Origin of the sequence: Psychrobacter sp., from assembly GCF_018260395.1 — a bacterium.
Taxonomy (GTDB): domain Bacteria; phylum Pseudomonadota; class Gammaproteobacteria; order Pseudomonadales; family Moraxellaceae; genus Psychrobacter.
Map to the genome: position 1 here is coordinate 1 of NZ_JAGLBC010000004.1, position 48,529 is coordinate 48,529.

34 protein-coding genes and 2 tRNA genes are annotated in these 48,529 nt (G+C 39.8%); 18 read left to right on the plus strand and 18 right to left on the minus strand.

The annotated features are described in order from the left end of the window. The 5 genes from QZ265_RS00765 to QZ265_RS00785 form a co-directional block, all read left to right on the plus strand. Positions 1-3,085: DUF2339 domain-containing protein (locus tag QZ265_RS00765; protein WP_296402405.1), on the plus strand; the 3,085-nt coding region annotated here is incomplete at its 5' end. 286 nt (positions 3,086-3,371) lie between these two features. Next, positions 3,372-4,343 (plus strand): ribosome biogenesis GTPase YlqF, encoded by a 972-nt coding sequence (gene ylqF, locus QZ265_RS00770; protein WP_366513643.1) that lies wholly within the window; start codon positions 3,372-3,374, stop codon positions 4,341-4,343. Positions 4,344-4,608: 265 nt separating this feature from the next. Next, the gene (mutY, locus tag QZ265_RS00775) at positions 4,609-5,916 is read left to right on the plus strand and encodes an A/G-specific adenine glycosylase (protein ID WP_296402409.1); all 1,308 of its coding nucleotides are present in this window, start codon (positions 4,609-4,611) and stop codon (positions 5,914-5,916) included. A gap of 32 nt (positions 5,917-5,948) precedes the next feature. Continuing rightward, on the plus strand, positions 5,949-6,230 hold the full coding sequence (locus QZ265_RS00780; RefSeq protein ID WP_296402410.1) for a DUF503 domain-containing protein: 282 nt from the start codon (positions 5,949-5,951) through the stop codon (positions 6,228-6,230). A 386-nt stretch (positions 6,231-6,616) separates the two neighbouring features. Beyond that, complete coding sequence (locus tag QZ265_RS00785; protein ID WP_296402412.1) at positions 6,617-7,948, plus strand: lytic murein transglycosylase; 1,332 nt, start codon at positions 6,617-6,619, stop codon at positions 7,946-7,948. A 116-nt stretch (positions 7,949-8,064) separates the two neighbouring features. Here the strand turns inward: QZ265_RS00785 and QZ265_RS00790 are convergent, their stop codons facing one another. Next, the gene (locus QZ265_RS00790) at positions 8,065-8,958 is read right to left on the minus strand and encodes an acyl-CoA thioesterase II (protein ID WP_296402414.1); all 894 of its coding nucleotides are present in this window, start codon (positions 8,956-8,958) and stop codon (positions 8,065-8,067) included. Between the two features lie 407 nt (positions 8,959-9,365). Here QZ265_RS00790 and plsB point away from each other — a divergent pair, with 407 nt between their 5' ends. After that, a complete protein-coding gene (gene plsB, locus QZ265_RS00795; protein ID WP_296402416.1) occupies positions 9,366-12,218 on the plus strand; it encodes a glycerol-3-phosphate 1-O-acyltransferase PlsB in 2,853 nt (950 codons plus the stop codon). 197 nt (positions 12,219-12,415) lie between these two features. Here plsB and QZ265_RS00800 read toward each other — a convergent pair whose 3' ends face one another. From QZ265_RS00800 to tpiA, 15 genes are all read right to left on the minus strand, one after another. Beyond that, positions 12,416-14,341, minus strand: a complete 1,926-nt coding sequence (locus QZ265_RS00800; protein ID WP_296402419.1) for a ShlB/FhaC/HecB family hemolysin secretion/activation protein — start codon at positions 14,339-14,341, stop codon at positions 12,416-12,418. A gap of 256 nt (positions 14,342-14,597) precedes the next feature. Next, positions 14,598-19,106, minus strand: coding sequence for a hemagglutinin repeat-containing protein (locus QZ265_RS00805; RefSeq protein WP_296402421.1), 4,509 nt, complete (start codon positions 19,104-19,106; stop codon positions 14,598-14,600). Between the two features lie 583 nt (positions 19,107-19,689). After that, the gene (gene pnp, locus QZ265_RS00810; RefSeq protein ID WP_296402423.1) at positions 19,690-21,792 is read right to left on the minus strand and encodes a polyribonucleotide nucleotidyltransferase; all 2,103 of its coding nucleotides are present in this window, start codon (positions 21,790-21,792) and stop codon (positions 19,690-19,692) included. Between the two features lie 418 nt (positions 21,793-22,210). Continuing rightward, positions 22,211-22,477 (minus strand): 30S ribosomal protein S15, encoded by a 267-nt coding sequence (gene rpsO, locus QZ265_RS00815; protein WP_296402424.1) that lies wholly within the window; start codon positions 22,475-22,477, stop codon positions 22,211-22,213. Between the two features lie 276 nt (positions 22,478-22,753). Then, complete coding sequence (locus QZ265_RS00820) at positions 22,754-22,912, minus strand: hypothetical protein (protein ID WP_296402427.1); 159 nt, start codon at positions 22,910-22,912, stop codon at positions 22,754-22,756. 60 nt (positions 22,913-22,972) lie between these two features. Beyond that, positions 22,973-23,500: a type 1 glutamine amidotransferase domain-containing protein gene (locus QZ265_RS00825; RefSeq protein WP_296402429.1), complete on the minus strand. Its 528-nt coding sequence runs from the start codon at positions 23,498-23,500 to the stop codon at positions 22,973-22,975. 602 nt (positions 23,501-24,102) lie between these two features. Continuing rightward, entirely contained in the window at positions 24,103-25,080 is a 978-nt protein-coding gene (truB, locus tag QZ265_RS00830) for a tRNA pseudouridine(55) synthase TruB (RefSeq protein ID WP_296402471.1), read from the minus strand. Between the two features lie 140 nt (positions 25,081-25,220). Then, a complete protein-coding gene (locus tag QZ265_RS00835) occupies positions 25,221-25,640 on the minus strand; it encodes a ribosome-binding factor A (protein ID WP_296402431.1) in 420 nt (139 codons plus the stop codon). 182 nt (positions 25,641-25,822) lie between these two features. Then, a complete protein-coding gene (gene infB, locus QZ265_RS00840; protein ID WP_296402432.1) occupies positions 25,823-28,540 on the minus strand; it encodes a translation initiation factor IF-2 in 2,718 nt (905 codons plus the stop codon). A gap of 17 nt (positions 28,541-28,557) precedes the next feature. Next, positions 28,558-30,045: a transcription termination factor NusA gene (gene nusA, locus QZ265_RS00845; RefSeq protein WP_296402435.1), complete on the minus strand. Its 1,488-nt coding sequence runs from the start codon at positions 30,043-30,045 to the stop codon at positions 28,558-28,560. 248 nt (positions 30,046-30,293) lie between these two features. After that, the gene (rimP, locus tag QZ265_RS00850; RefSeq protein ID WP_296402437.1) at positions 30,294-30,794 is read right to left on the minus strand and encodes a ribosome maturation factor RimP; all 501 of its coding nucleotides are present in this window, start codon (positions 30,792-30,794) and stop codon (positions 30,294-30,296) included. Positions 30,795-30,933: 139 nt separating this feature from the next. Continuing rightward, positions 30,934-31,010 (minus strand) — tRNA-Met (locus tag QZ265_RS00855). A gap of 242 nt (positions 31,011-31,252) precedes the next feature. After that, a tRNA-Leu gene (locus QZ265_RS00860) sits at positions 31,253-31,337 on the minus strand. A gap of 226 nt (positions 31,338-31,563) precedes the next feature. After that, positions 31,564-31,881 carry a preprotein translocase subunit SecG gene (secG, locus tag QZ265_RS00865; protein ID WP_296402439.1) on the minus strand — a complete coding sequence of 106 codons (318 nt, stop codon included), beginning with the start codon at positions 31,879-31,881 and terminating at the stop codon, positions 31,564-31,566. A gap of 186 nt (positions 31,882-32,067) precedes the next feature. Further along, positions 32,068-32,865 carry a triose-phosphate isomerase gene (gene tpiA / locus QZ265_RS00870; RefSeq protein ID WP_296402441.1) on the minus strand — a complete coding sequence of 266 codons (798 nt, stop codon included), beginning with the start codon at positions 32,863-32,865 and terminating at the stop codon, positions 32,068-32,070. A 277-nt stretch (positions 32,866-33,142) separates the two neighbouring features. On the opposite strand from tpiA, the gene QZ265_RS00875 reads away from it, so the two are divergent. From QZ265_RS00875 to coaE, 4 genes are all read left to right on the plus strand, one after another. Next, complete coding sequence (locus QZ265_RS00875; RefSeq protein ID WP_296402444.1) at positions 33,143-34,501, plus strand: ATPase, T2SS/T4P/T4SS family; 1,359 nt, start codon at positions 33,143-33,145, stop codon at positions 34,499-34,501. A gap of 21 nt (positions 34,502-34,522) precedes the next feature. Next, on the plus strand, positions 34,523-35,746 hold the full coding sequence (locus tag QZ265_RS00880) for a type II secretion system F family protein (protein WP_296402446.1): 1,224 nt from the start codon (positions 34,523-34,525) through the stop codon (positions 35,744-35,746). A 122-nt stretch (positions 35,747-35,868) separates the two neighbouring features. Then, positions 35,869-36,774, plus strand: a complete 906-nt coding sequence (locus QZ265_RS00885) for an A24 family peptidase (protein ID WP_296402449.1) — start codon at positions 35,869-35,871, stop codon at positions 36,772-36,774. Between the two features lie 64 nt (positions 36,775-36,838). Then, positions 36,839-37,555 (plus strand): dephospho-CoA kinase, encoded by a 717-nt coding sequence (gene coaE / locus QZ265_RS00890; RefSeq protein ID WP_296402451.1) that lies wholly within the window; start codon positions 36,839-36,841, stop codon positions 37,553-37,555. 150 nt (positions 37,556-37,705) lie between these two features. On the opposite strand, the gene rlmB is transcribed toward coaE, so the two are convergent. Both rlmB and QZ265_RS00900 read right to left on the minus strand, forming a co-directional pair. Further along, a complete protein-coding gene (gene rlmB / locus QZ265_RS00895; RefSeq protein WP_296402453.1) occupies positions 37,706-38,500 on the minus strand; it encodes a 23S rRNA (guanosine(2251)-2'-O)-methyltransferase RlmB in 795 nt (264 codons plus the stop codon). Positions 38,501-38,866: 366 nt separating this feature from the next. Further along, positions 38,867-39,202, minus strand: coding sequence for a pyrimidine/purine nucleoside phosphorylase (locus tag QZ265_RS00900; protein WP_296402455.1), 336 nt, complete (start codon positions 39,200-39,202; stop codon positions 38,867-38,869). Positions 39,203-39,760: 558 nt separating this feature from the next. Between QZ265_RS00900 and recN the strand changes: the two genes are divergently transcribed. The 8 genes from recN to xerD all read left to right on the plus strand — a co-directional run bounded on the left by recN (position 39,761) and on the right by xerD (position 48,428). Then, complete coding sequence (recN, locus tag QZ265_RS00905) at positions 39,761-41,512, plus strand: DNA repair protein RecN (RefSeq protein WP_296402457.1); 1,752 nt, start codon at positions 39,761-39,763, stop codon at positions 41,510-41,512. A 210-nt stretch (positions 41,513-41,722) separates the two neighbouring features. Continuing rightward, on the plus strand, positions 41,723-42,286 hold the full coding sequence (locus tag QZ265_RS00910) for a YqgE/AlgH family protein (RefSeq protein ID WP_296402459.1): 564 nt from the start codon (positions 41,723-41,725) through the stop codon (positions 42,284-42,286). A gap of 48 nt (positions 42,287-42,334) precedes the next feature. Then, entirely contained in the window at positions 42,335-42,880 is a 546-nt protein-coding gene (gene ruvX, locus QZ265_RS00915; protein ID WP_296402461.1) for a Holliday junction resolvase RuvX, read from the plus strand. Between the two features lie 84 nt (positions 42,881-42,964). After that, positions 42,965-43,459, plus strand: a complete 495-nt coding sequence (locus tag QZ265_RS00920) for a hypothetical protein (RefSeq protein WP_296402462.1) — start codon at positions 42,965-42,967, stop codon at positions 43,457-43,459. A gap of 149 nt (positions 43,460-43,608) precedes the next feature. Further along, positions 43,609-43,887 carry a sulfurtransferase TusA gene (gene tusA / locus QZ265_RS00925; protein WP_296402473.1) on the plus strand — a complete coding sequence of 93 codons (279 nt, stop codon included), beginning with the start codon at positions 43,609-43,611 and terminating at the stop codon, positions 43,885-43,887. A gap of 174 nt (positions 43,888-44,061) precedes the next feature. Continuing rightward, complete coding sequence (locus QZ265_RS00930; RefSeq protein ID WP_296402465.1) at positions 44,062-45,339, plus strand: sodium:proton antiporter; 1,278 nt, start codon at positions 44,062-44,064, stop codon at positions 45,337-45,339. A 358-nt stretch (positions 45,340-45,697) separates the two neighbouring features. Continuing rightward, complete coding sequence (locus QZ265_RS00935) at positions 45,698-47,191, plus strand: aldehyde dehydrogenase family protein (RefSeq protein WP_296402467.1); 1,494 nt, start codon at positions 45,698-45,700, stop codon at positions 47,189-47,191. Between the two features lie 298 nt (positions 47,192-47,489). Then, a complete protein-coding gene (gene xerD, locus QZ265_RS00940) occupies positions 47,490-48,428 on the plus strand; it encodes a site-specific tyrosine recombinase XerD (protein WP_296402470.1) in 939 nt (312 codons plus the stop codon). Positions 48,429-48,529 lie beyond the last annotated feature (101 nt).

Here is a 48,529-nt window from a genome sequence, read left to right on the forward strand (position 1 = left end):
GAATAATAAGTTTATTCGCCTAAATCAAAAAATCTCAGACTTACAAAATCAGTTACAAGAGTTAGCTGATCAGGTCCAAGGCGATCAAGACAAATCGCACAGACAGGTTCCTGATGACGAAGCTCTTACTGACAGCCTAATTATTGAGCAAAGTCTTGAAGATGCTAATGAGCACGATAGTTACGAAAGCCACGATAGCCTGATAATATCTGATACGAACTACGTACAACCCACCGCACCAATTGCCACCCAAACTATATTATCTGAAGATGAGCACAGTATTGAAGGCGCTGATCAAAGATCGACTAAAAATGCTTCTTTTGCAACTAAGCCTATTACCAAGTTTTTAGCTCGAAATAAAGCCACCTCTACCCATTTATCTTCTAATAAACTCTCAGAGCCTGATGAGCAATCAACGCCCATCGTTACCTCCTTGCTGCATTCATTCAAAAATTGGTTTTTTGGCGGCAACCTAGTGGTTCGAGTCGGTGCTATCGTGCTACTTATGGGTGTTGTGTTATTGCTTAGATTATTAAGCGAATACATCGAAGTCTCTATTGAAAATAAGCTGATAACCATTGGCATTATCGGTCTTGCAATAGCAGGCCTTGGCTTAAAGCTGATAAAAAACAGATTTACTTATGGAATCACCCTGCAAGGTGCGGGACTGGCAATTGCTTATCTAGCTGCCTTCTTTGCCTATCAAGTTTATAATGTACTGCCAAGCTTACCTAGTTTTTTGTTGCTTGGTATTTTATCTGGCATAACCGTATTTTTAGCTGTGCGTCAAAATGCTTTTCCTTTGGCATTGTTGGCTTTCTCCGGCGCTTTTTTAGCACCCCTATTAACCAGTGATAACACTGGTAGCTTAACTACGTTATTTGGCTATTATTTATTATTAAACGTCGCTATCGCAGTAATTGCCCATTATCGTACTTGGAAGGTATTGAATTTACTGGCTGCCACAGTCACTTTTGGTTTCGCTTATTATTTAGGTTTGATAGACGGTGTTGATAGCATTGATAATTTAAAAGCACAGCGTTGGCCATTAGTCGCCATTGTCGCTTTGCACTGGTTGTTGTATGTCTTTGTGGTTATTCGCTACGCGCAGCAACTGCTGCAATATAATCAACATAATCAACAAGTGATGAATAACCAATCTGATATCAATACATCGTCTGCTAGACCCTCTTATTTATTGAATAAAACTCAGCCCTATAAAGACAGTAATACTGCTTTTATTATACCGATAGATGTTAGTTTAATGTTCGGTGTGCCTTTATTGGCGTTTGGTTTATTATCCGTGTTACTTAACGATATTAATCATGCGTTAACTATTGCCAGTGCGCTCATGTCAGTCATATATTTAGCCCTTGGTTTTTATTTCCTTAATAAAGATAAAACTGATAGTAAAGCGACTAACGATATTCAGGCGCTAACACATCGTCATACTCTACTGATTGAAGGCATGTTAGCGCTAGGATTCGGCTTTTTTGCATTAATGATAGCCATTGCTTTTGATGCTCAGTGGACAGCTTGTGGTTGGGCTATACAAGGATTGGCACTGGTTTGGTTTGGCCGAAGAACCCTTCGAGTTTGGACTATATTAATAGGTATAGTACTGCAGATACTCGCAGTGGCCAGCCTGCTATCCGTGTTCAAGTACTACCATGCGCCTACCCTTAGTAATTTGTCTCTGAGCTTATCGGCCATTTGTAGCTTGGCATCTTTGTTTATATTGCGTGGTGAAAATAGCCCTATTCATCCCAGTTATAATAACGTCTCTAGTGAGCAACAGTTGCTCGGTAGTACTAATACCCAAAGCCCTATTTTTCGAATGCTTTGGTCAAACCCTATTTTCATCCAACTATTAACTTTTATAGCCACCTTTTGGAGTTTAATCGCTACTGGCATTATCATTGATGATTATTTTAGTCAGCTATTTGATAATTTTTTGCAATACATTATTTTTGTGCTCCTATTTAACGCTAGTGTATTTTATCTCATAGACCGTTATCGCAGATGGCACAATATCCAAGTCATAAGTCATGTGCTCATGACACTGCTATATGGTTGTCTACTGTTTAGCGTCTATGTTCTTTTTGAAGCTCATACAGGACAGCTTAATCTAGACATTAACTGGCCTATATTTATAGTATCCGTTCTAGGTTGGTTGATAGTGGGTCAATTATGGTTACAGACATGGCATAAGACCAACCAATCTAATTTATTTGATCACATGAGCTGGCTTGCAACTGGCGCAATTTTGATAGCCGAACTTAGTTATTACTTATTGCCACAGTCAGATGGGGTGATGTCGATACTTATAACCAGTGCTTGTCTAATAGCCCTATCCTATTTATGCTTGATTAAAAAGCACTTCATCCCACACTGGTTTAATTGGCAGAGCGCTTTATTAGGCTGTGCGTTACTATTTATTCCGTTGTCAGTTATGTGGGCAATTTATACTAACTGGACATATGATGGCATTGTTTGGGGGCTACCGTACCTACCTTTGATAAACTTATACGACCTGTCTTTAATGGCGATACTGGTTTATTTAATCAGTACATATTATCTGGCGACAACCACTCATAATAAATCTAAAACTGATTTAGTCAGCAATAAAAAAGGCTTAAATAATCTACCAAATAATATTTTTGGTAATCTTAACCTGCTACTAAAGATTGCAGGATTGCTTGGATTTTGGATGTTATCAAGCCTACTAATTCGCACCTTGCATGCGTATGTAGGCACACCGCTATGGTTAGATGGCGCTTGGCATAATGAGCAAGTCCAAACCACTTTAACTATATGTTGGACGCTAACGGCTTTAGTAGCCACCATTATTGCCAGTCGCTATCACAAACGATTTTGGTGGTTTATGGGCATAGGCTTACTAGGTATTGTGGTGCTTAAACTGGTATTGGTAGACCTCTCTCAAACCGAAGCCATATGGCGAGTGGTATCTTTTATTGGAGCTGGTAGCTTGATATTACTTATTGGTTATCTTGCACCTTTGCCACCTGAGCGAGATGAGAAAGAAGCAAAAATTGTAGCAACACCAGATGAGGATATCAGTTAATGTGCCAGCTGGTATTTCGTAGGAACAAGGTATATTGGTACAAGAATCTTAAAGCTTAATATTAACAACGTCATTGAGACCTATAAGACTAAGGCACCAAATAATAAATTAACCCTAGCAATAAATTAAAGCCTTAAAGGTAGGTAATATTCATCTAATTTACGCTGCAAATTACTCAATCATTAAATCAGACGTCCGAATAACTTATGTATGGTGTAGAATTGGCATCATATAATCTTTACGTCAAACCAGATTTAACAACGGACACAATATGAGTCAGTACAACCTGCAACAGCCCAATAGCATCCAGTGGTTCCCGGGCCACATGAACAAAGCCCGTAATGAAATCAAAGAAATCATGCCCGAGATGGATGTTGTCATCGAAGTCATCGATGCTCGCATTCCTTTTAGTAGTGAAAATCCCATGGTTGCCGCCCTTCGAAGTAATGAAGCAGGCTTTCAAAAGCCGGTCATTAAAATCCTTAACAAAGCTGACCTTGCTGACCCAGAACTTACACAAATTTGGCTTGAACAATTAGAACAACAAAGCCAAGTGAAAGCCATTGCCTGTGATGACAACAAAGCAAATGATGTCAAACGTATCGTACAGATGTGTAAAGACTTGATACCTAATAAAGTCGGCACAGGACGTCAGATTAAAGTACTCATCATGGGTATACCAAATGTGGGTAAATCCACATTAATCAATACATTAGCGGGTCGTAGTATCGCCAGAACAGGTGACGAGCCAGCGGTCACCAAGTCACAACAGCTTATCAAAATTGATGACGATATCATGCTGTATGACACCCCAGGTATGCTATGGCCGAAAATCGAAAACCCTAACTCAGGCTATCGTTTGGCCGCTACAGGTGGCATCAAAGATACCGCTTTTGATTTCTCTGATGTGGCTGGTTTCACCGCTGAGTATCTCATCAAAGCCTATCCACAACTGCTAAAAGAACGTTATAAAATTGATGATCTGCCCCAGACTGATTGGGAATTCTTTGAGTTGGCTGGGCGCAATCGCGGCTTTTTGAAAAAAGGTGGCGTGGTCGATACGTACCGTATGTCTGAGATTTTGATTAACGAGCTACGTAGTGGTCAATTGGGCCGTATTACCCTAGAGACGCCTACCATGCGTGAGGATGAAGACAAGTTTGTAGAAGCCCTACGCGCACAAGCTGAAGAGAAACGACTGGCTAAAATAGAAGAGAAAAAACTTCGTAAACATCGAGCAAGGAAGAATCGCAAGTAGCTTGCTTGGTTATATACGAGTAGGCATTCCTAGATAAATAATAGTTAATAGAAAGCAGACAACACCTTTTCTCGATAATCGCCTTTAATTAACTATCAATGCTAGCTGTCATATCGAATTAAATAAATCTTATTGATAAATTATCAATCTTTGAAAATGGTTGTTTTAGGAATCGCTTTAGAGAGTTTTAATTTATAAAATTCAAATAATTGCTTCTTTAGTAATAAGCTATAATACTAATTTTCAATAAGTTAAATAAACTTCTATGACCCAGCCAAATTGTAAGTCCAATATTAATACCGGTACTAATGCCAATACCAAAACCAATTCTGAAACACAAACCTTTGACCATATTGCGTTTAATAACAACTCCATTAGCAACAACTTTTTTAACCACACAGATGACGAGCTTGATTGCTTTGCGCCCAGAATCCTAAACTGGTTCGATCAAAACGGTCGTCATGACTTGCCATGGCAGCAGCATAAAACTGACACGCCAAACCCTTATATCGTTTGGTTGTCAGAGGTCATGTTACAGCAAACCCAAGTTACCACCGTCATTCCCTATTTCAAACGTTTTATGCGCTCGTTTCCTACTGTTCAAGATTTAGCCAATGCTGAATGGGATACAGTTGCCGAACATTGGGCAGGGCTTGGCTACTATGCTCGTGCTCGTAACTTGCACAAAGGCGCCAAACAACTGGTTGAAAGTATTAATCAGACCGGCAACTTTCCACAAACTATTGCAGGTTGGGAAGAAATTTCAGGCGTGGGTCAATCCACCGCTGGTGCTATTGTTGCCATGGGCTTACATGGCTATGGGGTAATTTGTGATGGTAACGTCAAACGAGTCATTACACGCTGGGCAGGCAATGATCATGATATTACCAAATCAGCAACCACTAAAGAATTATGGGCATTGTCGGAGCGCTTAACCCCTACCGAAAACAGTGGCGACTTCGCCCAAGCGATGATGGATATGGGCGCAACACTTTGTCTGCGTCGCAATCCCCTATGTCAACAATGTCCAATCAACACAGACTGTATTGCTTATGCCGAGGGCAAGCAGGACTTTTATCCAGTTAAAGCAAAAAAAAAGCCTAAACCAAGCAAGTTTAGCAACGCACTCATTATCATTAACCCCAAAGAAGAAGTACTTTGGTTGCAGCGCCCAGATAGTGGCATTTGGGGCGGTTTATGGGTTTTACCACTTCAGTTTGAGAAAAAAATTCTAGGCAAATCGGTGGTTTCAACCTCTGAGCAAGACACAGCTTATGAGACTGAAAACAGCGTTGCTGAGCAGATAATTGACAAGTGGATTAGTGATAACAACATGGTAACCACGTCAATCAGTGACGGTTTATTCGATTCAGATCCGATTAAACATTCGCTTACTCATTTTGATTGGTATCTGCAACCGCAAACGCTAGTTTTAGACAGCAAGCAGTCTCAATTCATAACCGCCCTACTCCAAAAAGCGGATATAAACATAATATGGTTACCTATAGCTAAAGCTAAGGCCACGCTAGGGTTACCTAAGGCTATGCTAAAGGTTCTAGAGGTTTTTGATTGAAGGCGCCACTCATTTAAAACACGGAAAATATTATGCATATCGCTATTTTAACGGTTACCTTTACCCTGCCAGGCTGTGCCTCATTAAAAGAAAAACGCACTCGAGTAGGCGGATTACATCAACGCTTTGGTAAAGATCCTTCGGTTGCTGTATGTGAAAGTGGAGAGCGTGATAGGCATGATGCCAGTGAATGGTCTTTTGTTATCGCTATGACCTCTAAACGTGAGGTTGAATCCACATGCAGTCAAATCGAGGACAAGCTACAAAGTGTTGTCGATGGACGTATTATGAATATCGAGCGGGAGTTTATTTAACAAAGCTCATAAGCTAATTTCATTTTAGCAGCCAACCCATAAAGCATTTATATTTTATAAATTAGAAAAGGTAGGCTTTTAGATAACTTATGCTTACATGTATGCTTACATGATTGAGTAGTATTGCAATATAGTGTTACCTTAATAGACTGCATCTCAGAAAGTTAATCCATATTTAGCCATACTTCATCGACTTTATAGCCTTTTATTGATAAAGTGCCTTACATAAAAGTGATTTACATAAAAGTGATTTAGATAAAATTCATTACATAAAGTTTCATATATAAAAGTGCCTTAAATATAAATACCTGACTATATAACTATTAAACAGCATCAATACCACACCTTTTTTTATTTTATAAACCATACCTTTGAGAGCTTGACCCATGTTACCAATCAATAGACTAAATACTAATACTAAACTTACCTTATTAAAAAGTGTATCAGCCCTTGCCCCTGCCATAATTCTAGCTAGCTGTACCAGCCAAACGCCAGTTCAGCAAGTTCCTATAAGTAAGCCTGCTCCAGTCATCATTATTAAACCGAGTACGACGCCGGCGCCAGTACCACAGCCAAAACCTGCACCTACGCCAGAACCAAAATCAAGTTATAGTAGCTTCTCAGACTGGAAGTCTGACTTTAGCGCACGCGCTGTCAGCCAAGGCTATAGCGCTTACGATGTGAGCCGTATATTAGATGCTGCACAGATGAACAGTCAAGTTATCTCATTAGATTCCAACCAAGCTGAATTTGCAAAAATGCCTTGGGACTATGCGGACTCAGCAGTCTCTAGTGGACGTGTCAACTCTGGTCAGAATAAATTTGAGGAACAACGCTCATTACTTAGCCGTCTTGAATCACAATATGGGGTTAATGCAGAGATTATTACCGCCATTTGGGGTATGGAATCCTCTTACGGTGCAGGAACAGGCAACAGCTACATTCCAAGCTCATTGGCTACATTAGCCTATGAGGGACGTCGCCGTGATTGGGCGGAAGACCAATTAATGGCGTTAATTAAACTGATTCAACATGGCGACATTTATCCGATACAGCTAAATGGCTCATGGGCAGGTGGTATGGGACACACCCAATTCATTCCAGCTACATGGCTAGAGTTCGGTGTCGATGGTAATGGCGATGGCCGCCGTAGTCCATGGGAGACTGCTGATGCATTATCTTCAACAGCCAACTATTTAAGTAAATCAGGCTGGATACGTGGACTGTCACCTTTTTATGAAGTCTCTTTACCAGCTAACTTTGACTTTAGTCTACTGGGTCAAAAAATGCCGGCATCGAGTTGGCGTAATATAGGTATCAGCCCTATAGATGGTGCTTATCTTGATGCCAACACGCCTCTTGAAATGTGGTTGCCAGCAGGTAAAGATGGCCCTGCTTTATTGTTGAGCTCTAACTTTGATGTGATCAAAGTCTATAATAACTCTTCTAACTATGCGCTTGGCGTGAGCTTATTGGGTCGCGGGATTAAAGGTCAACCTGGTTTGCAAAAATCTTGGCCACGTTACGAAAAAGCTTTAACCAGTTTTCAAGTTCGTAACTTACAGCAACGTTTAACCAATGCAGGCTTCGACACCAAAGGAATCGATGGAATTATGGGTACAAATACTCGTAACGCATTTGCTCGCTGGCAGGCGGTTAACGGTCAGACTCCTGATGGCTTTGTCACCTTAACCAGTGCTTCATCATTAATCTGGTAAATTTTATCAGACAAACGCTTATTGATAGTCTTAAGTTAAACAAAAAAGCCGTTCATGAATCATGAGCGGCTTTATAATTTAGAATATTTATGGTTCGTTCAATTACGATTGTTCGATCAATTACGTAGACGCATCAAACCTTCTTGCTGTACTGTCGCCACTAGATTGCCATTTTGCCAAAATTGACCATGATTCAAACCTTTTGAGTGTGAAGTGGTATCACTCCACATGTCATAAAGTAGCCAGTCATTGATATCAAAGGGACGATGAAAATGCATAGAATGATCGATACTTGCAGCTTGTAAGCCTTTGGTCATAAAGCTAATGCCATGTGACATAAGTCCAGTGCCTACTAGATAATAATCAGACGAAAAAGCCAGTAATGCTTGTTGAATGGCAACAGGCTGTGCGCCCAGCTCACGAATACGTAGCCAATTCGCTTGTTTTGGTTCCATAGGTTCAGGGTAGACAGGGTCACGAGGTTTGACCGGTTTGATTTCTACATGACGAGGGCGCATAAACCGCTCACGCAGCGGCTCTGGCACACTTCCAACATGATGCTCTTTTAGCGACTGCTCTGATTCTAGGTCTTCTGGCGGTGGATACGCTGGCATTTCTTCTTGATAATCAAGACCGCCTTCCATTGGTGAAAACGAGGCTATCATGGTGAATACCACTTGCTCTAAAGTATTACCCTCTTGATCTTCTTTATATTGAATGGCAGTAACTTCACGCGCCGAAAGGCTACGACCATCGCGCAAATTTTTTACTTTATAAATTACTGGCTGATTAATGTTACCACCTCTTAAAAAATAGCCGTGTAAGGAGTGGCAGGGTTTATCTTCTTTTAAGGTTCGAGATGCTGCCATAATTGCTTGTGCCAATACTTGACCGCCGAAAATTCGCTTTCCGACATAATCATAACTTTCGCCACGAAATACATCAGCAGATATTTCAGTTAATTCAACAGTTTTTAATAATTGATCAACAAGCTCTTTATATTCAGACATTTATTTCTCCAACACCCTTAAGAAGTCGTACAATCAAGCTTTAACAGACACCAATCGTACTTAAAACACATTAAACGTAATTAGGCATAGCAGCAATATTATACAGATTAAGTTACCGCAAATGATATTACTTATAGTAATGCTAAACTAGGTTAGCTGCTATGTCATAACTAAATGATTATACAGCGATTAATGATTACCTTATTTTTGTTATGCGCTGCGTGAACCATTCTTACAGATTTTATATTTACCTTTTGGCACAAATGGATATTTGAATACAAAGCAGCATGGCATTTAATACTTTATAATAAGGCTTAAAAATTATATTTTCAGCGAACAACTGTATTACTTTATTGTGTTTTATGGCAATATAGCCTTATCATCATTAATAGGTTTGACTAATACTTATGCTACCTTCTCGCTTAATGCACTCATTAAAGAAGCGCTTAAAACAGCAGCGCCAAGCCCAAAAAACTACTAAAAATACTGATTCGAACGCTCATCGTTCTGCAGTAAGTTTACAAGAGCAGGCGGCTCAAGCCAGTGCTGCTATCTCTCGTTCTGGACGCTCTGTAAACCAATTTTACCGTAAATTGTCTGGTAAAACGCTTGATTTGGCAGTTAAACCGAAAGTGATTGGGGAATTACCTGTCATCGATACCAAAGATGATGCGCTCACCTTTTATGTATTACGCGATTATTCTCGCTCAAATAGTATTTTAGTTGACTTGCAAACTAAGGAACACGGATTCCCGCCTGCCTTAGTTGGAGTTGAGAACCGTATTCATAATATTGATGAAAATGCGGCAATTATTTTTCTAAATCATCCCCATGCAGATGGACGTAAGGTGTCTCCTAGATTGGCGCGTCTGGTAACCGCTTGTCGTCAAAACCCTGCACCAAAAATTAATTTGGTTCCAGTCTCAATTCTATGGGGACGTGCACCAGACAATGAGGATTCTTTATTCAAATTATTGATGGCGGATAACTGGGAAGAGCCTTCAATCACCAAACAACTTTTTAACATCGGTATGATGGGACGTGACACGTTCGTTCAATTCCATCCGCCGCAGTCGTTGCATCAATTAATCGAGTCCTTATCTGCCCCTAATATCAAAGCTGATGACGATACGATGCAACTGACGCATCATCTGTTTGATCCTGTTGAAATAGACAGCAGTCATTTGCCCATTAAGGATAAAGAGCTGTTAATTGAAGCCAAACGCAATGTTGAAGCTCAAAATCTATCAAACTCTACGGCCTTGGTTACTTCTTCAGAAGCCAACTTTAGCTTAACTTTATTGATTCAGCATAAACTCAATGCTTATCTTGATAGCCAGCGTCAAAGTATGATAGGTCCTGATTTATCGGACAGACGTAACTTGGTGGACAAGCTGATTAATTCTCCAGCCATTGTCTATGCTTGTAAGCAAGAATCAGAAACGTCGAATATTAGTACGGCAGAAGCGCGAAAGCTAGCCCGTGGTTATGTCAATGAAATTGCGAATGACTATAACTATTCGGTTATTCGATTTTTCTATAAATTTTTGGATTGGTTATGGACTCAGCTCTATGACGGTGTAGAAGTACACCACTTTGAGCGAGTACGTGAATTGGCCGCGACTCATGAGCTGATATATGTACCCTGTCACCGTAGTCATGTCGATTACCTACTACTGGCCTATATCATCTTCCAAAAAGGCCTAGGATTGCCTTATGTGGCCGCTGGTAATAATTTAGATGTTCCCGTTCTTGGTCCATTATTACGTAGTGCTGTTGCCTTTTATATTCGCCGCAGCTTCAAAGACAATGATTTATACAAAGCCGTATTGCGTGAATATTTACATACTTTGATACAGCGTAATACTCCAGTTGAGTATTTTATTGAAGGCGGACGTTCACGAACTGGGCGATTATTGCCGCCAAAACTGGGTATGCTATCTATGACTGTGCATAGTCATTTGCGTGGTTCTAACAAGCCGTTAGCCTTTATTCCTACTTATATCGGCTATGAACGTATTATGGAAGGTGGTACTTATATTGGCGAGCTTAAAGGCAAACCAAAAGAGTCTGAGTCATTATTGGGTTTATTAAAAGTAAGTCGTAAAATTGAACGTATCTTTGGACATGTTCATTTAAGCTTTGGCACACCGCTACATATGGAAGACTTCATGGAGAAGTTTGATGTTAAGCCCAATAGCTTACCTGCGGATCGAACGGACACCCCATTAAGCGAAAATGCAAAAGCCATGGTAGACAACCTTGGCGTTAAAATCATGCAGAATATCAACAAAGCGGCGGTAGTAAATCCAATCGCCTTACTATCATTGGTATTATTGTCTACGCCTAAAGCAGCTCTTGATGAAGAGAGTTGCCGTGAACAATTGGGGCTTTATCAACGTATTGCTAATGACTCGCCTTATTCTGAAACCACTATCATTACCGACATGTCACCGCAATCTATTATTGATTATGGCATCAAGCTAAAACTGGTAGAGCGAACACCGCATATTCTAGGTGATATGATTAAGGTGCTGCCAAAACAATTGGCTATCTTGAGCTATTTTAGAAACAATATTTTGCATGTATTTATCTTATCTTCGTTTTTAAGCGCCTTGATATACAGAAATGGCCGTATGGAGCGTAAGCACCTAGACAGCATCGTTACCCAGCTTTATCCTTTCTTACAAAGTGAACTGTTCTTATACGGGTCTGCTCGTAACTTGCCAAAGATGATTGGAGAAAAGTTGGACACACTTATTGAACTAGAGGTATTAGTTGATTTAGGAGACGGTTTACTGGGTATGCCTGAGAAAAATAGTGAACAGTATCAACAGTTAGATATGTTGGCAGCTCCAGTCTCTAATAGTCTTGAGCGTTACTTTATGGCTTTAGCTCTATTGGCACAGCAGGGTTCAGGCAACTTAACGACTGAGCAAGTGGTTGACTTATGCCATCTATTAGGCCAGCGTCTATCGGTATTATATGCAGATGATATTCCTGACTTCTTTGATCGTGCTCTATTTACTAGCTTCCTAAATGCACTGATTCGTCTGGACTATGTACAAAATGACCCAGAGTCTGGGGTTCTAACGTTTGATGAACGTATTAATAACATCGCCCGTCACGCTCACTACATCTTAAATCCTGATATCATGCAAATTCTCCATCATGTGGCAAACTTAGATGAAGAAGAGATTAATCATGCCATCAATGAGATTAACAATAAAAAACAAAGCAAGTTTAGTCGAAAGCGCTAACTCGTTAATAATGCATGCTAAGTTAAGCTTGCGTGATGCTAGTTTAGTAAAGCTATTTTTAAATCGCTCTACTTAAATCACAAAATATTGATCAAATGGCGTATTAATAAATTCGTTTTATGTTCAAAGGACAACCAATCGGTTGTCCTTTTTTATTCAATTAAATTTTAAAGCTTAAAGACCCGTATTTACGTATGTTAAAAGAACAATTGTAAGGCCGCTGAGACTTCCGTATCTTGCGCACCATCAAAGCGTTTGTCTGCATAATCAACATCTGCTTTGCTGGCACTAATATCAAGTAGCCAACGCCGATCAAGTGCTGTACCTTTGACATCGTATCCTGTTAAATTGAGTCCTAAAGTTGCACTCATTGCTTCACTAGTATCGTCTTTAAGATCGGTTTTAGAGGCTTTTACTATGCCATAATCTGCGCCAATATAAGGCGACCAGCGTATTTTTTGAGCACCTAGGGTTATCCAATTTGACTGCATAGGTTCATAACTTAGGGTATTGCGTAAGAAGGCTCCAGATTCTGCAGCACTATAGACTTTGTCAATACCACGAACCCCAGAATAAGTAGAGCCCAATGATTGCTGAGTGATGCCGTACAGCTGGTCTTTGCTATATTGTCCTTGCAGCTCATGGGTCATTTGCCAATAGCCGTTGTTCTCACCTGAGGTAATAATAGGATGTTGATGACTCAAATATCCTGATAATAACCATCGCAAATAATCATCACTTAAGCCTTGCTTGGTTGAGGGGTTATCATGATTGCCAACTCCCTTTTCCGCACTCAAATCAACGACCCAAGCCCCTGTGGTAAATTTTTTGGGATCGCTTTTTGAAGGTTTATTAAATAACTTAGTATGGGTGGCGCCTACACGGACACTGCTTAAAGTCGGACTCTGAATATCAAGCTTGCTCCCCAATATCTCGCTAGTCACGTCTTGGTGAGCCACTTGACCATATAGTGTAGAGATACTGTCTTGGTTCCGATCAAAGGTATAATCGCTTCTGACATTGGCCTGCCAGCTGTCACCGGTTTGCTCAAGCTTTGAGTTTGGTAATTGAGTGGTACGCTTATACTCATCTGCCGCTAATAGGCCTGACCATTGCCATTTTCCATTAGGAATTAAGGTATAAATACTGGCGCTACGACGTTGATTGTCCTCATCATAACCATAATTGTCTTTTAGACTTTGCTGTATAGTTAGCGAGGTTAAATCCGCTTGACCCAACATATTGAGCAAAGTGCCATGTAGCTTTAGTTGATTGTGACCATAGCTGTCATCTGGATCATAGCGCCACTCCATATCTGCGCTAAGCTTGTCGATTTCTCCTCCCTGCGTAACCTTAAGACGCACATCATCACCGACTGGATAAATATCAACTAATAAGGGGCCTTCTATAATTCGTTCGCCATTGCTGACGGCTTGATCCAAGATCGACATATTTGCCGGCTTGCCTATAATATTGCCAAATAATCTTGTTGTTGGTAGTTGCGTTTGGTTGTCTATATCTTTGATTTTTGCCACAGTAACTTGCCATAGAGAAGTCCCTTGATCGGTCTGAGTTGGAAGAATAGCAATTTTAAAATACCCTTTATCTAAGTAAGCTTGGGTAATGCTTCTGATCAGTTCGTTGGCACTATCAACTGTAACGCATGGCTGTTGAGGCGTTGTTTGCGAAGTCTTCGCTACTTTTGGGTCTGAGGACAATTGCTCAGCTTGCTGACGAAGTTTGTTCTGCACATTTTTACTTAACTCAGGCATGGCGCTAAGTTCTATGCGTTGAACAGACAAACAAGCCTGCAAGGTAGGCGATGCTTCATTTATACTAGGCTCTTGAGCCGTTTGGGACTGCTGTGATTGACGCAGTGATTCAATTCGTTGCTTTTGAATCGTATCCTGCCAGGCTTGTTGTTGCTCTATGGTATTTTTCCAAGTGGGTGTGCCCCCATCTGGAATTTGTTGTGGTGTTAGATTGTCTGAAGCCGCCATTACTGATATAGGAACGAGTGTTAATGAACCTAGGCTAACCATTGCCGTTACTAACCGTGAGCTATGTTTTTGGGCTTTAAACATATTTAATTTAGACTCAGAAGTGGTAGAAATTTTAAACATAATTATTCAACTTGGCATTTTGTTAACTTGGAATGTATTTAGCTTACTATGTGGTTAACTTCGTATTTGATTACATTGGTATGTATTAAGCTTAGTATTTGACAAAACAGTTATATTCAATTAATTATAATAGAAAAATAACAAAGCCCACACCTGAGGTAGGTATGGGCTCCTTTTGACCTACTTTAAACTATTAAATTACTGGCTATCTAGAGACTAAATAGATATCGCTGCCAGTAACTTAACACAATTTATATTACAAACTAACGTCTGACTTAGTGTTAGCACCGTCCGTATCATCCCATTTATAGGTGACATCTGCATGGACTGGAATGCCAAGATCAAGTGGCTTACCTTGGAAAGCATCTTTAATCAAACCAGGGATTGTTCCAACAAACTTAGGTACACTAAATGTTTTTCCATCTACTGTAGCCCCTACTTGATGCACAAAGTCGTCATTATTAGTACTGGTGACTGTCGCACCATTAAGGTTTGATCCAGTGGCACTTACTTTAGCAGCTTTAACATCAATATTACCGCTACCAACAGTTGTGTTCAATGATCCTGCTTTAATAGTGGCTTGATGAGTAATTTTTTGATTATCAACATCAAATGCTGCATTACCAGCGACACTTACACCAAGTATGGTTCCGTCATTAAAATCATTTTTAAGCGCATCGATCACATTTCCTGCTGTTACGCTATTAATGAATTTAATTGGAGACCCATCAACCTTTAAACCTGTATCAACATTGACTTTAACTATTTGATCTTGAGCTGAGCTCAAAGCAAGTCCATTTCCAGATTTAGTAGTTAAAGATCCTGCATCAACATTTGATTGTAATTTAATATCGTTACCAGTATTAATGTTAATATTATCAGCTTTTACGTTACCTAAGGTATAGTAGTTGCTATTGTCCGTTTTTACGTTTAAGTGAGCACCTAGTGCATCGCTTTCAAAACTTTGAGAGCCAGTACTTTGTTTCACAGCGCCATCTAGCGTACCACCAATACCAAAATTACCTACGTAATCTTTTGACTCAGCGGCGATTACATTAACGTCACCTTTATCATTGGCATTGGTTAGACCAATATTATTGGCTGTAATGTTTGCCCCATCAATACTCAAAGCATTACCTGCTTCATTAGCGGCTACATTTAACTCTTTGGTACTGATAGTCGCACCATGTGCTTTATTGCTAGTTTCATTAACCACACCTAAGTTGCCACCGAATCCTAGTTCTGATAGATCAGGAGCAAAAGCGGCATTCCCATTCATTGCCACCCCGACAGCACGATGTGTATCTTGTGCCGCTGCGATATTGGCGCGATTACCTTTAATCACGACACTATCAGCATTGATATTAGCACCATCAACTTGCGCCAACTCACCAGCCGTAGCAGTTAAGTCAGTCACATTAATATTAGCTGCTTTAGCTTGGGTGTCTTCTTCACCTAAGTAGTTAAATCCTGCTAGAGCTGAAACACTTGGTAGTACGCCTGCCCCAGTGGTCACAGCGGCTGGAATTACTGTTACACCTACTGAACCGCCCAATTTAGCGCCACCAGCAGTAGTCCACTGTTTGTCGCTATTTTGACCAATACGAGCTTCTTTACCTGCCGTAACGTTATATTGTTTAGCAGTAACGTCTTGAGCTGCAACGGCGCGAGTACCAGCATTAATGTTCACAGTATCTGCATTTAAGCTACCTTTAACCGCTTTAGCATCACCTTTTTGCAAATACTGATAAGTACCATTAGCACCGGCTTTTATGTTAACACTGGTAAGATCACTGGTTCCTGCATTTACATTTACATCGCCATGACCACTGTGTCTAGTCGTAACGGTTGAGTTATAGGCTGCCGAACCATTGTAGTCGTCAGCGCTAATATTAATTTTACCAGCTTTAATCTGAGTACCAGCATCAACAGCTGATTTAACTGCCGCAATATTAACTGCATCATCTGCAACAATACCTGTGGTATGGGCTGTTTTTACTTCAGTAGTCTCACCAACACCGTCGCCTGATAAGCTAATACCACCACCGATAATAGGATTAACACCGGCAAACACATTTAAAGCAGCATTACCACCTGCAACTACTTTGCGATCAACCACTCGACCATAAGAAGCATCATTCACAATATCTTGTCCACTAAGATCTACTTTAGCGGCATTGATTTGAGTACCCTTATTGGTCAATGTCTCAGCTGCATTTAAAGAAGCACTGTTACCAGCATTAACAGTTGAGTTAACTGCTTGGTATTCATTATGCTCACCGATGATTTGATCGTGTCCAATACTAACACCAACTTCAATACCAGTCGCCCCACCTTTGATGTAAGCTTCAGGACCTGTACTCTTATACACTTTACTATCAACAGCAGTTAATGCCTCAGTGGCACCAGTAGACACTTTATTACCTTTAACGGCCACATTGTTAGCTGCATTGATTTGGGTACCGTTGATACTAACATCTTGTGCTTTTAAGTTAGCGTTATTAGCAGCTAAAGTGCTGTTACGCGAGCTACCTGAACCTACTGTCGTAAGCGTTTTAACTCCTTTCAAAGAACCTGATGCCTCAAAGGTTAAGTCTTTGATTAAATTTGGATCTAATAAACCTTGGATACCATTTTTAAAATCTATGTTAGAGCTAGAATCACTTTTAGCCGTAATATCATAGGTTTCAGTTTTGGTAATGTCGGTAGGATTAGCTGCATTGGTTGTCAATGCCTTATTAGCATTGGCACTAAGTGAATCCGTTGCCGCTATATCGCTACCTGATACAGTAATGTTTTCACCAGTTAATGAGACATCTTTGGCGGATAAGCCACTAGCAACTGTATTCTGTGCCAAGCGATCGCTAGCAACTTTCTTATCGGTGATGTTAAAGGCTGTACCATGACGATCTTCTTTATAATCTTGTTCAGTTGCAAAACCATTGCTGATATTAACATCGCCTACAGCACTCGCTTGTAGCTTATCACTGGCTTTAATGCCACTGGCAGTAACATTAATATTACCCTCAGCGTTTAAAGCAGCATCTTTAGCATTAATTTGACTGCCAGCAAGCGCTGTTTGACCCTTATTATCAATATGGGTTTCACCACCACCAATACCGCCCCAGTATTTAAAATCTTCTTCATTTGTTTGACGATTGCTAGAATTACTTCCAGCTAGAGTAAGATCTTTAGCACTATTTAGGGTAGCTGTATCAGCTGTTAACTGAATACCTTCTAATCGCTGCTCACCACCACTGGTTAAGCTTACGCTATTACCTGAGATATCAGTTTGATAGCCTTTTTGAGTAGCTTGTGTTATGTCGTGTGTACCAGTTTTTAAACTGGCAGTTTCACGAGCGTAACGATTAATAGCGCTATGAGAATCTTCAGTAACCTCATTGGTAGCGGTTATATTATTACCAGAAGTTAAAGCAACATTCGAGCCTTTAAGGGAAGCCCCAGCAAGTTTAATGTCTCCTGTTGCATTAACATTAACGCCATCTGTCGCAGTAAGTTCAGACTTATGGTATTGCTGACTCTTATCTAGCGTTTCATTTTCATTGAACCATAGGCCTTTAGTATTACGTGCCGTTGCGCTATTGGTGGTAGTGGTTGTGATACCGCTTACATTAATATTACTACCTTTAGCATCGATATTCGCAGCATCAATTTTACTGCCTTTAACATCAATACTATTACCACTAAGTGCGACATCACCACCAGTAATAGACGACCCCTTGAAGCTTTCAACTTGCTGATAACCTGAGTTGGTTAACGTTACATTGTCTGCAAGTTTTTGTTGGGTTTGAGGTGCATCTGTACGAATTGTCTTAACGTCACCACCTACAGAAAGCTGCTTGGTACCAGCAAGTGAGACGTTATTGGCCGAAATTTGACTATCAGAAACATTAAGGGTATCAGCTGCAGCATCAAAGCCTTGGGTAGCATTAAACTGACCTTGTAGCGTTTGAGTAGCATCAGTATCCGTATTGTGCAGGCGGATACGTCCAGCATTCATACTACCTAAGATTTGACCATCTAAAGTTACATGTGGCTGTGAACGCTCATGATTGCTTACTTGTAGGGTATCGTAGTCAATTTTATTACGTCCTGAGATAACATTTATAGCCTCAGATGACTTAATATTACCGTTGATATCAACCTTAGGTGCTAGTAAATCCAAACGTTTATTACCGTTTATGTCGCCACTTAAAGCAAGTGTTTTACTATTGCGATCGCCTACACTAAACCCTGACAAACGCTGTTCGGCTATGGTAGGTGTACCCACCACCAAAGAGGCACGATTGGTATTGATAAAACCGATATCTTTACCGGTAATACCATTTGGGTTGGCCAAAATATAGTCAGCCGCCATCCCAAATACTTCTTGCTGCCCTAGCAATAGCGAAGGATTCTTGCTGACGACTTCGTTTAAAATTACAGAAGCTGTTCCTGTCAAATTACTATTGGCATTTAGTTGACCAGCCAATTGTGATTTACCAGCCTGTAATGAGTTGTTTAGTACTGCACCTGATTTACTGACATTAAAGTCATTATATTGGTTATGTGATAGTCCTTTAGCATTAGGGTTTGCGATATTCACCACATCTACCCCGCCCACTTGACTTACAGAGGTATTACCAACCGGCTTAATATTATCTGCAAGTGCTGCCACACTTACCATTGGTAATACAATTGCTAAACTGATCGCAGTTGCGATGCGCCCTTGTGAAGATAGTTTGAAACTGTATATAGTATTCATCTTAGCGCCCTTTTAATTTAAAAGAATTTAACCATGTCAACCTATATCGTTTTTTTTATCTCGATTCGATAATTTTTATCGACGTAATAAAAAGTACATATATGTTGAGCTTCTTGATTCTATTTACTAAGTTTAGAGCTTACATTTTAAATAGTTTGATGTTTTAAAAATCTTTAAAATATAAAAGATAAAAATTTTTAAAATCCTACTATCTTAAAATTTCAAAACTAAAAAAAATCAACTCAAATAGTGAATAAGATCAAGTCAGTAACCATGTAATCAAATAAATATTACATTCTCATGACATATAACATTTACATTACACACTCATATTATTAGACATAATATTAAACATTTGATAATGAATATATCGAATATATAAATCCCAAAGTTACTTTTTTAGAGGTGCAAGAAGTGTGACAAATTTCGACAATTGTTCAATTCTAAAACATAAAAAAACCACTTCTATCTATAAAAGTGGTTATTTATGGAGTAATTAAAATGGTTAATTAAACTTCGATAGCTAAAATTAATAATTAACTAAACAATTGAACAGTGTATCGCTATTAATTAAGTCTTATGACTACTGTTGCTCAACGCCTTTCATGGTTAGCTTAATACGACCACGGTTATCAACGTCTTGTACCAATACATTAATTTCTTGACCTTCCGTTAAATGATCAGAAACGTTTTCTACACGCTCATCTGAGATTTGCGAGATATGCACCAAACCGTCTGTACCTGGAAGTACAGTAACGAAAGCACCGAAGTCTACAACACGAGCTACCAAGCCTTTGTATACTTTACCTACTTCAACTTCAGCGGTAAGCGCTTCGATTTGTCGAATCGCCTCTTTTGTAGCTGCTTTGTTTTCACCAAAAATACGAATAGTACCATTATCATCAATATCGATAACTGCACCAGTATCTTCCGTTAATTGACGGATAGTTGCACCACCTTTACCGATAACATCACGTATTTTGTCTGAATTGATTTCCATTACCGCATAGTTAGGGGCATGAGCGTTAATTTCAGTACGACTAGTTGGTAAAACTTCATTCATCGCATTTAAGATATGGATACGGCCTGCATGAGCCTGTTCAAGAGCTTTTTCCATAATATCGGCAGTAATGCCTTCAATTTTGATATCCATCTGTAAAGCTGTGATACCATCTTTAGTACCCGCTACTTTAAAGTCCATATCACCTAAATGATCTTCGTCACCTAAGATATCAGACAGTACAGCAAAACGTTCACCTTCTTTAACCAGACCCATTGCAATACCAGCAACAGGGGCTTTCATGGGTACACCAGCATCCATTAATGCAAGACTTGCACCACAAACTGAAGCCATCGATGATGACCCATTTGATTCTGTAATTTCAGACACCACACGGATCACATATGGGAAGCGGTCACTATCTGGTAGCATGGCTTGTACGCCACGGCGAGCTAAGCGGCCATGACCAATTTCACGACGCTTAGGCACCCCTTCACGACCCGTCTCACCTACAGAGAAGTGTGGGAAGTTGTAATGCAACATGAAATGATCTTGAATAGTGCCTGCTAATGAATCTATTAAGTTTACGTCACGTGAATTACCTAATGTCGTGGTAACTAACGCCTGCGTCTCACCACGGGTAAATAGCGCTGAACCATGCGTGTAAGGTAAAACACCTACTTGGATATCTAGTGCACGAACTGTGTCTAAGTCACGACCATCAATACGTGGCTTGCCTGAAAGAATGGCATCACGAACGGTACGATACTTAAGATCATCATAGATCTCTTTGATTTGCGATTCTTTTTGCGCAAACTCTTCGCTTTCAGGATCACCAGCAAGCGCTTCAATAGCCGCAGCTTTAATTTCATCTAGCTTTATATAACGCTCTTGCTTATCACTGATAGCATATGCTTGTGCTACTTGAGCGCCAAACTGGCTCGTCAATTTATCTTTTAACTCAGCATTTAACTCAGGAGCCACAAACTGCTGCTTTTCAGTACCCACGGCTTTGGCAAGTTCAGCAATGTTATCAATTACGATTTGCTGTTGCTCATGACCATATAATACAGCACCTAACATCTGGTCTTCAGACAGTTCAGCGGCTTCTGATTCAACCATTAGCACTGCAGATTTAGTGCCCGCTACTATAAGATCTAAATCACTAGACTTAAGCTCTTCAATAGAAGGGTTTAGAACATATTCACCATTAATAAAACCAACGCGAGCACCGCCAACAGGACCGTTAAAGGGCGCATCTGAGATAGCCAACGCCGCTGAAGCACCAATCATAGCCGCAATATCTGCATATTGTTTTTTATCACTAGACACTACAGTGGCTGTGATTTGAATCTCGTTTACATAACCTTCAGGAAATAAAGGGCGAATTGGACGGTCGATTAAGCGTGACGTTAAGGTTTCAAACTCAGTAGCACGTCCTTCACGCTTGCCATAAGCACCAGGAATTTTACCTGCTGCATACATTTTTTCTTGATAGTTAACAGTAAGCGGAAAAAAGTTTTGACCTTCTTTTGCTTCTTTTTTAACCACAACAGCAACCAACACTGAAACACCGCCCATATGCACAAGCACTGAGTTAGCTTGTCGAGCGATACGACCTGTTTCAATAACTACTTGCTGATTGCCGTATTGAAATTCACGAGAAATGGTATTAAACATTGACATTAAGTTTTCCTATTTTTTATAAATTAGTTATATAAAGGGGTAACACATCTATTGAGACTTACTTTAGCCTCTAACGTTTGACTGCTTCTAAGCGCAATTAAAATATGCCTCTGATTTAGAGACGATAACTTTAGCCAAACAAGACAAACGTTAGAAGCTCATTATCCTCAAATAGATGTCCTCTTATTTTACAGGGATTTGCCATACTTGACCAATAAAAGTCTGTAGACAATCTGAATGGTTAATCTTGAAATTAAAACCCAAATTTGAGATTTCTAAAGATAAAACTTTAGATACAAAAAACGGCGTGAAATATTCACACCGTCTTTTTTTATCTAAGGCATGAGCGTTTTAATTTAACTTTTAAGATCAATCCCATAATTACTTATAAAGATTGAATTTTAGTATAAAGTTAAAATTAACGACGCAGGCCTAATTCGTTGATTAGTGAAGCATAACGAGCTAGGTCTTTACCTTTTAGGTAATCAAGAAGCTTACGACGTTGGTTAACCATACGGATTAAACCACGACGGCTATGATGATCACCTTTATGCTCTTTGAAGTGACCTTGTAAATCATTGATACGTGCACTTAATAAAGCAATTTGTACTTCAGGTGAACCAGTATCACCAGGCGCACGTTGATATTGAGCAATAATTTGTTCGCGATCGGTATTCGTTAGCATGACTTTCTCCTGCAATGCATTGATAATGTAAGTCAGTTTTATTGGGGACATCCCTGCATTACTAGAGATGACCTAAAAAAATGACTAAGTAAGCCTATTATTATAACAAAAAAACTACTCAAAAGTGAGTAGTTTTTATAAATAGCTTTTTTTAAACTGCTTTTAATTTGAATATATGTCTATAAATGAATGCTATATAAACGATAGCTATTTAAGTAATAACAGCAATATCAATTTTATTAATTTTCGTTTTAGACATAAAATTCATAATCTTGACTATTTTTTCTTCGGTTTGTCATCTTCAGTAGCATGACGTCCTAAAGCATCATCATCTAAAGTAGCGGTGGTGGCTTCGGCCAAACTTTCAGGTTCTTGCTCATTATCTAAAGCTTTTTCGATGCTATCCGCTTCTTGGTTTAATTCATTATTACTCATAACAATCTCCATAAATTATTTAATTTGTATCAAATTTAACTTACATTTAAACATCAATTTTTAGATTAATGCCTCATCAATAGCCGCTGCAAATGCTGGAATATCGTCTGGATTTCGAGAAGTAATAATATTACCGTGTTGTTGGACTTTTTTATCTACAAACGTACCACCTGCATTTTCAATATCCGTTTGAAGGCTAGGATAAGCGGTTAAAGTTTTACCTTTAACCAAGCCGGTGTTGATCAACAGCCATGGCGCATGGCAAATCGCTGCCACTAGTTTACCGTTATTATAAAAGCTTTTGACGAAATCTTGAGCAGCCTTGTCTATACGAATAGTATCTGCGTTTACCGTTCCCCCCGGTAACACTACCGCATCATAATCCTCTGGATTGGCTTCTTTCAAAAACAAATCTGCAGTAAAGGTATCTGCTTTATCTACATCGCTTTTCATACCTTGAACTTGCTTTTGATCATTAGTGGTAATCAATACAGTTTGATGACCTTTGTCTATTAGTAGTTGATCTACTTCTGCATACTCTGCTTGTTCAAAATATGAACTTAATAAGAAAGCAATTTTTTTACTCATGATAAAACACTCCGTTTGCTATGAATACATTAGATATTTCAACGAGTTATAGTGTGTTATTTTATTCTTATTAATATTTATAGTGGTTATGATTTAATAGTGCTTCTTATTATTTGGATTCAAAACTGTATTGATTTATATAGTTATAATTAATTATAAAACTAACTCATTATAATTATTTTGCAAGCTTCACAAATGTTAAATGAGCTTCTTGAAATTGTTAAGTAGTTATTTTTATTTTAGCAAAATTCACTTCGCTAAATGCGCATTCACTAAGTACAAAAGTTAGGTTACAAGCTTAGCTATAACTGTAAAAGATACTAGATGCAATTAAATGTATGAATTTGTGAAATTTGTACGCTCTGAGTAACTTTTTTCCATAATTTTTCTTTAATAATAGTCATAAAAAATCCATATCATTCAATATGATATGGATTTGATTAGTTTTGAACGTTATTTTAAATACTTTATAATGGATAGATCTAAATCGTTAATAGTCCAATAGTTTAGACTTCATAGTTTAGACTTCATAGTTTAGACTTCATAGTTTAGACTTCATAGTTTAGACTTCATAGTTTAGACTAGATATTTTAGATTACAGCTTAGCGCTGAATCATTTTTTTAGGTTGCAAGCGGCCATTTAATTCCAATTCACCCAACCCCAAGAAATCACCTTCTGTGGTAATTATTTTAATATCGCAGCTCTGTTGAGCGTTTAAATCTTTGTCAATTGTCTTGTCTGCGCCACTTAGATACTCTACTAATTCATCACTAAGCTGCTCTTTAACATTTAGACGTTGACCCATCATCAGACGTTGACGCTGATTCTCAAAGACTGTCAGTGCAGGCAAGCCAGTAACACAAGCATCAATAGGTTGTAGCTGAGCTAAGCGTTGCTCATGCGTAAGGCGTTCAAGCTCATTCAAGCTTATGGCTTCAGCTATTAAAAAGTGACCTACTTGAGTACGGCGTAAAGAATTTAGATGACCTAAGGTATGTAAAGCTAAGGCAATATCCTCTCCCAATACTCTGACATAAGTGCCTTTTGTACAAGTAACATTGAGCAGTAATTCATCTTTTAAAGCTGTCAACTGCAAAGACATCTCTTTGATAGTAATGGGACGAGCTTCACGCTCTACTTCGATACCGGCACGAGCATATTCATATAGCTTCTTACCTTCTTTTTTAAGAGCAGAATACATAGGCGGTGTCTGTTTGATATTGCCTAAAAACTGTGCAGTTATCTGTTTTAAGTCCTCAATAGATATATTTGGGATTTCTTGTTCAGCAATACTCTGTCCATCAGCGTCGCCTGTATCAGTCTGGACCCCTAACTTAATAGTGGCCTGATACGATTTATCGGCATCAAGTTGATAATGGCTAAACTTCGTGGCTTCACCAAGACAGACCGGTAGTAATCCTGTGGCCATTGGATCAAGGGTTCCTGTATGACCGGCCTTTTTACTATCGTGAAGCGGTGATTTAAGTAGATACTTTACTTTAGAGACCACTTGCTGAGAGGTCAAACCCTTGGGTTTATCAATTAAAATGACGCCTGAGACTTTGCTCTTTTGTCCCATAATAGATAAGGCAGCAGGCTGATTTGAATCAGTGTTAATATCATTGGTCATTGGTATCTACTTATGCTATCTACTTATGGTATCTTTTTATGGTATCTACTGATTTAGGTTATACAAAAACATCAGTCTAAGCCAATTTATTAAAGCGTAGCATCATCGCCACCTGAAGTATTGTCATTGTCTTCTGTCTGCTCAGTTTTGGTAACTGCTTTATTAATTAAGTCCATCATATAGTTACCACGTGCCGTTATTTCATCGTAATGAAATCTTAAACGAGGCGTAGTACGTGTCTTAAGGCTATGGCTTAATTCAGTACGTAAAAATCCAGCGGCTTTATTAAGCACCTCCAAACTGGCTTCATGACTGTGTTTGCTCATTGCATCATTTAGTTCTGGTTCCATCACAGTGACATAAATATCAGCATAGCCCAAATCTGAGCTTACCTTAACACTAGAGATGGTCACAAAACCTGTCAAACGGGGATCATTAATTGCATCACGAATTAAAACAGCAAGTTCACGCTGAATTTGATCACCCAAGCGTTGTAAACGTTGGTTCATGGTTATGTCCTTTTAATGGCATTATTACGATAAGCGTTAGGGCCATAATTCGTACAGCTTCCGACAACAGTGACTGAAGTCAACTTAACTCATAATAAACCATATTAAAATTGCAATAAATCTACTAATAAAAAAGACCTAACAGGATGACCTGATAGGTCTTTGATAACTACTTTGAATAATTAGATGGTGCGCTGAATCTCTTGAATCTCAAAGACTTCAATCTTATCACCCACTTCAACATCATAACCGCGAACAGCAAGACCACATTCCATACCAGATCTTACTTCGTTAACATCATCTTTATAGCGACGTAGTGACTGAAGCTGACCAGTAAAGACCACTTTATCATCACGTAATACGCGGATAGACTTGTTACGATAGATTGTGCCTTCAACCACCATACAACCGGCAGCTGCACCAAATTTACTCGAGCGGAACACATCACGTACTTCAGCAATACCCAAGATTTTCTCACGATGTTCTGGAGACAGCATACCACTCATGGCCGCTTTCACATCGTCGATTAGACCATAAATAACGCTATAGTAGCGAATGTCGATATCCGCTTCATCTGCTTTACGTTTTGCAGCATTGTCTGCACGAACGTTAAAGCCTAATAATACCGCTTCGCTTGACTCAGCAAGCGTTACATCTGACTCAACGATAGGGCCTACACCTGAGCTGATGACTTTTACTTTCACCTCATCAGTAGACAACTCATTTAAGGCAGACAGTAACGCTTCTAAAGTACCACGTACGTCTGTCTTCAAGATGATGTTTAAGAAGGACAAGTCGTCTTGACCCATTTGCTCAAACATACTTTCAAGGCGCATCTTGTTTTGACGCTCAAGTTGTTGCTCACGCTCACGATTGGCACGGAACTCAGCAACTTCACGGGCCTTTTTCTCATCAGAAACGACTAAGAACTCACTACCTGCAGCAGGCGTATCTGGTAAACCTAGAATCTCAACTGGAATAGAAGGACCGGCTGATTTAACACGTTGACCAGTCTCATCTGTCATCGCACGAACTTTACCGTAGTATTCACCAGCTAGTACCAAGTCACCTTGATTCAAAGTACCTTTCTTAACCAATATGCTGGCTACCGCACCACGGCCTTTTTCAAGACGAGATTCAATAACTACCCCTTGAGCGGCGCCTTCCGTTGGTGCTTGCAACTCCATAAGCTCAGCTTGTAGGCTAATAAGCTCTAATAGCTCATCGATACCTTCGCCGGTCTTAGCAGAGATCTTCGCCATAGGAACATCACCGCCCCATGCTTCAGTGACCACTTCTTTTGTGGTTAATTCGTTTAGCACACGGTCAGGATCAGCTGAACTCTTATCGATCTTATTGATAGCCACAATGATTGGCGTACCCGAAGCACGAGCATGATCAATAGCTTCTTCTGTTTGTGGCATCATACCATCATCAGCAGCTACCACTAAAATAACGATATCTGTCGCTTGAGCACCACGTGAACGCATGGCAGTAAATGCAGCGTGACCTGGCGTATCTAGGAAAGTAATCACACCTCGATCTGTTTTAACGTGATAAGCGCCAATATGCTGAGTAATACCGCCCGCTTCACCTGTTGCGACTTTGGTTTCACGAATTTTATCAAGAAGTGAGGTCTTACCATGGTCAACGTGACCCATAATAGTAACAACAGGAGGACGTGTCTGGATGTTACTGCTACGCTCTTCTACTGCTACTTGTAAGTCGTCTTCAACTTTGGTATCGCTAACTGGAATTGGGTTGTGACCCATCTCTTCTACGATTAAACTGGCTGTCGCTTGATCAATCTCTTCATCAGCGCCAACAATCTCACCCATTTTCATCAGCAACTTAGTGACTTCACGGGCTTTAACAGCCATACGTTGGGCCAGATCAGACACAACAATGTGCTCACCAATCTCAACATCATGAACAATCTTTTCAACAGGCTTCTCAAACTTATGTTGAGAAGATTGAGAGGATTTTAGGCCTTGCTTACGATTGCGAATTTCACGTTCTTCTTGACCTTTACGACGGCGGCCACGAGTAGCTGTGCTTGAAGATCCACGTTTAATCTCACGACGCTCTTTTTCGAATGACTCTTCTAAAGCTTCACCTACTAGACCTTCTGCTAATGGCTCATCTTTACGAACTTCAGCTACCGGCTCTTTATCACTATATTTACCAGCCATTTTGCGCATTTGCTCAAGCGTTTTTTGCTGAGCTTCTTCAGCTTGCTTGCGGCGTGTTTCAGCTTCGATTTGACGCAGGCGTTCTTCTTCTGCTTCACGTGCCACGCGGGCTTTACGTTCCGCTTCTGTTTCAACTTTTGGTTTGGTTGTAGCAGATTTCTTCTTAGGGGCTTCTTTAACAGGGGCAGAAACTTTACTGCCTTTTTTAACCACCACGGTAGACACTTCATCTTTTTTGTCATCAGATGAACTACCACCGCCTAAGTTAGCACGCATAGCGGCCAAGGTAGCGGCTTGACGTTGTTCAGCTTCTTTCTTCGCTAACTCACGTTTTTTGGCTTCTTCTTCTGCGCGTTGTTTCGCTTCAGCAGCCACTTTTTCACGGGCAGCAATTTCTTCAGCCAATTTATTTGGATCAGGCTTTTCAAATACTTTTTTCTTACGAACTTCGACATTTACACTTTTTGACTTACCTGAAGAACCTGTTACACGAGCAGTACTAGTCGTTTTAGATTTTAGGCTAATACGACGTTTTTCTTTTTGTCCGTGTGATTGCTTCAGGAAAGCTACTAGCTGCTCTTGCTCAAGCTCGGTGACCAGGTCATCCTCGCCACGAGCAGGCAGCCCAGCATCGGTCAGTTGCTTTTGTACTGCACTGACTGATTTGCTTACCATGTCTGCTAATTCTTTGACGGTCTTATCTGCCATTTATAGTCACCTATTTATTATTCTTCATTAAACCAAGATTCACGTGCTTTCATGATTAGCTCGCCCGCTGTTTTTTCATCAAGGCCTTCAATACCCTCAATATCAAATACAGCTTGCTCTGCCAAATCATCAACTGTGATGATGTCACGTTGAGCCAGCTTGTACGCCCAGTCGGTCGTCATGCCGTCCATTGTGAGCAACTCTTTGCTTGGCTCTTTCATATTTTGCTGTTTTACCAATTCATCTGCAATGACCACTTCTTTTGCCCGCTCTTGAATCATTTCAATGGCATCATCATCTAGACCTTCGATGTCATAAAAAGTATCAGCAGGCACATAAGCCACTTCTTCAATACTGGTAAAACCTATGTCTACTAGAGCCTGAGCTAAATCTTCGTCTACTTCTAAACGATTATAGAACAGGTCAAGATACGCTTTAGTTTCATTCTGTTGACGCTCAAGGTACTCTTCTTCAAGCATCATATTCAATTTATAGCCAGTCAGCTCTGAAGCCAAACGTACGTTTTGGCCTTGTGCGCCAATAGCACGTGCCAGCTGATCGTTAGCAGTAAAGATGATATCTGCGGTTTTGGCGTCTTCATCCAAAATAATACTGCTTACATCGGCAGGCTCAAGAGCACTGATAATGTATTGTGCTGGATCATCGGACCAAACGATAACGTCGATACGCTCACCGTCAAGCTCAGACTGCACCGCTTGAATACGCGTACCACGCATACCGATACAAGCACCCACGGGATCAATACGATGATCGTTAGTTTTCACTGATATTTTAGCACGAACCCCAGGCTGACGAGCCACACCACGAATTTCAATGATTTGTTCATTAATTTCAGGTACTTCTTTATTCATCAATGCAATCAGCATGTCAGGACTGGTACGTGATAATAATAATTGAGCCCCACGATTATCACGATTAACATGATATAGGATAGCATTAATACGTGACTTAGCCCGTAATTGCTCACGAGGTAGCATTTGATCGCGAGATAGATAACCTTCTGCATTATCCCCTAAATCAATAATATAGCCATCACGGGTTTGCTTTTTGACTTCACCGTACATCATCTCGCCAATTCGAGGCTCAAAAGCATCCGCCGTTAAAGCACGCTCAGCTTCACGTATCTTTTGAATAATAACTTGTTTGGCTTGAGTGGCTGCAATGCGACCAAATTCGATAGACTCAATTTGCTCTTCTTTAACATCGCCAATAGTCCATTCGTTTTCATCAAGATCACTAATGGCTAATTGACAAGCAGGCATCTCGTGATCTTCGTCGGCAACAACGGTCCAGTAGCGATATGTATCATAATCACCAGTCTCACGGTCAATTTCGACACGTATAGCAACTTCTGGTTGTTCGGTATAAACTCTTTTTTTAGTAGAAACCACTAAGGCCTCTTCGATAGCTTCGAAAATGTCTTCTGGATTTAGGCCTTTTTCATTACTGACGGTTTCTACTACCGTTAATATTTCTCGACTCATTACACACCTATCCTCGCCTACTTATTATTTAAAGTAGTAAAAATTATTAAATTTATTTTTATATCTTAGGCCTAAAAGCTGTGATTTTTAAGTTCAATGAAAACGTAGCTTCCTATTATCTATTAGGTCAGTCTAAACGAATATACAAAACGATTTATATATAAGACCGGCTAAAAGTTAACAGCAATTAACGGTATCAAATCAAGTTAAATAAGATAGTAAGCTTTAGATCAACTTATATGCCAAGATTACAAATCTTGATAGATTAAATTTGCTTTATCGATATTATCAAGGGCAATATCAAACTGCTCACCTTCGGGTGTGACTATAGATAATTGCTTATCGCTTAATTGTTCAAGCTTACCAGTCACTTTACGACGTTTTGAGCTTCCTGCACCTACCGCTTGAATTAAACGCAAATTGAGCGTTTGACCTACATAATCCGACATCTGCTCAGGAGCAAAGAAAGGTCTATCCAGACCTGGCGAGGAAACTTCAAGTACATACTCTCCAGCAATAGGATCATGCACTTCAAGCATACCGCTAACTTGGTGAGTCACAGCTGCACAGTTTTCAATAGTGACTTGTTTATCAGCTGCTTTATCTTCTGGTAAAGATTCAATGTATATACGTAATAATGAACGCCCACCTTGTGGTAAGAATTCTACACCCCAAAGAGCCACATCACAAGCAGCAACAGCTGGGGCAATAATGTCGGTTAACTGAGTGACTTTATTAGATAACTTCATGAATTGATTTTTAGTCCATAAATAGAAGTATCTATTATAAATGCATATTATGACTATTAGGTAATATTAAGAATAACAGATACAAAAAAACCCACAAGCAATATGGTGGGTTAAATAAATTTAGATTGAAATAAAAAAATGGTAGCGGGGGCTGGATTTGAACCAACGACCTTCGGGTTATGAGCCCGACGAGCTACCAGACTGCTCCACCCCGCATCAATCTAGGCTGACTATTATATGTATAGTTCAATGGGTTGTCAAGTAATAAAATCATTTAAATTTAAAAAATTATCAAACGTATTATAGATCACTAAACTTAAATCGTCGTGCCTATTACTAATTACTATATAGAACATTGCTACATAAAACTTCTAATGCTTATTAGCAGCAACATTAGTTAAATTAACTCAATATTTATGTCAATAAAAACTAAAATAGTTCAATCTATATAACAATATTGGTGCGATTGGAGGGATTTGAACCCTCACAGCTTTCGCCACCACCCCCTCAAGATGGCGTGTCTACCAATTCCACCACAATCGCATTTTTTAATTTCGATCTATATCAAGACCAAAAACATTAAGACCAGCGACTTATTACAACTCTCGTTAAATATGCTTATTAAGGGATAAGCTAATTGAGAGTCAATAACTGATCTAAATTAGGTTGCACATTCTACTCGTCTTTAACATAGGGTGCAACCCATTTCAAACATAGAACGGCAAGCTTTAACCATTTTAACTTCTATAACCTAAGAACCTGCCAATATCTACTTCGTTGGCGCTGGAGCAGGATTTGAAGTTGTTGCCGGTGCTTGTGAGGTAGCAGGCACATCTAACTTATACTGACTATCGGCCTGCTTACGCGCATGTACTGCAAGTGTTAGGCTAGTGGTAAAGAAAATAACAGCCAATACCGCCGTTGCGCGAGTTAAAAAGTTAGCACTGCCAGCAGCACCAAATACGGTACCAGAAGCGCCTGCTCCAAAAGATGCACCGGCATCGGCGCCTTTACCGTGTTGAATTAAAATCAATCCAATCATGGCAATAGCAACAATAATATGAATGGCTAGGATAATGTTAAACATGCTTTGCCTTACTTAATCTTAAGGGTTAAAAGACGAGATAGTTATTTGAACAATATGTGAGCTATGTGAGCAATTAGATATCTAAAAATTTACTTTTGGAGCTTTTTTAAAACGAATATGTCAAAACTAATAAAGACCGAAACTACTATACGCTAAAACCAATATAGCCCAAGATAAGGTATACGTTTATTTAGAAAATGCTTTGGCAATGTCAAGAAAACTGTCAGCTTTTAAAGCTGCACCACCGACAAGCACCCCATTAATTAGTTCTGAAGCTGCAAAATCCTTTGCATTTTCAGGTTTGACGCTACCACCATAGAGCACTGGCGTTGTGGCAAGCGTACTGTCAAAAGATTGTAGACGCTCACGAATAAACTTATGAACGTTGGTCACATCTTGCACACTAGGCACTTTACCCGTACCAATTGCCCAAACAGGCTCATAAGCAATAAGCAATTTATTGCTCAGATAATCGGCTGACACTTTATTTGATTGCTGTAAGAAATCTTCTACTACAGACAATTGATCTGCCAATACTTGAGTCGTTCTATCAGCTTCATACTCTGCTTCTGACTCACCGATGCATAAGATAACACCTAAATCCTGATCAGCACAGTGATTCATCTTATTCAATAGCGCTGTATTGTCTTCATGACAATATTGACGACGCTCTGAATGTCCAATAATCGCCCATTCAACGCCTGAATCTCGTAATTGTTGCGCAGAAATATCTCCAGTATAGGCACCCGAAGTGGCTGTTAATGCAGATACATCTTGACAAGCCAGCTGAATCAGACCTTGTTTACGCTCTAAGATATCGCTTACTTGAGACACGTGCAATACACATGGCGCTATCACGATATGGCAGGCTTGAAAGATATCGCTTTGAGCGCTTACCCCATCTACTAAGTTATCAACTAAGGCTTGCACTTCTTTAACTGATGCAGGATTTAGCTTCCAATTACCGACAACCCAAGACTTCATAAAACACTCTCAATAAAAGATATTTGACTAACAACCTTTTGACGGCTATCAGCGTAAAAATAGGATAGCCCCATATTATATCATAGTCTTTTGCGTCAAATTTATCCTTTGTTATTTTAGCTATCAAATTTTAAATATTTCATAGAGCATTAAGCTCTTCTAATTATTTATACCTTGTTAAAGCTTTAAAATTAAGGTTTACTACCAAACATTCTTTTTTGTCTGTAATAATCACCTAGCTTTTCGTCAGGCAGCCACTTCACTACAAGGACGTTTCATGCCAGACTCAAAGTCATCTTTGCATAGACCTAGTTTAGGACCTACTCTAAGATCTAATACAAGTACGGCATCTCCAGCGCACTTTACCACTGCCAACACTCACGTTGAAAAAACCTCTATTAAAGCGGTCAATCTCTCTACAATCGATAATGACCCAGTAGTGAAGTTAGTCAATTCACTACTTATCGAAGCTGTTCGTTTGGGCGCATCGGACTTACACTTTGAACCTTATGAGCAGTTTTACCGAGTGCGGTTTCGTATTGATGGCGTACTAAAGCAAATGAGCACCTTATCAACTGAATTGATTGCAAAAGTTTCGGCACGCTTAAAAATTATGGCCAGAATGGATATTGCAGAACGTAGACTGCCCCAAGATGGACGTATCAAACTTATTACCTCAGACAATAGGGCTTTAGATTATAGAGCCAGTGCTTTACCTACCTTATTTGGCGAGAAGATTGTATTGCGTGTGATTGACGACGCAGACTCCTTAACCCCTATAGACCAGCTCGGACTTGAGCCGGACCAGCAACTAGCCTTTATATCTGCTTTACGCCAACCGCAAGGCATCGTTCTTATTACTGGGCCCACAGGCTCGGGTAAAACCCTATCTTTATATAGCGGACTAAACTTACTCAATACTGAAGCTGCGAATATTTCAACTGTCGAAGACCCAATAGAAATCAACTTATCGGGTATCAATCAAGTTAATGTTAACCTAAAGATAGGGCTAAACTTTGATGTGGCACTTAAGTCTTTTTTGCGTCAAGATCCAGATGTGGTCATGATTGGCGAGATTCGAGATTTAGAAACTGCGGATACCGCTATTAGAGCTGCTCAAACTGGACATCTGGTCCTCTCAACTTTGCACACCAACTCTGCTGCAGAAACCTTAGCTCGTTTGCATCACATGGGTATTGCCCTGTTTAATATTGCCACAGCAATTAGTCTGGTAGTTGCCCAACGTTTGGCAAGGCGGTTATGTGATTATTGCAAAAAACCGACATATTTGCCGAGCACCAGCTTACAACAGATGGGGTTTTTAGACAGTGATTTAAAACAATTGCAACTGCCGGATCCAGACTACCAATTGACTACAGCAACAGTTCAGTCAACTATTTATAAAGCCATAGGCTGTGAGCTGTGTATAGATGGCTATAAAGGTCGTGTGGGCATCTTTGAAGTTATGCCTATTAGCGATAGTTTGGCTGAGCTGATTATGCACGGTGGTCATGCTTTACAGCTCAAAGCATTGGCGCAACAGCAAGGTTTTTATGACTTAAAGCGGGCGGCTATATTAAAAGTAATGCAAGGCATTATTAGTATAGATGAGATGAACCGCGTCGTGGTAGCTTAACACCAACCTTAAGGATATATCGTGAAGCCTATATCACACCAAACTTTGTTAACCTTTATATATCAAGGTAGCAATAGCCAAGGCCAAAGCGTAAAAGGTGAGTTAAGCAGTAGCAGTCTGCCGCTTGCTAAGGCTCAACTGCGCAAACAAGGCATTATCCTTACCACGATACGCCGAAAACCAAAACCGCTTATTACCTTTAACAACAGAATAAATGCACTAGATATTGCAGTTTTTGCTCGTCAGATGGCCACTATGACCAAAGCGGGTGTGCCATTATTACAGTCATTAAATATCGTTATTGAGTCCTTAACCAAGCCAAGCATGATTGATTTGATTAGCAGCGTTAAGCTTAGTATAGAATCAGGAACACCGTTTGCCACTGCATTGGGTCAATATCCCAAACAGTTTGATAGTTTGTTTTGTGCCTTGATTGAAGCTGGTGAATACTCAGGCTCATTAGATATTATGCTAGCGCGTATTGCTACCTACAAAGAAAAGAGTGAACAGCTTAAGGCTAAAATAAAAAAAGCAATGAAATATCCCATTGCCGTTATTGCTGTGGCCTTGATTGTCAGTCTTATTCTATTGCTAAAAGTAGTACCTGTGTTTAGTGAATTATTTGCCTCTTTCGGTTCAGAATTGCCTGCTTTTACTCAATTCGTAGTGTCTATCTCTGAAACCTTACAGCGCTGGTGGGGGCTATTAATAGCCATAGCCATTATGACTGTATTGGGTTTTTTGCATGCCAAAAGTAACAGCAAACGATTTTCATTTTTTTTGGATAAGGCAATGCTCAAACTGCCCATAGTGGGTAAAATTAGCTATCACGCCATTATGGCAAGATTTGCCCGCACTTTAGCTACCACATACGCAGCTGGCGTGCCGCTACTTCAAGCTTTGGACTCTACGGCAGCAGCCACTGATAATGAGCTATTTTATAAAGCGACCCAACAAATCAGACACGATATTGCTACCGGTCAACCACTGAACTTCGCCATGCGTAGTAGTCAATTGTTTCCAACCTTAGCCATTCAGTTGGTCAGCATTGGTGAAGAATCAGGGAGCTTAGATGACATGTTAGATAAAGTCGCTCTATATTATGAAAACGAAGTAGATAATGCGGTGGAAGGATTAACCAGTTTAATGGAGCCTATTATTATGGTGGTATTGGGGTTATTGATCGGTGGATTAGTTATTGCTATGTATTTACCGATATTTAAGATGGGGTCGGTGATGGGTTAAAGCTTTTCAAAATTAACCGCTCGTAAAACCATGTCACTTAACCCTTAAACTCTTAAGCATTTAAACATTTAACCCTTAATATATAAGTCACTTTAAATAGGTCACTTTAAACAGGCTATTTCATGCATTTTTGGCAGTTTATTCATGCGCTTCAACCAAACACACTGTGGGCTCTACTCACCTTTGGCACCATAGGCTTATGTGTGGGCAGCTTTTTGAACGTGCTTATTTATCGTACCCCAAAAATCATGATGCAAGAGTGGCGACAGGGTTCTGTTGAATTATTACAGTCTCAACCAGATATTGCACAAGCTTTGGTTGAACCGATTGCGCAGATAGTACAGCAAGATGCGCCTTTATCCTTATCTGCTCCAGCCTCACATTGCCCAAACTGTCATCAGCGCGTTCGTTGGTACCACAATGTGCCCTTAATAGGTTGGCTAATACTTGGCGGCAAGTGCGGGCACTGCAATCAAAACATTCACTGGCGCTATCCGGTGATTGAGATTATGACTATGCTACTGACTATGTTGGTTGTCTATCGACTTGGAATAACCGCCCAAAGTATAGTGTCGCTACTTTTTGTTTGGACTTTAATTGGACTGGCTGGTATTGACTTTATCAGTCATTATTTACCAGATAAGCTGACTTTACCTCTGATAGCTGCTGGACTAGCGTTAAACAGTTATGGGCTGTTTGTCACCCCCTATGCCTCCATATGGGGCATGCTACTGGGCTATTTCAGCTTATGGATTGTGGTCAAAATCTTTTATATTTTTACCAAGAAGCAAGGTATGGGACAGGGTGATTTCAAACTACTAGCTGCCATTGGTGCTTGGCTTGGTCCTGGTGTACTGCTTTTTATCATCTTGATATCTTCGCTTCTCGGTTCTATCATTGGTATTATATTATTGCAAAGGCGAGCAGAAAGCCGACCTTATTCTTTTGGTCCTTATTTGGCTATTGCAGGAATTATTGCCTTGCTTTATGGCAACTCTCTTTTACACTGGTATTTAGGCTTAAGCTGACCCGTCTTTGCGCCGCCTTCCTTCCCCGATAACCATTTCAGAGCACGTGTTTTAAGGTACAAATATGATAAATGAGACTCACAGCCAGTCATTGTCAAACCCTGATAGCAAGCATGACGAATACGAGATTGATCCGCCACAAAAATTTCAAACATTTTATGTTAATACGCCTATTATTGGGCTAACTGGTGGTATAGGCAGTGGCAAAACTGCTGTGTCTAATTGGTTCGCGGCCAAAGGCATAGACGTGGTAGATGCCGATGTTGTGGCTCACGAAATTATGGGTAAAGGTAGCCCTACACTACAGATGTTAGTTGAAGCGCTTGGCGACTGGGTAGTAGATGAGTCCGGTGAAATGGATCGCCGTGCTGTACGTGAGCATGTTTTTGCCGATAATAAAGCGCTATTAACTTTAGAGTCCATTACCCATCCTGCCATCCGCCAAGAAATCAAAAATCAGCTTAGTAAGGTTAAATCTGCTTACGCCATTTTATCTGCGCCTTTGCTGTTAGAAAGCTATGAAGCAGGATTGGTATCTTTGTGCGATAGAGTATTGGTGGTAGATGTTTCAGAGGAGACTCAGTTAAAACGAGCAAGTAGTCGTGACACTCAAAGTGTTGAAAAAATCAAAGCAATTATGGCCAATCAATTATCGCGGCAGGCTAGAATTGAACAAGCAGACGATGTGGTTTGCAACAATGAAGATTTAGTAGCTTTATACGCTCAGCTTGAGCCCCTGCATGAAGCTTATTTGGCTTTTAAAAAACTGCCAAAGTATTAAGGCATGTCCCTATTTGCAAATTAAATAAGTTATGGTCTAAAATATCAGTTAATAAGAGCGCTTGGCGCTCTTTATTTGAGAAAGCTTTATTGATTACAATTATTCCACTTATAAACTTTTAAATGAGTAAGTCGTTAAATAGTATAGTCTTTAAGACTCATGACGTTGACGGCTTACCTCATACAGTACCATACCGGTGGCCACACTAACGTTCAAACTTTGCAATGAACCATGCTTATTGCCAGTCATTGGGATGTAAACCAACTCATCGCAGCGTTCTGTGGTTAAGCGGCGCATGCCCTCCCCTTCAGAGCCCATGATAATGGCTACTTTGCCCTTTAAGTCGACATCAGGTAGCGCTTTGGCAGTTTCATCTAGTGCAGTACCATAAACAAATACGCCAGACTGTTTTAAGTTTTCAATACAGCGTGCTAAGTTTGTCACTGCAATCACAGGCATAATTTCCATTGCGCCTACTGAAACTTTTGCCACTGTTGGGGTTAAGCTTGCTGAATGGTGTTTGGGACAAATTACCGCATCCACCCCCATTGCTGCCGCAGTTCGTAGGCAAGCGCCTAAATTATGAGCGTCGGTGATTTGGTCTAGTACCAAAAATAGCGCATTTTCAGCTTTGGCTAAGCTTACTATCTCACCTTCATCAGCCATGGCCAACGGACGTGCATTTAACACTACGCCTTGATGTTGTGGACTCCCACAAAGGGCAGTTAATTTATCTCGGCTAGCTTGTTGAATGCTAACCCCCATCTGCTCTGCAAGCTGTAGAATCTCTTCAAAAGTAGAGTCTGCTTCTTCAGTAGGATTTGTATTATTACCATCTTTACCACTGCGGCCTTGTTGCACGAACAGCGCCATAGCATCGGTGGGACGATGCATTAATAATGCATGGATAGCATGAATGCCATAGAAATGAACTGGCTTTGCCATAAAACAACCTTTTAACTGTTTATAAATGAATTTATGCCCGTAGATTTAAAGTTGCACCTTAGATAGATGCTGAGTTTAATATACGTTTAGTTTGACAGGTTAATTATTTAGCTATTGAATAAAAAAAGTGTTAATAGATAAATAGACGATTAACTTGATAACAATATGAAATATAAAGCACCCAAAGTATACACTGTGGGTGCTTTGAATATTAGAATAATAATTTTATGAAGCGCTCAATAAATACTGTAAAAATGAGTCTACAACAGATGAAAAACTTAAGTTTCTATATTGTCAGTATTATTTTAAATTTTAATAGCGGATTATTGAATAGCTATTTATCTATTAGAGCCTTAAACTTGCCGATTAGCCCTCAAGGTGACATATATACTGTACAATTTGCTCAGTACGTAAGGTAAAACTACTATCGCCCGCTACCACAAATGCTTGGCCAGCACGATAATAAGCAAACTTGTCTTCACCGGTGATTTTTACTTCACATTCGCCACTGGTGATCTCCATCCTTTCAGAGGTATGAGTGGCAAACTCATATTCGCGTACCTTTTCATCACAAGGTAATATGATACCAAGCATTTTTTTGCTTCCGTCTTCAAATAATACAGTGTGGCTACTACACCTGCCATCATAAGAGATAGTGGCGTTCTTTACGACAGAAACTTGGTCATAAGTCGTCGTCGGCATGATGACTTCCTCAATCTTAGTCTACTTAATGATAATCATGGGCTTGAGGTAAAAAACGATAAAATTACAGCCCAGCTATTGGATGCTACTTTTTTGTTATTCAATGCTACCACAATATTACTGCAATAAATGTGACATGAGTGATGTTTTTTATATACTGGGTATTCCAGATTACATTAACCGTCGACCTAGCCTAATTAGCATTATATCAGTGAGTTACATTTTAGTTAATCTACCTTTTGAATAATATGAGACTTTAATTTTGTCACAAAAATAAATCCTTTTATAATCAATGATTGTCACTTTTGTTTTATACAATATAACTTGTAATAATATTAAAATGGCTTTATATATTGCCAATGGTTTTAGTTCTAATACGTTTCATAGACCTAGATAAGGCTTAAATATACAGACTTAGGTGATTGCACATGATTAATATAAGTTGTGATAATCTAGTTGCCTTGTTTGCTTTTAAGCGGTCATAGCGATACGATACTGATACTATTTTAGTCCGCTTATGAGTGTTTTTAATATCAAACACCCCTATTGAGATTGCTGATGCTAACTTCTCTAACACTGCAGAATTTTGCCTTAATCAACCATCATGAATTGTCTTTGATTGACGGTTTTAATGTAATTACCGGTGAGACCGGTGCGGGTAAATCTTTACTGCTTGATGCCCTATCGCTATGTATAGGCGGAAGGGCAGATACCAGTATGGTACGTCATGGTAAAGACAATGCTGATATTTATGCTCAATTTGAATTCTCCTTCGACAATGGCTCGGCATCAAGCCACAATGCTACTACGGGTGATGCTGTTAGTCAGTGGTTTGCTACTCATGATCGAGAATTTGAAGGTGAGGTATTAATCCGTCGCCAATTAAGTAGTAATGGTCGCTCCAAGGCTTGGCTTAATGGCGTACCGGTTAGCTTAACAGAATTAAAAGAACTGGGCTCTATGTTGGTTAATATCCATAGCCAGCATGCCCAGCAAGCTCTTTTAAAACCTTCCTTTGTGGTGGAATGGCTAGATAGCATCGCTGGTCTACAACCCTTAGCAAATCAGACAGAACAAGCTTATAGAGCGTATCTAAAGCTAAAACGTCAAGCAGAAGAAATTGCTGCTAAAGAGGCGCATCGTAATGACCGTATTGAGCTATTAAGCAGTCAATTAGCAGATATATCCCCTTTATTGGCTGTAGATTATGAGCAAGTAGAAGCCGAACATGATGAGCTATCTAACTTAGAAGCGCTCATGCTTGAAGCTAGCCATGCGGTTCAATTGCTAGATAATGACTCCGATGATCCTGATACCATGGAGCTATTAGGAAAGGCTATTCGTCTGTGTGAAAACCAATCAGAGGTTAGCCCTACATTTAGTCAAGCAAGCGAGTCGCTATATTTAGCCCAACAGCATGTAAGCGAAGCTGTGGGTTTACTAGCTGACTATGCCGAACAGCAACTACCTGATCCTGAGCGTCTTGAAGAATTAAATGCCTTGATTAGCTTAGGTCATCGCCTATCACGTAAGCATGGCCTGCCAGCTATTAACTTAGTAGAAGAGGCCAAGGTCTGGAAAGATGAGCTCGATAACTTGATGAATCAGCCCACCTCTGAAGCATTAGAGGCGCAGATAAAAAGTGCTTGGGAAGTGTTCACTGCGGTGGCTACCGAGCTTAGTGAAGCACGTCAACAAATCGCTCCTAGTATTAGTGAAAAACTGGTGTCTCAATTGCAGCCATTAGCCCTACCTAATGCACGCTGTGAGTTTGTGTTTACCGAAAGAGCGAAAGAGCACTATAACGCTCAAGGTAAAGATGACATTGAGCTCATGTTCAGTGCCAACGTTGGGATGCCCATGCAGCCTTTATACAAGATTGCCTCGGGTGGTGAATTATCGCGTATGGCACTAGTGATGCAGGTTTTGTTGGCCACTCAAAGTCATCAGTCGAATGACACCAGTATAAACACACCTGTTGACGACACTGAGCCCATGTTGGTTTTTGATGAAGTAGACGTGGGTATTAGTGGCGGCACTGCTCAAGTGGTGGGCGAACTGCTGCGCCAGTTGGGTGCCTATCGTCAACTGTTGGCCATTACCCACCAAGCTCAAGTGGCGGCACAGGCTCATCAGCATATCTTGGTACAAAAAAATCATGACAATGCTGAAGGGCAAACCAGTAGTGAAATTGAAGTGCTCGAAGGCGATGCCCAAGTAGATGAATTGGCACGTATGTCAGGCGGGGTGAATATCACTGAGGTTACTCGTGAGCATGCCCGTAGTTTATTAGCAGACGTTAGTAGATAGTTTGGGTGAAGTCCAATATATTAGCTAAGCTTAAACTGGCAGATGTGCAATAATTGGTCGATATATCGCCAGTTGCTTATAATATCTGTTGCTTTTGATACCAGTTGCTTTTAATAAATGATACCCCCACCTAACAATTTTAGCTGTTTATTTGGCTGTTTACTTCTTCAGTCTATTTTTTCTTCATTAGATAATGAGTTCACCCAGTCTATGACCCTTGATAATTTGACCCATCACTTCTTAATCGCTTCACCAAATATGCCAGATGAGCGTTTTGCTCAGACGCTGATCTATATTTGTCGCCATGATAAACATGGTGTCCTTGGACTGGTTATCAATCGCCCTATCGAAGAGGCTCGTGTAGGGGCGCTACTTGAGAATCTAGATATAGAGGTCACTGATGAGTCGGTGATGCACGACTTAGCGTTGGATGGTGGACCTGTATATCCTGAGGTCGGTTTTGTGTTGCATACAGGGCAGCCTTCTTGGGCATCGTCTTTTGCAATCTCTGAAAACGTCTGTATCACTACCAGTAAAGATATTTTAGAAAGGATTGCTGCCGGCGAAGGTGTCGGTCACTATCATCTATGCTTAGGTCATGCCAGTTGGGTTAAGGGACAATTAGAAAAAGAAATTAATCAAGGCGATTGGCTAGTGAGTCGCGGTGATTTGTCACTGCTATTTGAAATACCTTTTGAAGAGCGCTGGCGCCATGCGGCACAAAAAATTGGAGTTGATTTCGACTTTTTAAGTGATGATATAGGTCACGCTTAATAGTACTAAACTCATACTTAAGATACTAATGAAATAATAGCAGTAAATATGTCAAACTCTATGTCAGACCACAAAACATTCATCGATAACAGCTTAAATAACAGCTTAAATAATACTCAAACTCCCAAGCAACAAACGTTGCTTTTAGGCTTGGATTACGGCGTAAAAAAAATGGGCATGGCATTAGGTAATACGCTGACTCAAAATGCTCGACCTTTTGATATTTTAGCCATGAACAATGGGCAACCAGCCGACTGGGACAATCTATTGGGGATTATCGATACTTGGAAAATTGGTCAGGTGATAGTGGGTCTACCTTTGAATATGGATGGCAGTAGTTCGATGATTGCCAAACGGGCGCATAAGTTTGCTCGACGTTTAGCACATCGTCTTATGGAGCAAAGTATTCATGTGCCTGTAAAGCTTTTTGATGAACGACTCACCTCAGTTGAAGCTAGAAAAATGGCTTGGGAGCTAGGGTTAATCAAAAACGAGCGCGATCCTATCGATGATATTTCTGCTTGTTTGCTATTACAAGGCTATTTGGCCGCTCCTGATCACGCCGAAGACATTGTTACCTATAAGGCAGACTGATCTGATAACATGGCTGCTAATCAAATTGTATATCCCTAAGTAAACCTCTCTTTTTATTTTCCGATAACCTATAAGTCTAAAGTCATGAATATAGACACCAAAAATAAACACAATAAGCCATCAGCTACCCCATCGAAAGGAAGTGTTGCTGGGTTTCCTGTTGCCGCTATCAAACTGTTAAGCGATGCGCAGAAAATAAACAAATTGTCTATTTTTTGCATTGTATTGGCTATCTTTAGCTTTGTAGTATTTGGTACTTTAGCCAGTCTGAAGATGTTTCATGGTAGTAAAGAGATGTATTGGTTATTCCATTATCTGCCTTATATTTTGGTAGGACTAACCATACCATTTACGTTATACCAAGCCTTCTTGGTGTACCGTTATCGTCTGTGCCAACCGTCAATGTTAGTGACTAGTGTTGGCGGTGCCAGCTTACTGCTTGTCGTATGTTTGCTGTTTTCATTGTCTGATTGGTTATGGTTAGCTATGTCGGCTTGGATTGGAGTTGCTTATTGGTTTCAAGCCACTTTTAAACGATTTTTTTCCTTTATTGAAGCAAGAAAAGTAGAGACTAGTTAAATTTGCAATAAAATATTGTCAACTATAACAAACCAGTACAATTGAAATATTTATTTCTTAGTATCAAATATAGGACAATGTGCTTTACTATCAAAATCAAAATTATCAAAATCAAACTTATGACTGATTCTAGCGGTAATCGTACGAATATGAATAATTCTGAAAACGCCCATATTGACCATCATCTTGATACCCAAGGTCTTATTTGCCCTGAACCTGTAATGCTACTGCATCGCACCATACGTAAAGCTGAAGGCGGAGATCATATCGAAGTTTTGGCAACTGATCCTGCTACTACCCGTGATATTCCTAATTTTTGTCGTCATTTAGGACATATCTTAGTATCACAATCTGAAGCTGACAATCCGGCAGGAGATAGTGAACTATATACCGATAAACTCTATCGTTACGTGATTAAAAAGAAGTAGATAATGCATATAAATATTTAGACGTATAATTGAAGCCCTCCTTATACTATATAGGTTGATCAATTATCCCCTACACTGAGTTCTGTCATCGGCAGTACTCAGTTTTTTTATCTAAAATAGCAAATTGCAATTTTATCGTTAATAGTCGTTAGTCCAATTATCGGAAGCTCAATCATGAGTACTTTTAATATTATTGCGTTAGTTTTAGTCGTCACTGCCGTATTTGCGGTCATTAACGACAGATATATAAAATTGCATCGTACCATTGGGGTCATGCTCATTGCGTTAATTATCTCATTGCTAATCTTAATAGCAAAATGGATGGGCATTATTCACAATGACATAATGACTGAAATGATAAGTAAGGTGCATTTTGGCGAAACCCTTATTCAAGGGATGCTAGGCGCGTTACTATTTGCCGGCGCAATCAATATAAAATCGGAAGTTTTAAGACCTAGATTAGTACCTATTACGGTTTTATCAATCTGTGGTGTGCTGATATCTACTTTCGTGGTGGGCTATCTGATATATTTCGCCACCAACATAATTAGCGGCATAGATATTCCGCTACTTTACTGCTTGACCTTTGCCGCTCTAATTTCACCTACTGACCCTATTGCTGTTTTGGCTATATTACGTTCAGTAGGTGTTGCCAAAGAACTAGAGATGGATGTATGCGGTGAATCTTTATTCAATGATGGTATAGGTCTGGTCGTTTTTACCTTTTTCTATGCTCTGACAATCCATTCAGAAACCATGAGTGCAGCCGAAGTCAGTTTGTTTTTTATCAAGAATGTTGGTGGCGCCATTTTATTAGGTGCGATTGCTAGTTACATAGTTTATCACCTCATCAGAAAAACTAACGATATTCATATAGAGATATTATTAAGCTTAGCCCTAGTATTTGGTAGCTTTCAGTTTGCTGACTGGATTGGGGTTTCAGCGGCGATCACTATTGTCATTACGGGTATAGTGTTTAGTCATTTAGTTTCTACTGACATGAGGCCAGAGAGCCGAGAGTCCATGTATACCTTCTGGGAAGTCATTGACGAAGTATTAAACAGTGTATTGTTTGTCATGCTGGGTGTGGTGTTATTATTGTTACCTATTGATATTGGTCATCTTTATTTAGGACTATTCGCCATTGCTATTGTCTTATTGGGACGGTGGTTAAGTGTGGTCATCCCTGTCGCTATTCTCAAAAAATGGTACTTTTTCTCACCCCGCTCTGTGCGTATTTTAACTTGGGGCGGCCTACGTGGCGGATTGTCAGTTGCGATGGCTTTGACACTACCTGACAGTATATATCGAAACCATATTTTAATAATGACTTATGCTGTCGTTGTTTTCTCAATTATTGTTCAAGGTACCACTATCAAACTATTGGCAACTGAGTTTAAAGATAGCAGAAATAAAGATAGCCTGCCTATTAACAATAAGCCACACAACTAATTGTTTGAATAGGTATTTTATAAAAGAGGCAAGGCTTTAAAGCCTGTTCACTATCTATACAGTGAATTGTTATTTTTAATAAATACTTAGCAATAAGCGGTAACTATTAATAAACATTTGTCTATTGTCGATAAACAAAATACTTATGTTTGATATGTTAGTATTTGATGGCTTTGTAGAGCTTGTTTTAGGCAATTCTAAATTAAACATTTATAGAAGTAGTTTATATAAGTTGATTTTTTCAGTTTTAGAATTTACAAACTCTATTTAAAGTATAGAGTCAATAAAGTCCTGTTATCCATAACAATAATAACTTCAGGCTATTACATTAAAACTATCAAAATATTAAGGCACCTATATGAGCAATAATAATCAAACCTTAAATACCCCTACTCCTTATGAAAATTTTGACTTGCAATACATTGATGGCAAGTGGATTGAAGGTAAGGATGACAGGGTTAATAAAGATACTAATCCCTTCAATGGTCAAACTATTGTAGAGATTCAGCAGGCCACTAATGAACAGCTTGACGAAGCCTTTAAATCAGCTAGTGAAGCTCAAAAACAATGGGCCAAAACTTTACCTGCACAACGTACAGCTGTCCTGCATAAAGTTATTCAATTGATGGATGCTCGTCGTGATGAGATCATTGACTGGATTATTAAAGAATCAGGCAGTACACGTATTAAAGCAGAAATCGAATTAACTATTGCCCGCGCAGTGACGGTAGAAGCCGCCACTTATCCAAACCGAGTCCATGGTGAAATTCGTCCTTGTAATACTCCTGGCAAACAAAACTATGTCTTCCGTGATCCCATTGGCGTCATTGCCTTAATTAGCCCTTGGAACTTCCCCTTCCACCTAACTCAGCGCTCATTGGCTCCAGCAATTGCTTTAGGCAATGCAGTGGTACTAAAACCTGCCAGTGATACCCCTGTAACCGGCGCACTATTATTGGCCAAGTTGTTTGAAGAGGCAGGCTTACCCAAAGGCGTCTTAAACGTTGTCATCGGTGCGGGCAGTGAAATCGGCGACGCTATTGTCACTCATAATACGCCAAGCCTTGTGTCATTTACAGGTTCCACTCCGGTTGGCAAACATATCGGTGAGCTTGCCTTCAGTGGCGACTACATCAAAGATGTTGCTTTAGAGCTAGGCGGTAATAACCCATTTGTTGTTCTAAAAGATGCGGATATCGATCAGGCGGTAAAAGCGGCAGTATTTGGTAAATTCTTACATCAAGGTCAGATTTGTATGGCCATTAATCGTATTATTGTAGAAGAAGATATCTATGATACCTTTATTGAGAAATTTAAAGCCAAAGTTGAGACCTTAAAAATTGGTGATCCTAGTGATAAAGACACTTTGATTGGCCCTATTATCAATAAAAACCAACTGGAGTCACTACAAGATAAAATCGCTTTAGCCAAAAAAGAAGGTGCTAACGTCGTGCTTGAAGGTAGTATCGATGGACAGCTTGTCTCGCCATATATCTTTACAGACGTAACGCCTCAAATGGATTTATTCCAAAATGAAATATTTGGTCCATTAGTCGGCATTATTAAGGCTAAAGATGAAGAAGACGCCTTAAGTCTGGCCAATGACACACAATTTGGTCTATCTAGTGCGGTATTTACTGGAGATATGCAGCGCGGCATGAATTTTGCCAAACGTATGGAAGCAGGTATGACCCATATCAATGATATGCCAGTGAATGATGAGAGCATGGTAGCATTTGGTGGCGTCAAAAACTCAGGTATTGGCCGCTTTAACAGTGACAAAGTACTTGAAGAGTTTACTAGAACGCACTGGGTTTCATTTCAAAGTGAACCACGCGAATATGGGCTTTAATCAATCTTTGTATTGCAATATGTTTTTTTATTTATAATTCATATTTTAATTAATGGTCTATAAATTCTATCTATCAAGAGGTCACTATATGTGACCTCTTTTTTATTGATACTTAAACCCTAAGATACTTTAAAAATATTAATTAGTTTTAATACTACCTTTGAGAATAAATAATGGCTACTTTTATGATATATTCTATTGTCAATATGGGTGTTGTATTATCCTTTAGTTTATACGTCAAAGCTTATATTTCTGAGATTATATCTTTGAGCTATTAAATCCAATTTGTGAGTTATAGATGAGTCGTGATAGAGCCGTTCAACCTAGACAGCCTAAAGCATTAGCGGTAGATGATGAAGCCGCTTATATCACCGAATTTCGTCAAGCAATGCTAGCACGCGGTCTGTCTACCCGTACTCGTAATGCTTATGTACGTGACTTAAAGTTGTGTGAAATAACCAATAGCAAAGCTTTAACTGTATGGGATGACACCGATGTCATGCAGTGTCTGACTATACTTAACAAACAAGGTAAAACACCTCGCACTCAAGCTCGTATGCTCTCAAGCTTACGTCAGTTTTATCTGTGGATGGTGGGCAATGAACGCCGTGCGGACAATCCGTGTGAGCGTATCAAAACCCCAAAAATAGGTCGTTCACTGCCCAAAGACTTGGCCGAAGCGGATGTTGAAAATCTATTGTCTGCACCCGATACTAGTACCGCTATGGGACTTCGAGACAAAGCAATGCTTGAGGTATTGTATGCCTGCGGCCTGCGGGTTAGTGAGCTGATGAATTTGTCGCTTGAACAGGTTAACCTTAATGCTGGTTGGCTACAAATTACCGGTAAGGGTAATAAAACACGTCTGGTACCGTTAGGTGAATATGCTAGTGAAGCCTTAGAGGTTTATCTGCATCATGCACGTGGTGAACTTGTCGCACACCTTAAGTCAGGCAACTGTCAAGCCGTGTTTTTAACTACTCAAGGCGGCTATATGACTAGGCAAAACTTTTGGTATATGATTAAAAAATACGCCAAACAGGCCGGGGTAGAAAGCGACATGTCACCACACACTTTGCGTCATGCCTTTGCTACCCATTTGCTCAATCATGGAGCAGATTTACGTAGCGTACAGTTGCTACTCGGGCACAGTGATTTATCGACCACGCAGATTTATACTCATGTCGCCACCGCAAGATTGCAGCAGCTTCATGAAGCGCATCATCCGAGGGGGTGACAAGCTTTAATAAATAGCACTACGTTCAGGTTCGCAAAAAATATTGCTTAAAGAGAATTTCCCAAATAACGTGCCATACCAATGAACTCTGTTTTATATTT

Bases quoted from the DNA above. Each gene is read 5' to 3' on its own strand.
- QZ265_RS00820 (WP_296402427.1), bottom strand. From the start codon at position 22,912: ATGAGTAATAATGAATTAAACCAAGAAGCGGATAGCATCGAAAAAGCT.
- tusA (WP_296402473.1), top strand. From the start codon at position 43,609: ATGAATAATTCTGAAAACGCCCATATTGACCATCATCTTGATACCCAA.
- nusA (WP_296402435.1), bottom strand. From the start codon at position 30,045: ATGAGTCGAGAAATATTAACGGTAGTAGAAACCGTCAGTAATGAAAAA.
- rimP (WP_296402437.1), bottom strand. From the start codon at position 30,794: ATGAAGTTATCTAATAAAGTCACTCAGTTAACCGACATTATTGCCCCA.
- infB (WP_296402432.1), bottom strand. From the start codon at position 28,540: ATGGCAGATAAGACCGTCAAAGAATTAGCAGACATGGTAAGCAAATCA.
- QZ265_RS00780 (WP_296402410.1), top strand. From the start codon at position 5,949: ATGCATATCGCTATTTTAACGGTTACCTTTACCCTGCCAGGCTGTGCC.
- QZ265_RS00885 (WP_296402449.1), top strand. From the start codon at position 35,869: ATGCATTTTTGGCAGTTTATTCATGCGCTTCAACCAAACACACTGTGG.
- rlmB (WP_296402453.1), bottom strand. From the start codon at position 38,500: ATGGCAAAGCCAGTTCATTTCTATGGCATTCATGCTATCCATGCATTA.
- plsB (WP_296402416.1), top strand. From the start codon at position 9,366: ATGCTACCTTCTCGCTTAATGCACTCATTAAAGAAGCGCTTAAAACAG.
- xerD (WP_296402470.1), top strand. From the start codon at position 47,490: ATGAGTCGTGATAGAGCCGTTCAACCTAGACAGCCTAAAGCATTAGCG.
- QZ265_RS00935 (WP_296402467.1), top strand. From the start codon at position 45,698: ATGAGCAATAATAATCAAACCTTAAATACCCCTACTCCTTATGAAAAT.
- QZ265_RS00920 (WP_296402462.1), top strand. From the start codon at position 42,965: ATGAATATAGACACCAAAAATAAACACAATAAGCCATCAGCTACCCCA.
- QZ265_RS00790 (WP_296402414.1), bottom strand. From the start codon at position 8,958: ATGTCTGAATATAAAGAGCTTGTTGATCAATTATTAAAAACTGTTGAA.
- recN (WP_296402457.1), top strand. From the start codon at position 39,761: ATGCTAACTTCTCTAACACTGCAGAATTTTGCCTTAATCAACCATCAT.
- QZ265_RS00930 (WP_296402465.1), top strand. From the start codon at position 44,062: ATGAGTACTTTTAATATTATTGCGTTAGTTTTAGTCGTCACTGCCGTA.
- QZ265_RS00910 (WP_296402459.1), top strand. From the start codon at position 41,723: ATGACCCTTGATAATTTGACCCATCACTTCTTAATCGCTTCACCAAAT.
- truB (WP_296402471.1), bottom strand. From the start codon at position 25,080: ATGGGACAAAAGAGCAAAGTCTCAGGCGTCATTTTAATTGATAAACCC.
- QZ265_RS00805 (WP_296402421.1), bottom strand. From the start codon at position 19,106: ATGAATACTATATACAGTTTCAAACTATCTTCACAAGGGCGCATCGCA.
- mutY (WP_296402409.1), top strand. From the start codon at position 4,609: ATGACCCAGCCAAATTGTAAGTCCAATATTAATACCGGTACTAATGCC.
- secG (WP_296402439.1), bottom strand. From the start codon at position 31,881: ATGTTTAACATTATCCTAGCCATTCATATTATTGTTGCTATTGCCATG.
- tpiA (WP_296402441.1), bottom strand. From the start codon at position 32,865: ATGAAGTCTTGGGTTGTCGGTAATTGGAAGCTAAATCCTGCATCAGTT.
- ruvX (WP_296402461.1), top strand. From the start codon at position 42,335: ATGTCAAACTCTATGTCAGACCACAAAACATTCATCGATAACAGCTTA.
- pnp (WP_296402423.1), bottom strand. From the start codon at position 21,792: ATGTCAATGTTTAATACCATTTCTCGTGAATTTCAATACGGCAATCAG.
- rpsO (WP_296402424.1), bottom strand. From the start codon at position 22,477: ATGCTAACGAATACCGATCGCGAACAAATTATTGCTCAATATCAACGT.
- QZ265_RS00800 (WP_296402419.1), bottom strand. From the start codon at position 14,341: ATGTTTAAAATTTCTACCACTTCTGAGTCTAAATTAAATATGTTTAAA.
- QZ265_RS00835 (WP_296402431.1), bottom strand. From the start codon at position 25,640: ATGAACCAACGTTTACAACGCTTGGGTGATCAAATTCAGCGTGAACTT.
- QZ265_RS00875 (WP_296402444.1), top strand. From the start codon at position 33,143: ATGCCAGACTCAAAGTCATCTTTGCATAGACCTAGTTTAGGACCTACT.
- QZ265_RS00900 (WP_296402455.1), bottom strand. From the start codon at position 39,202: ATGCCGACGACGACTTATGACCAAGTTTCTGTCGTAAAGAACGCCACT.
- QZ265_RS00825 (WP_296402429.1), bottom strand. From the start codon at position 23,500: ATGAGTAAAAAAATTGCTTTCTTATTAAGTTCATATTTTGAACAAGCA.
- QZ265_RS00785 (WP_296402412.1), top strand. From the start codon at position 6,617: ATGTTACCAATCAATAGACTAAATACTAATACTAAACTTACCTTATTA.
- coaE (WP_296402451.1), top strand. From the start codon at position 36,839: ATGATAAATGAGACTCACAGCCAGTCATTGTCAAACCCTGATAGCAAG.